46 protein-coding genes and 2 tRNA genes (2 of these 48 only partly in view) are annotated in these 57,671 nt (G+C 60.1%); 7 read left to right on the plus strand and 41 right to left on the minus strand.

The genetic code is table 11. The features are described from left to right. Window positions 1–85, plus strand: partial view of a hypothetical protein gene (locus ACPYOP_RS07335; protein WP_481409729.1) — the end only. It extends 509 nt beyond the left edge of the window; 85 of the gene's 594 nt are visible here — the last part of the coding sequence; its start codon lies off the left edge, out of view; the stop codon is at window positions 83–85. 79 nt (window positions 86–164) lie between these two features. Then, complete coding sequence (locus tag ACPYOP_RS07340) at window positions 165–632, plus strand: DUF5680 domain-containing protein (protein ID WP_481409730.1); 468 nt, start codon at window positions 165–167, stop codon at window positions 630–632. 7 nt (window positions 633–639) lie between these two features. On the opposite strand, the gene ACPYOP_RS07345 is transcribed toward ACPYOP_RS07340, so the two are convergent. The 25 genes from ACPYOP_RS07345 to ACPYOP_RS07465 all read right to left on the minus strand — a co-directional run bounded on the left by ACPYOP_RS07345 (window position 640) and on the right by ACPYOP_RS07465 (window position 24,943). Next, window positions 640–1,323: an ABC transporter ATP-binding protein gene (locus ACPYOP_RS07345; RefSeq protein ID WP_481409799.1), complete on the minus strand. Its 684-nt coding sequence runs from the start codon at window positions 1,321–1,323 to the stop codon at window positions 640–642. 14 nt (window positions 1,324–1,337) lie between these two features. Further along, window positions 1,338–2,648 carry a lipoprotein-releasing ABC transporter permease subunit gene (locus tag ACPYOP_RS07350; protein ID WP_481409731.1) on the minus strand — a complete coding sequence of 437 codons (1,311 nt, stop codon included), beginning with the start codon at window positions 2,646–2,648 and terminating at the stop codon, window positions 1,338–1,340. Between the two features lie 26 nt (window positions 2,649–2,674). After that, on the minus strand, window positions 2,675–3,997 hold the full coding sequence (gene proS, locus ACPYOP_RS07355) for a proline--tRNA ligase (RefSeq protein ID WP_481409732.1): 1,323 nt from the start codon (window positions 3,995–3,997) through the stop codon (window positions 2,675–2,677). A gap of 620 nt (window positions 3,998–4,617) precedes the next feature. Beyond that, entirely contained in the window at window positions 4,618–4,893 is a 276-nt protein-coding gene (locus tag ACPYOP_RS07360) for a DUF1467 family protein (RefSeq protein ID WP_481409733.1), read from the minus strand. Between the two features lie 116 nt (window positions 4,894–5,009). After that, window positions 5,010–5,414, minus strand: a complete 405-nt coding sequence (mce, locus tag ACPYOP_RS07365) for a methylmalonyl-CoA epimerase (RefSeq protein ID WP_481409734.1) — start codon at window positions 5,412–5,414, stop codon at window positions 5,010–5,012. A 28-nt stretch (window positions 5,415–5,442) separates the two neighbouring features. After that, entirely contained in the window at window positions 5,443–7,116 is a 1,674-nt protein-coding gene (locus tag ACPYOP_RS07370; protein ID WP_481409735.1) for a ribonuclease J, read from the minus strand. A gap of 14 nt (window positions 7,117–7,130) precedes the next feature. Next, window positions 7,131–7,895, minus strand: coding sequence for a biotin--[acetyl-CoA-carboxylase] ligase (locus ACPYOP_RS07375; RefSeq protein ID WP_481409736.1), 765 nt, complete (start codon window positions 7,893–7,895; stop codon window positions 7,131–7,133). Further along, on the minus strand, window positions 7,895–9,337 hold the full coding sequence (nuoN, locus tag ACPYOP_RS07380) for an NADH-quinone oxidoreductase subunit NuoN (protein ID WP_481409737.1): 1,443 nt from the start codon (window positions 9,335–9,337) through the stop codon (window positions 7,895–7,897). The genes ACPYOP_RS07375 and nuoN overlap by 1 nt, the downstream gene beginning before the upstream one ends. 18 nt (window positions 9,338–9,355) lie before the next feature. Next, on the minus strand, window positions 9,356–10,867 hold the full coding sequence (locus ACPYOP_RS07385) for an NADH-quinone oxidoreductase subunit M (RefSeq protein ID WP_481409738.1): 1,512 nt from the start codon (window positions 10,865–10,867) through the stop codon (window positions 9,356–9,358). Further along, window positions 10,867–12,861 carry an NADH-quinone oxidoreductase subunit L gene (gene nuoL / locus ACPYOP_RS07390; protein ID WP_481409739.1) on the minus strand — a complete coding sequence of 665 codons (1,995 nt, stop codon included), beginning with the start codon at window positions 12,859–12,861 and terminating at the stop codon, window positions 10,867–10,869. The genes ACPYOP_RS07385 and nuoL overlap by 1 nt, the downstream gene beginning before the upstream one ends. Window positions 12,862–12,868: 7 nt before the next feature. Beyond that, window positions 12,869–13,177, minus strand: coding sequence for an NADH-quinone oxidoreductase subunit NuoK (gene nuoK, locus ACPYOP_RS07395; RefSeq protein ID WP_034507513.1), 309 nt, complete (start codon window positions 13,175–13,177; stop codon window positions 12,869–12,871). Between the two features lie 31 nt (window positions 13,178–13,208). Continuing rightward, a complete protein-coding gene (locus tag ACPYOP_RS07400; protein WP_481409740.1) occupies window positions 13,209–13,823 on the minus strand; it encodes an NADH-quinone oxidoreductase subunit J in 615 nt (204 codons plus the stop codon). 151 nt (window positions 13,824–13,974) lie between these two features. After that, window positions 13,975–14,466: an NADH-quinone oxidoreductase subunit NuoI gene (gene nuoI / locus ACPYOP_RS07405; protein ID WP_481409741.1), complete on the minus strand. Its 492-nt coding sequence runs from the start codon at window positions 14,464–14,466 to the stop codon at window positions 13,975–13,977. Window positions 14,467–14,505: 39 nt separating this feature from the next. Then, complete coding sequence (gene nuoH / locus ACPYOP_RS07410) at window positions 14,506–15,549, minus strand: NADH-quinone oxidoreductase subunit NuoH (RefSeq protein WP_092710914.1); 1,044 nt, start codon at window positions 15,547–15,549, stop codon at window positions 14,506–14,508. Window positions 15,550–15,561: 12 nt separating this feature from the next. Continuing rightward, entirely contained in the window at window positions 15,562–17,643 is a 2,082-nt protein-coding gene (gene nuoG / locus ACPYOP_RS07415; RefSeq protein ID WP_481409742.1) for an NADH-quinone oxidoreductase subunit NuoG, read from the minus strand. A 243-nt stretch (window positions 17,644–17,886) separates the two neighbouring features. Then, window positions 17,887–18,582, minus strand: coding sequence for a 5' DNA nuclease (locus ACPYOP_RS07420; RefSeq protein ID WP_481409743.1), 696 nt, complete (start codon window positions 18,580–18,582; stop codon window positions 17,887–17,889). A 6-nt stretch (window positions 18,583–18,588) separates the two neighbouring features. Continuing rightward, a complete protein-coding gene (gene nuoF, locus ACPYOP_RS07425; protein ID WP_149636600.1) occupies window positions 18,589–19,893 on the minus strand; it encodes an NADH-quinone oxidoreductase subunit NuoF in 1,305 nt (434 codons plus the stop codon). A 10-nt stretch (window positions 19,894–19,903) separates the two neighbouring features. After that, window positions 19,904–21,040: an NADH-quinone oxidoreductase subunit E gene (locus tag ACPYOP_RS07430; RefSeq protein WP_481409744.1), complete on the minus strand. Its 1,137-nt coding sequence runs from the start codon at window positions 21,038–21,040 to the stop codon at window positions 19,904–19,906. A 15-nt stretch (window positions 21,041–21,055) separates the two neighbouring features. Next, window positions 21,056–21,373 carry a hypothetical protein gene (locus ACPYOP_RS07435; RefSeq protein WP_481409745.1) on the minus strand — a complete coding sequence of 106 codons (318 nt, stop codon included), beginning with the start codon at window positions 21,371–21,373 and terminating at the stop codon, window positions 21,056–21,058. After that, entirely contained in the window at window positions 21,373–22,563 is a 1,191-nt protein-coding gene (locus ACPYOP_RS07440) for an NADH-quinone oxidoreductase subunit D (protein ID WP_481409746.1), read from the minus strand. The genes ACPYOP_RS07435 and ACPYOP_RS07440 overlap by 1 nt, the downstream gene beginning before the upstream one ends. A 60-nt stretch (window positions 22,564–22,623) precedes the next feature. Next, window positions 22,624–23,019, minus strand: coding sequence for a four helix bundle protein (locus ACPYOP_RS07445; RefSeq protein WP_481409800.1), 396 nt, complete (start codon window positions 23,017–23,019; stop codon window positions 22,624–22,626). 30 nt (window positions 23,020–23,049) lie between these two features. Then, a complete protein-coding gene (locus ACPYOP_RS07450; protein ID WP_481409747.1) occupies window positions 23,050–23,652 on the minus strand; it encodes an NADH-quinone oxidoreductase subunit C in 603 nt (200 codons plus the stop codon). Window positions 23,653–23,670: 18 nt separating this feature from the next. Beyond that, on the minus strand, window positions 23,671–24,252 hold the full coding sequence (locus ACPYOP_RS07455) for a NuoB/complex I 20 kDa subunit family protein (protein WP_015339504.1): 582 nt from the start codon (window positions 24,250–24,252) through the stop codon (window positions 23,671–23,673). Continuing rightward, window positions 24,243–24,608 carry an NADH-quinone oxidoreductase subunit A gene (locus ACPYOP_RS07460; RefSeq protein ID WP_481409801.1) on the minus strand — a complete coding sequence of 122 codons (366 nt, stop codon included), beginning with the start codon at window positions 24,606–24,608 and terminating at the stop codon, window positions 24,243–24,245. Before ACPYOP_RS07460 ends, ACPYOP_RS07455 begins: the two co-directional genes overlap by 10 nt. A gap of 258 nt (window positions 24,609–24,866) precedes the next feature. Next, window positions 24,867–24,943 (minus strand) — tRNA-Asp (locus tag ACPYOP_RS07465). A 392-nt stretch (window positions 24,944–25,335) separates the two neighbouring features. On the opposite strand from ACPYOP_RS07465, the gene ACPYOP_RS07470 reads away from it, so the two are divergent. Beyond that, window positions 25,336–25,411: transfer RNA gene (locus ACPYOP_RS07470), tRNA-Val, on the plus strand. 344 nt (window positions 25,412–25,755) lie between these two features. On the opposite strand, the gene ACPYOP_RS07475 is transcribed toward ACPYOP_RS07470, so the two are convergent. From ACPYOP_RS07475 to ACPYOP_RS07505, 7 genes are all read right to left on the minus strand, one after another. Beyond that, window positions 25,756–27,060 carry a capsule biosynthesis protein gene (locus ACPYOP_RS07475; protein WP_481409748.1) on the minus strand — a complete coding sequence of 435 codons (1,305 nt, stop codon included), beginning with the start codon at window positions 27,058–27,060 and terminating at the stop codon, window positions 25,756–25,758. Further along, window positions 27,060–28,652, minus strand: a complete 1,593-nt coding sequence (locus ACPYOP_RS07480; protein WP_481409749.1) for an LTA synthase family protein — start codon at window positions 28,650–28,652, stop codon at window positions 27,060–27,062. The genes ACPYOP_RS07475 and ACPYOP_RS07480 overlap by 1 nt, the downstream gene beginning before the upstream one ends. Window positions 28,653–28,769: 117 nt before the next feature. Next, complete coding sequence (locus ACPYOP_RS07485; RefSeq protein WP_481409750.1) at window positions 28,770–29,624, minus strand: SDR family oxidoreductase; 855 nt, start codon at window positions 29,622–29,624, stop codon at window positions 28,770–28,772. 18 nt (window positions 29,625–29,642) lie between these two features. After that, window positions 29,643–31,061 (minus strand): aminotransferase class I/II-fold pyridoxal phosphate-dependent enzyme, encoded by a 1,419-nt coding sequence (locus ACPYOP_RS07490; RefSeq protein WP_481409802.1) that lies wholly within the window; start codon window positions 31,059–31,061, stop codon window positions 29,643–29,645. Between the two features lie 2 nt (window positions 31,062–31,063). Next, a complete protein-coding gene (locus tag ACPYOP_RS07495) occupies window positions 31,064–38,527 on the minus strand; it encodes a type I polyketide synthase (protein WP_481409751.1) in 7,464 nt (2,487 codons plus the stop codon). Window positions 38,528–38,921: 394 nt separating this feature from the next. Then, window positions 38,922–42,377 carry an AAA family ATPase gene (locus ACPYOP_RS07500; protein WP_481409752.1) on the minus strand — a complete coding sequence of 1,152 codons (3,456 nt, stop codon included), beginning with the start codon at window positions 42,375–42,377 and terminating at the stop codon, window positions 38,922–38,924. Next, entirely contained in the window at window positions 42,377–43,612 is a 1,236-nt protein-coding gene (locus ACPYOP_RS07505; RefSeq protein ID WP_481409753.1) for a metallophosphoesterase family protein, read from the minus strand. The genes ACPYOP_RS07500 and ACPYOP_RS07505 overlap by 1 nt, the downstream gene beginning before the upstream one ends. A gap of 226 nt (window positions 43,613–43,838) precedes the next feature. Between ACPYOP_RS07505 and ACPYOP_RS07510 the strand changes: the two genes are divergently transcribed. Together ACPYOP_RS07510 and ACPYOP_RS07515 are read left to right on the plus strand one after the other, a co-directional pair. Beyond that, on the plus strand, window positions 43,839–44,825 hold the full coding sequence (locus ACPYOP_RS07510) for an aldo/keto reductase (RefSeq protein ID WP_481409754.1): 987 nt from the start codon (window positions 43,839–43,841) through the stop codon (window positions 44,823–44,825). Between the two features lie 157 nt (window positions 44,826–44,982). Next, window positions 44,983–45,720: an SDR family oxidoreductase gene (locus tag ACPYOP_RS07515; protein ID WP_481409755.1), complete on the plus strand. Its 738-nt coding sequence runs from the start codon at window positions 44,983–44,985 to the stop codon at window positions 45,718–45,720. A 170-nt stretch (window positions 45,721–45,890) separates the two neighbouring features. Here ACPYOP_RS07515 and ACPYOP_RS07520 read toward each other — a convergent pair whose 3' ends face one another. Continuing rightward, window positions 45,891–46,469 carry a flavodoxin family protein gene (locus ACPYOP_RS07520; RefSeq protein WP_481409756.1) on the minus strand — a complete coding sequence of 193 codons (579 nt, stop codon included), beginning with the start codon at window positions 46,467–46,469 and terminating at the stop codon, window positions 45,891–45,893. Window positions 46,470–46,763: 294 nt separating this feature from the next. Further along, window positions 46,764–47,108, minus strand: coding sequence for a DoxX family protein (locus ACPYOP_RS07525; RefSeq protein ID WP_481409757.1), 345 nt, complete (start codon window positions 47,106–47,108; stop codon window positions 46,764–46,766). Between the two features lie 124 nt (window positions 47,109–47,232). On the opposite strand from ACPYOP_RS07525, the gene ACPYOP_RS07530 reads away from it, so the two are divergent. Then, window positions 47,233–47,805 carry a TetR/AcrR family transcriptional regulator gene (locus ACPYOP_RS07530; RefSeq protein WP_481409758.1) on the plus strand — a complete coding sequence of 191 codons (573 nt, stop codon included), beginning with the start codon at window positions 47,233–47,235 and terminating at the stop codon, window positions 47,803–47,805. A 150-nt stretch (window positions 47,806–47,955) separates the two neighbouring features. Here the strand turns inward: ACPYOP_RS07530 and hupB are convergent, their stop codons facing one another. The 4 genes from hupB to clpP all read right to left on the minus strand — a co-directional run bounded on the left by hupB (window position 47,956) and on the right by clpP (window position 53,482). Further along, on the minus strand, window positions 47,956–48,231 hold the full coding sequence (gene hupB, locus ACPYOP_RS07535; protein WP_481409759.1) for a DNA-binding protein HupB: 276 nt from the start codon (window positions 48,229–48,231) through the stop codon (window positions 47,956–47,958). A gap of 200 nt (window positions 48,232–48,431) precedes the next feature. Continuing rightward, window positions 48,432–50,852, minus strand: coding sequence for an endopeptidase La (lon, locus tag ACPYOP_RS07540; protein WP_481409760.1), 2,421 nt, complete (start codon window positions 50,850–50,852; stop codon window positions 48,432–48,434). A gap of 421 nt (window positions 50,853–51,273) precedes the next feature. Beyond that, on the minus strand, window positions 51,274–52,551 hold the full coding sequence (clpX, locus tag ACPYOP_RS07545) for an ATP-dependent Clp protease ATP-binding subunit ClpX (RefSeq protein WP_015339478.1): 1,278 nt from the start codon (window positions 52,549–52,551) through the stop codon (window positions 51,274–51,276). Window positions 52,552–52,849: 298 nt separating this feature from the next. Further along, entirely contained in the window at window positions 52,850–53,482 is a 633-nt protein-coding gene (gene clpP, locus ACPYOP_RS07550) for an ATP-dependent Clp endopeptidase proteolytic subunit ClpP (RefSeq protein ID WP_481409761.1), read from the minus strand. A gap of 401 nt (window positions 53,483–53,883) precedes the next feature. On the opposite strand from clpP, the gene ACPYOP_RS07555 reads away from it, so the two are divergent. Beyond that, on the plus strand, window positions 53,884–55,137 hold the full coding sequence (locus ACPYOP_RS07555; protein WP_481409762.1) for a GGDEF domain-containing protein: 1,254 nt from the start codon (window positions 53,884–53,886) through the stop codon (window positions 55,135–55,137). A gap of 142 nt (window positions 55,138–55,279) precedes the next feature. On the opposite strand, the gene pstB is transcribed toward ACPYOP_RS07555, so the two are convergent. The 3 genes from pstB to pstC form a co-directional block, all read right to left on the minus strand. Next, a complete protein-coding gene (gene pstB / locus ACPYOP_RS07560) occupies window positions 55,280–56,038 on the minus strand; it encodes a phosphate ABC transporter ATP-binding protein PstB (protein ID WP_205926741.1) in 759 nt (252 codons plus the stop codon). Between the two features lie 107 nt (window positions 56,039–56,145). Then, window positions 56,146–57,000: a phosphate ABC transporter permease PstA gene (gene pstA / locus ACPYOP_RS07565; RefSeq protein WP_481409763.1), complete on the minus strand. Its 855-nt coding sequence runs from the start codon at window positions 56,998–57,000 to the stop codon at window positions 56,146–56,148. Between the two features lie 10 nt (window positions 57,001–57,010). Further along, window positions 57,011–57,671: the 3' portion of a phosphate ABC transporter permease subunit PstC gene (gene pstC / locus ACPYOP_RS07570; protein ID WP_481409764.1), read on the minus strand. The gene runs 311 nt beyond the window's last position; 661 of the gene's 972 nt are visible here — the last part of the coding sequence; its start codon lies off the right edge, out of view; the stop codon is at window positions 57,011–57,013.

The following is a 57,671-nucleotide window of genomic DNA, read 5'->3' on the forward strand; positions in this document are numbered from 1 at the left end:
GGCGCTGAAGGCCGAAGCGAGGACCGTCAGCATTCAGGCCTGGCAGGACGATTTTGGCGAGAAGGCTTGCGAAGGCAGCCGTTAATCAAGAATGTTCTCTTTTTGTTCTTTACAACCAGCACATTGAATGGCATCGTGCCCACTCACCAAACCTGGAGAGGGTCATGCCGGATCTTGCCGAGCTGAACGATTTTATTGTCATCGCCAAGGCGGAGACCTATGTCGGCGATGGCGAGAGACTGCCGTCCTGCCGCACCGGGTCGCATGACATCGGCTATGCAAGCGGCCGCTGGCGCTATCTCGACAGCTATTTCGGCGGCACGGATTTCGCCGGCCAGGAACTGGTCTGGCATGACGACGAGCCGGTCTGGGCCATGAATTATTTCGGCCATATCATCGAGCCCGATCTGATCGACGGCACCCGCGCCGGCATGGTGATCAAGGCATCGCTGCTGCGTCTTTATCTGGATGAAAAGCGTTTTCTCGGCGGCTTCGAGTTTGAACATGCCTATGGCCGCTATATCGACCGCAGCACTGGCGGCTGCGACCATTTCTTCGGCCATGAAGCCATCGTGGTGAACCAGTGCAAAGCCTACGAACTGGATTATCGCGGTGGTCTGATCGTTCCGTAGCGAGTAATCAGACCTCGACCACCTTGCCGTCGCTCAGTGTGACGCGGCGATCCATGCGGGCGGCGAGCTCGTGATTGTGCGTGGCGATCAAGGCCGCAAGGCCCGATTGACGCACCAGCGCTTCCAATGCATCGAAGACGTAATGCGCGGTCTCCGGATCGAGATTGCCGGTGGGCTCGTCTGCCAGCAGCACCAGCGGCGCGTTGGCAACCGCGCGGGCGATCGCGACGCGCTGCTGCTCGCCACCGGACAGTTCGGCCGGGCGGTGATCGGCGCGGTGACCGATGCGCATATAGTCGAGAAGCTGCGCGGCTCGCTCGCTCGCATCCTTGCGCGACAGGCCGGAAATGAGCTGCGGCATCATGATGTTCTCGAGCGCCGAGAATTCGGGCAACAGATGATGGAACTGATAGACGAAGCCGATCTCGCCGCGGCGCACGGCCGTGCGCTTTTCATCGGACAAGGCTTCGCAGGCCTGGCCATTGACGACCACCTCGCCGCCATCGGGATGCTCCAGCAGGCCTGCCACATGCAGCAGCGTCGACTTGCCCGTGCCTGAAGGCGCAACCAGCGCGACGATCTCGCCGCTGCGCAAGGCGAAATCGGCCCCCTTCAGGATCGACAGCCGCGTCTCACCCTGCCCATAATGACGCTCCACGCCAGAGAGCTGGAGAACGACGTTGCGTTTTATCAAATGCGGATTCCTTATTCGTAGCGCAACGCCTGCACCGGATCGAGCCGCGAGGCACGCCAGGCCGGAAAGATCGTAGCAAGGAAGGAAAGTGTCAGCGCCATCACGACGACGGAGACGGTCTCGCCGAGATTCATCTGGGCCGGCAATTTGCTGAGGAAATAGACTTCCGGATTGAAGATCACGGTGCCCGAAATCCAGGAGAAGAACTGGCGGATGGACTCGATGTTCAGGCAGACCACGACGCCGAGGATCACACCGGCAAGCGTGCCGACGACGCCGATGGCCGCACCCGTCATGAAAAAGATGCGCATGATGGCGCCTGACGTCGCACCCATGGTGCGCAGGATGGCGATATCGCTGCCCTTATCCTTCACCAGCATGATCAGGCCGGATATGATGTTCAGGGCGGCGACGAGGACGATCAGCGTCAGGATCATGAACATGGTGTTGCGCTCGACCTGCAAAGCCGAGAAGAAGGTGGCGTTGACCTGCCGCCAGTCGGTCAGGAAGATCTGCCGCCCGGCTGCTTCCTCGATCTTCGGCCTCAGCTCGTCTACATCGTCCGGATTGGTGATGAAAAGTTCGATCTTTTCGACGACGCCTTGAGCGTTGAAGAAGACCTGCGCCTCCTCCAGCGGCATGAAGACGACGGAGGAATCATATTCGGACATACCGACTTCGAAGATGCCCGAGATCGTGTATGCCTTGACGCGCGGATTGACGCCGAAGGGTGTGACATCGCCGTCCGGCGCCGTCAGCGTGATCTGATCGCCGACCGTCAGACCCAATTGCCGAGCGAGTCGGCTGCCGACCATTACGCCCTGCCCGGACGCGAAGCCGACCATGTCACCGGAAACGATGTGATCCGAAACGGTTTTGAGCTTCGTCAGATCCTCCGCGCGGATGCCGCGCACCAGGGCGCCGGTGCCGGAGCCACCGCGGCCGGAGGCAAGCGTCTCGCCCTCAACGAGCGGCAAGGCCATGGTGACGCCGTGGACTGCAGCGAACTTCTTTGCCAGCTCGGCATAATCATTCAGCGGCGAATCGATAGGTTGTACAACGACATGACCGTTGAAGCCGAGAATCTGCTTGAAGAGTTCGGCGCGGAAACCGTTCATGACGGCCATGACGATGATCAGTGCCGCGACGCCCAGCATGATGCCGACCAGCGAGAAGCCGGCAATGACCGAAATCGAGGCCTCCTTGCGCCGGGAGCGAAGATAGCGCCAGGCGACGAGCCGTTCGAATCCGGAAAACGGACGAGACGATGGGCCGGCCTTGAACGAATTTTCCTGCTGTTCCACTGCCGCACTCACCGCCATTCGCCTTCCATCCTATCTATCGCCGATCAGCCGGCGAGCCGCTTGATCGCCGCCTCGACCGTCATCGTCTCGCGAGCGCCGGTCTTGCGGTCCTTCACTTCCACTTCGCCGCTCGCGATCGAACGCGGGCCGACGATGATCTGTACCGGCACGCCGATCAGATCAGCGGTCGCGAACTTCGTTCCGGCGCGCTCGTCACGATCGTCGTAGAGCACGTCGCTGCCGGCCTTCGACAGCGCGGTATAGACCGTTTCGCAAGCGTCATCACAAGCCTGATCGCCGGCCTTCATATTGATCACCACGACATCGAATGGCGCTACCGAATCCGGCCAGATGATTCCGTTCTCATCATGCGATGCTTCGATGATGGCGGGAACAAGGCGTGTCGGACCGATACCGTAAGATCCCATGTGGACAGGATGCTCCTTGCCGTCCGGCCCCTGCACCTTCGCGCCCATCGGCTCGGAATATTTCGTGCCGAAATAGAAGATGTGACCGACCTCGATGCCGCGCGCGGAAAGGCGCTCACCTTCCGGAATGGCGTTGAAGGCGGCTTCGTCGTGCATTTCGGAGGTGGCCGCATAAAGCGAGGTCCACTTGTCGAAGATGCCCTTGAGGCCGGCAACATCATCGAAATTCGTGTCTTCGCCGGGAATGTCGAAATTGACGAAATCCTTGTGGCAGAAGACTTCGGACTCGCCGGTGTCGGCGAGGATGATGAATTCGTGGCTGAGATTGCCGCCGATCGGGCCGGTATCGGCGCGCATTGGGATCGCCCTCAGACCAAGGCGATCGAAGGTACGCAGATACGCCGTGAACATCTTGTTGTAGGCAATCACAGCGCCTTCCTGCGTCAGATCGAAGGAATAGGCATCCTTCATCATAAATTCGCGCGAGCGCATCGTGCCGAAACGCGGACGGATTTCATCGCGGAACTTCAACTGGATATGGTAGAGGTTCAGCGGCAGGTCCTTGTAGGACTTGACGTAGGACCGGAAGATGTCGGTGATCATCTCTTCATTGGTCGGGCCGTAGAGCATGGGACGGTCCTGCCGATCCTTGATGCGCAGCATCTCCTTGCCGTAAGCGTCGTAACGGCCGCTTTCCTGCCAGAGCTCGGCCGATTGCAGCGTCGGCATCGACAGCTCGATGGCGCCGGAACGGTTCTGTTCCTCGCGGATGATCTTGTTGACCTTGTCCAGCACGCGCTTGCCCAACGGCAGCCAGGAATAGATGCCTTGCGACTGCTGGCGGATCATACCGGTGCGCAGCATGAGCCGATGGGAAACAATTTCAGCCTCCTTAGGGTTTTCCTTCAGGATGGGCATGAAGTAACGAGACAGACGCATGACGCTTGTTCCAGATGGTTTGACGTTCCGCTTTTTGCGGAATCGTTAGCAAATTGTGTACTGGAGGCAGTTCATAACTGCTTCGGCGTTGGAAGGAAACCCGCATTCTGCAATAGAAGAATTTGGCAAACGCCCGGAAATACAGGCGATACAGCCTATTTCCGATGTTTCAAAAAAAGCACATTTATAAGGATTTACGACGGAAATCCGTCAACAGAAAAATTCTGCGCAACTGTAGCAAAAAAGCAAAAAAAAGGATGACAAAGCTCAATGTTTGAGCTAATTTTAGCTCACAAAAGAGGCAGGAAGGCTAAATTCTTGCCGTTTCGCGGTCAAGTCTTGGGAGGATCAGATCTTAGGCGCGTTTGCTCGCTGCCCCGGTAACGGATAAGGATCACGCGATACTTTAAAACAAGGCTTATGGCCTTGTTTTTTTTTGCTTTCTCAGCTCGACCTTCTGTCGATCAGCCCTCTGGCGAAAAAGCCTTTCCAGCCCTTCAGCCAGAATATGACAGGCGCATTTGAGATGCTTTGCCCCACCCACATGACAGGCGTGTGACGGATTGATGGCGATTACAGGGCACGCGGCTTGACGCGCCTTTCTCTACTATTTCTAGAGATCACTTATAGCTTGGAACGATCTGGGGAATGGAATCTATACTCAGTCCGAAGTAATGCGAGGCGATATACCAGGCGCCATAGATGAGAGCAGACACAAGCGTCGTGACGAGCACGACCCGCCAGGCTCGAAACTTCGTCGGGGCGCTTTCGACAGTGCCGAGAATCACATGATCGTCCTCGGCCTGGGTGCGCAGGCCAAACGGCAGGACGGCGAAGAGCGTAATCCACCAGATGACGAAATAAACGGCGAAACTGGCGATGATCTGCTGGGCCATTATGCTCCCTTCGAGACGTGTCTATCCGTCTCCTCCTCTTCCAAGCTGCTTATAGGGGCAAAGCAATCGTCTTTCAAAGCGCCGATCAGCGTCATAGCCGACGCGGCGCTGTAATGTCACACCTGCTCAAGCTCGATCAGCGTGCCGAAGAAATCCTTCGGATGCAGGAAGAGCACAGGCTTGCCATGCGCGCCGATTTTGGGCTCGCCATTTCCCAGCACGCGCGCACCGGCGGCGACCAGATGATCGCGCGCAGCAATGATGTCGGCAACCTCGTAACAGATATGATGCATGCCGCCATCGGGATTCTTCGCCAGAAACGCGGCGATCGGAGAGGCCTCGCCCAGCGGCTCCAGCAATTCGACCTTGCTGTTCGGCAATTCGACGAAAACGACAGTCACCCCGTGCTCCGGCAGTGCCTGTGGCGCGGACACCGTCGTGCCCAGCATGTCGCGATAGGCCTTGGAGGCCTTTTCTATATCCGGAACGGCGAGCGCGACATGATTGATGCGTCCAAGCATGATCCCTCCTCCCCGATCACAGCGAGGTTCAGCCGCCGGTGCGTGTAATGAACACGGTCACGAGAGGCTTCTTGCCCCAACCCTGATTGGCGGCAGCGCGAACGGCACGGCGCGTAGCCTCCTGCAGCATGCCCAGATCCTTGCGGCGGGCCCGCGGAATGCTCTCGATGGCGCTGACGATGGCGTCAAAGAGCGTATCCTCCATCTCCTCGCCTTCGTCATCATAGGCAGGCAGGCCGATCGGCACGAGATCGGGATCGCCGACGATATCATAACGGGCATCGAGCACGACATTGACGGCAACATGGCCGACATAGGAAAGCTTCTTGCGCTCGCCGATGCCCATTTCGTCGAAATCGCCGATCAGTATGCCGTCCTTGAAGATGCGCCCATGCGGTGCTTCGCCGATCACTTCGACCGGACCGGGCGCAAGACGCACGACATCGCCGTTGCGGACGCGCGGCACGGTGGCAATGCCGCTCTGCTCGGCCAGTTCCTTATGGGCGGTCAGATGCGTCGCCTCGCCATGCACGGGGATGACGACCTTCGGACGCGTCCACTCATACATCTTCTGCAATTCGTTGCGCCTGGGGTGGCCGGAGACATGCACGAGCGCTTCCGCGTCCGTCACCACATGCACGCCCTGCTCGATCAGGCCGTTCTTGATGTCCTGGATCGCCTTCTCATTGCCGGGAATGGCCCGCGAGGAGAAGACGACGATATCGCCAGCGGCCAATGCAACATTGCGCATTTCGTCGCGCGAAAGTTTGGCAAGGGCTGCGCGCGGTTCGCCCTGGCTGCCGGTCAGGATCACCACGACCTTATCGCGCGGAATATAGCCATATTCGTCTTCGGCGATGAAGGGCTTGATGCCTTCCATGATGCCGATATCGCGGGCGACATCGACAACGCGCTTCAGCGAGCTGCCGAGCAACAAAATTTCGCGGCCGGCAGCCTCCGCAGCCTCGGCAATGGTGCGGATACGGCCGACATTCGACGAGAAGGTGGTGATCGCCACCCTGCCCTCGGCATCTTCGATGATCTTGCGCAGGCTTTCGGAGACGTCCTTCTCCGACGGCGAAACGCCATCACGCAGCGCATTGGTGGAATCGCACATCAGCGCCAGCACGCCCTCATCACCGAGCTGGCGGAAGCGCGTCTCATCGGTCAGCGGCCCGAGCGAGGGTTCGTGATCGATCTTCCAATCGCCGGTATGGACGACATTGCCGAGCGGCGTGCGGATCATCAGCGACATCGGCTCGGGAATCGAGTGATTGACGGCGACGCCCTCGATCTCGAAGGGGCCGACATTGATGCGATCGCCGGCCTTGAAGAGCGTCACCGGGATCTCGCCCATCGACTTCTCATAGTCGCGCTTGGCTTCGAGAAGGCCGGCGGTAAAGGGAGATGCATAGATCGGAACATTCAGGCCCGGCCAAAGATCGTTCAGCGCGCCGTAATGATCCTCGTGGGCGTGGGTAATGATGATGCCCTTGAGGTTCTTGCGTTCCTTGGCGAGGAAACGGATATCCGGCAGGACGAGATCGACGCCAGGTAGATCCGGCCCTGGGAACGTCACGCCGCAATCGACCATGATCCACTGGCGCTGCTCCGCGGGGCCATAGCCGTAGAGGGCGAGATTCATGCCGATCTCGCCGACGCCGCCGAGGGGCAGAAACACCAGTTCGTCTTGCTTCGCCATCTGATTCCCAACCATCATCTAAAGAAAACGTCGCCCGCGGCGATCGGCATGATCCTGCCGTCCTCGGTCTCGAGCAGCAACAGGCCATTATCATCGATTCCGGAGAAATGGCCCGAAATCGAGCGATCCGGCAAGTTCACCGTGATCTTTTCCCCTATGCCGCATGCAAATTCGCGCCAGCGCGCGGTGATCTCGCGAATGCCCTTGCCACGGTTCCAGACATCGAGCGCTTCGGACATGGCAGCATAAAGATGGGCAAACAGCTCGTCCGGCGAAACCATCGAGCCCTGCTGCCTGAGGCAGGTGACGGGATACATCGGGTTGTCGGGCATGACTGCAATATTGATGCCGATGCCGATAACAAGCGCATAGCGGCCGTCGGGCAATGCTTCGCCCTCGATCAGGATACCGCAGGTTTTCTTGCGGCCGATCAATATGTCATTAGGCCACTTGATCTCGGCCGGCTCGGCGGCAAGCGGCAGCACGCCACGAACAGCTTGATGTACGGCGACCGCGACCGCGAGAGGCAGAGAGCCGAGGCGGTCCATGGGAGCGGGATCGATCAAGAGGAGAGATGCGTAGAGATTGCCGGCTTCCGATACCCAGGGGCGCCCCCGGCGTCCACGTCCGCCCGTCTGGCGCTCGGCGGTCACCCAAAGGTTCCCGGGGTCGCCCGCGCGTGCACGCTCGAGGCACACGCTATTCGTGGACGAAGTCTCTTGAAGGGCATCATGCCGGAAGTCGGCGAGCGACTTCCGGCTATTCAAGTCAGACGCCATCAAAACAGCGTCGCGGCAGCCAGATCGGCGGCCCCGCCGATTGCGCCGCCGAAGAAGACATAGGTGATGACGAACAGGCCGGAAAGACCGAAGACGAGGCGCAGCGAACCGGCCGTGCGGGTGAACTCGTCCGTGGCCTCATCGAACCACATCACCTTGATGACGCGCAGGTAATAGTAGGCGCCGACGACGGAGGCCAATACGCCGATGATGGCGAGCGCATAGAGATGCGCCTGGATGGCCGCGACGAAGACGAAGTACTTTCCGAAGAAGCCTGCGAGCGGCGGAATGCCGGCCAGCGAGAACATCAGCGCCGTCAGCACCACCGCCATGAACGGGTTGGTCGCGGAAAGGCCGGCGAGATCGTCGATGTTTTCGACCTGGCGGCCATCCTTGCGGCGCATCGCCATGATGATGGCGAAGGAGCCGAGCGTCATGACCATGTAGATGACCATGTAGAGCATGACGCCGGAGACGCCTGTCTTGGTGCCGGCGGCGAGGCCCACAAGCGCATAGCCCATGTGACCGATCGACGAATAGGCCATCAGCCGCTTGAAGTTGCGCTGACCGATCGCGGCGAAGGCGCCGAGCAGCATCGAGGCGATCGAGATGAACACGATGATCTGCTGCCAGTCGGCAAGCACCGGCTGGAAAGCGGTGACGACGATGCGCGTCAGGATCGCCATGGCGGCAACCTTGGGTGCCGCCGCGAAGAAGGCGGTGACCGGGGTCGGCGCACCTTCGTAGACATCGGGCGTCCACATATGGAACGGCACGGCGGAGATCTTGAACGCAAGACCCGCAAGCACGAAGACCAGACCGAAGACGAGGCCGAGCGAACGGGTCTCGGCACTGAGCGCGGTTGCGATGGCATCGAAGGTCGTATGACCGGTGAAGCCGTAGACCAGCGACATGCCGTAGAGCAGCATACCGGAAGACAGCGCCCCGAGGACGAAGTACTTCAGGCCGGCTTCGGTCGACTTGACGCTATCACGGTTGATGGCGGCGACGACGTAGAGGGCCAGCGATTGCAGTTCCAGCGACAAATAGAGCGAGATCAGGTCATGCGCCGAGATCATCAGCAGAATGCCGAGGGTCGCCAGCAGCAAGAGCACCGGGAATTCGAAGCGATCGAGCTGCTGCTCGCGCGCCTGGCCCATGCTCATGAACATGGCGACGATCGAGCCTACCAGGGCGACGATCTTCATGAAGCGGGAGAAGCCGTCGGCGAGGTAGGCGCCGCCATAGGCTAGCCCCTCGCCCGGGACGAAGATGATCCAGAGACCGGCCACCGCGAGGAGCGCGATGGCAAGACCGGTGACCGTGGGTCCCGACCGCTCGCCCGAGAACACCCCGATCATGAGCAACGCAAGCGCACCGACCGCGAGGATGAGCTCCGGAATGGAAAGATGCAGACTTGCAAGAATTGTGTCAGCAGTCATGTCGAATAGGTCCCGTCATCAATTCATCGACAGCGCAACATTCTGCGCAGCGTGCAGGGCAGCGGTATAATTGTTCACCAACAAATCCACCGAAGCGGCCGTGGCATCGAAGATCGGAGCCGGATAGACGCCGAAGAAGATTGTGAGCGCGATCAACGGATAGAGGATCAGCTGTTCACGCGGCGACAGATCCAGAAGCTTCTTCAGGTTTTCCTTCTCCAGCGCGCCGAAAATGACGCGGCGATAGAGCCAGAGCGCATAGGCTGCCGACAGGATCACGCCGGTCGCGGCAAAGAGCGCAACCCAGGTATTGGCGCGGAAGACGCCGATCAGGGTCAGGAATTCGCCGATGAAGCCGGAGGTGCCTGGCAGGCCGACATTGGCCATGGTGAAGACCATCATGGCGACGGCGTATTTCGGCATGTTGTTGACCAGGCCGCCATAGGCCGCGATCTCGCGGGTATGGGTGCGGTCGTAGATCACGCCGACGCAGAGGAAGAGCGCGCCTGAGACGATGCCATGCGAGAGCATCTGGAAGATCGCTCCCTGGACACCCTGCTGGTTGGCCGCGAAGATGCCCATGGTCACATAGCCCATGTGGGCGACGGACGAATAGGCGATCAGTTTCTTGATGTCATCCTGCATCATCGCGACCAGCGAGGTGTAGATGATGGCGATGACCGAAAGCGCGAAGACGAGCGGCGCGAAATATTCCGAAGCGTTCGGGAACATGCCGAGCGAAAAGCGGATGAGGCCGTAGCCGCCGAGCTTCAGAAGGATGCCTGCGAGGATGACCGAGCCTGCCGTCGGCGCCTGAACGTGCGCGTCGGGAAGCCAGGTGTGAACCGGCCACATCGGCATCTTCACCGCGAAGGAGGCGAAGAAGGCCAGCCATAGCCATGTCTGCATCTGCGGCGGGAACTTGTACTGCAGCAGCGTCGGGATATCGGTCGTGCCGGACTGCCAGTACATCGCCATGATGGCAAGCAGCATCAGCACGGAGCCGAGCAGCGTGTAGAGGAAGAACTTGTAGCTGGCGTAGACGCGATCCTTGCCGCCCCAGACGCCGATGATCAGGAACATCGGAATGAGGCCGGCTTCGAAGAAGACGTAGAACAGCACGATATCCAGCGACGTGAACACGCCGACCATCATCGTCTCGAGGACGAGGAAGGCGATCATGTAGTCCTTCAGCCGCTTTTCGACCGAGAGCCAGCTGGCAAGCACGCAGAAGGGCATCAGGAAAGTCGAGAGAATGACGAACAGCATGGAGATGCCGTCAACGCCCATGTGATAGCTGATGCCGCCGGTGAGCCACTCACGCTTTTCGATCAGCTGGAAGCCCGGATTGGCGTTGTCGAACCAGATCCAGACGAACAGCGACACGATGAAGGTGACGATGGTCGTCGCCAGCGAGATGTTCAGGACATTCCGGCGGCCGTTGGCCCCGTTCTCCTGCGTGAACAGCAGGAGAAGGACGCCGACCAGCGGCAGAAAAGTGACCGTTGAAAGAATAGGCCAATCGGTCATCAGAGGGAACTCCCGAGCATCATCCAGGTAACGAGGGCGGCAATGCCGAGCAGCATCGCGAAGGCATAGTGATAGAGGTAGCCGGTCTGCAGGCGCACGACGCGGTTGGTGACATCGACGACGCGGGCGGCAATGCCGTTCGGGCCGATGGTGTCGATGACCCCGATGTCGCCCTTCTGCCAGAGGAAGCGGCCAAGCGCCTTGGCGGTGCGGACAAAGAGGAAGTCATAGAGTTCGTCGAAATACCACTTGTTCAAAAGGAACTCGTAGAGCACGCGCTGCTGCTGAGCGAGCCGGCGCGGCGTCTCCGGCGACTGGATATAGAAATACCAGGCGGTGACGAGGCCGAGGAGCATGGCGATGAAGGGGCTTAGCTCAACCCACAGAGGCGCATGTTCCATCTCTTCGAGGATCTTGTTGTCCGGGAGCGTGAACAGTGCATGCTTCCAGAATTCCTCATAGGCATGACCGACGAAATCGGCATTGAAATACATGCCGGCGAAGACGGCGCCGATCGCCAGCAGGTAAAGCGGGATCAGCATGACATTCGGCGATTCATGCACGTGATGCATGACCTCGTGCGAAGCGCGGGGCTTGCCGAAGAAGGTCATGAAGATCAGGCGCCAGGAATAGAAGCTGGTGAACATCGCGGCGATGACGAGCAGCGTGAAGGCAAAGCCGGCGGCCGCATTGTGCGAGGCGAAGGCGGCCAGGATGATCGCGTCCTTCGAGATGAAGCCGGCAAAACCGATATGCGTGAGCGGGATTCCGACGCCGGTGATTGCCAGCGTGCCGATAACCATCATCCAGAAGGTCTTCTGGATATGCGGGCGCAGGCCACCCATATGACGCATGTCCTGCTCGCCGTCGACGGCGTGGATGACCGAGCCGGCGCAAAGGAAGAGCAGCGCCTTGAAGAAGGCGTGAGTGAAGAGATGGAAGATCGCGGCGCCGTAAGCGCCGACGCCGAGGGCGACGAACATGTAGCCGAGCTGCGAACAAGTCGAGTAGGCGATGACGCGCTTAATGTCATTCTGCACGAGGCCGACGGTTGCGGCGAAGAAGGCCGTGATCGCACCGATGATGGTGACGACGGTCAGCGCATCCTGCGACAGTTCGAAGATCGGCGACATGCGGGCGACGAGGAAGACGCCGGCGGTGACCATGGTTGCGGCATGGATGAGTGCGGACACCGGCGTCGGGCCTTCCATGGCGTCCGGCAGCCAGGTGTGCAGCAGAAACTGCGCCGACTTACCCATTGCGCCCATGAAGAGCAGCAAGCAGACAGCCGTCAGCGCGTGGCCGCGATCGAGATGCATGCCCAAGAAGTTCAGCACGATATCGCCCGGCTGACCGCCCTGCCCCGCAGCAAAGCTCTGCGCATTGCCGAAGATGACATCGAAATTGATCGAGCCGAAAAGGACGAAGACGCCGGCAATGCCGAGCACGAAACCAAAGTCGCCGACGCGGTTGACGATGAAGGCCTTGATCGCCGCCGCGGAGGCGGACGGCTTCTTGAACCAGAAGCCGATCAGCAGATAGGAGGCCAGACCGACGCCTTCCCAGCCGAAGAACATCTGGGCGAGATTGTCGGAGGTCACCAGCATGAGCATGGCGAAGGTGAAGAGCGAGAGATAGGCGAAGAAGCGCGGACGATGCGGATCGTGATGCATGTATCCGATCGAATAGACGTGAACCAGGGTCGAAACCGAGTTCACGACGATCAGCATCACCGAGGTCAGCGTATCGACGCGCAGCGACCAGGAGGCGTCGATGCCGCCGGACTGGATCCAGCGCAGCACTTCGACCTTGATGGCGCCGTCCGTGTGGCCGAGAGCCACGGTGAAAAAGACGACCCAGGACAGAACCGCAGCGACGATCATCAGGCCGGTGGTGACATATTCCGAAGCCTTGGCGCCGATCGCACGGCCGAAAAGGCCGGCTATGATCGCGCCGATTAGGGGAAGAAAGACGATAGCCTTATATAAAAACATAGCTGTATCAGCCCTTCATCATGTTGACGTCTTCGACGGCGATGGAACCGCGGTTACGGTAGAAGACGACGAGAATTGCAAGACCGATGGCAGCCTCGGCGGCGGCGACAGTCAAAATGAACAGAGCGAAAACCTGGCCGACGATGTCGTTGAGGAACGACGAGAAGGCGACCATGTTGATGTTGACCGCGAGCAATATGAGCTCGACGGACATCAGGATGATGATGACGTTCTTGCGGTTGAGAAAGATACCGAAAACGCCGAGCACGAAGAGGATAGCGCTGACCGTGAGGTAATGGGAAAGTCCGATGACCATGTTCTTGTTCCTTTGATCCTCGTGCCTCGCCTCAGACGCCCTGCCCCGGCTTGACCTTGACCACCTCGACGGCGGTCGCGGGCGTGCGGGCGACCTGTTGGGAAATGTTCTGGCGCTTGATGTGCGTACGATGCTTCAATGTCAGCACGATTGCGCCGATCATCGCGACCAGCAGCACAAGGCCGGCGATCTCGAAGAAATAAACGTAGTTGGTATAGAGCACGTCGCCGAGGGCGGCGGTATTCGTCCGGGTCGCCGGCGCCGGTATCGGCATGGCGACGGACTTGGCGATAGTGGGCGATATCACACTGCCGCCGATGACGACGATCAGCTCGGCTGCGAGGATGATGCCGATCAGCGCCCCGATCGGAGCATATTCCAGAATGCCTGCCCTGAGCTCGGAGAAGTCGATATCGAGCATCATGACGACGAAGAGGAAGAGAACCGCCACCGCGCCGACATAAACGACCAGCAGGATCATCGCCAGGAATTCAGCCCCCATCAACAGGAAGAGACCGGCCGCGTTGAAGAATACTAGGATGAGGAACAGGACCGAATGGACCGGATTCCGCGCCGAGATGACCATGAACGCCGACGCCACAGCGACAAAGGCGAAGATATAGAAAAAAAGAGCCTGCAGACCCATGTTGGTGCCTTTTTCGTCTTCCCCCGGGCAGCCGGGAGTTTCCCTGCCCGATGGAGCTCGACCGGACGATAAGTCCAGCAAAGCCCCGGTCTAGTTTCAACCGCGACGGCGACAATCGTGGCCGCCCGTCACGGCATATTCAAAACTCCGCTCAGCGGTACGGCGAATCCATCGCGATGTTGCGCGCGATTTCGCGTTCCCAGCGGTCGCCATTGTCCAGGAGCCGCGTCTTGTCGAAGTAAAGCTCTTCGCGGGTCTCGGTGGCAAATTCGAAGTTCGGCCCTTCGACGATGGCGTCGACCGGGCATGCCTCTTGGCAGAAGCCGCAATAGATGCACTTCACCATGTCGATGTCGTAACGCACCGTGCGGCGGGTGCCGTCGTTGCGGCGCGGCCCGGCCTCGATGGTAATGGCCTGGGCAGGACAGATGGCTTCGCAGAGCTTGCAGGCGATGCAGCGCTCTTCGCCGTTCGGATAACGGCGCAGCGCATGTTCGCCGCGGAAGCGCGGGCTGACCGGTCCCTTTTCGAACGGGTAGTTGATCGTCGCCTTCTGCTTGAAGAAGTAACGCATCGACAAAAAGAATGCGCCGACGAATTCCTTGAGGAACAGCGAGCTGACGGTGTTGGACAAACCGGCCATCTTAACCTCCAAAACTGCCAGAAGCGGGGAAAGACATCATCACGCCCATCCCGTCAGCTTCAGCACGAATGCAACGATAACGACCATGGCGAGCGACAGCGGCAGGAAAACCTTCCAGCCGAGACGCATGAGCTGGTCGTAGCGGTAGCGCGGCACGAAGGCCTTGACCATCGCGAACATGAAGAAAACCAGGCACGACTTCAGCAGGAACCAGATGATGCCCGGAACCCAGTTCAGGATCCAGATATCGACCGGAGGCAACCAGCCGCCGAGGAAGAGGATCGTCGTCAGCGAGCACATCAGGACGACGGCCGCATATTCGCCGAGCATGAACATCATGTAGGGCGAAGAGCCGTATTCGACCATAAAGCCGGCAACCAGCTCCGATTCCGCTTCCGGAAGGTCGAAGGGCGGACGGTTGGTTTCAGCCAGCGCCGAAATAAAGAACACGATGAACATCGGGAACAGCGACAGCCAGTGCCAGTCGAGGAACGAGGCCGGCAGGCCGAGCTTGGTGCCGAGGCCGGTCTGCTGCGACAGCACGATATCCGTCAGGTTCAGCGAGCCGACGCAGAGCAGCACGGTGACGATGACGAGGCCGATCGAGACTTCGTAGGACACCATCTGTGCTGCCGAGCGCAGCGCGCCGAGGAACGGATACTTCGAGTTCGAAGCCCAGCCGCCCATGATGATGCCGTAAACTTCCAGCGACGAGATCGCCAGAATGTAGAGGATGCCGACGTTGATGTCCGCGACGACCCAATTCTGCGCCACCGGCACGACGGCCCAGGTGGAGAGTGCCAGCACCACGGAAACCAGCGGCGCCAGCAGGAACACAGTCTTGTTGGCGCCGGCCGGGATGATCGGCTCCTTGAACATGAACTTCAGCAGGTCGGCGAAGGACTGGAACAGGCCGAAGGGACCGACGACGTTCGGGCCGCGGCGCAGCTGCACGGCAGCCCAGATCTTACGGTCGGCAAGCAGGATGTAGGCGATGAAAACCAGCAGGCAGACCAGGAGCAGCAGGGACTGGCCGATCATGATCAGCGCCGGCCAGAGATAGGTCGAAACGAATGAATCCATAGTCCTCTGCCCTTACTCTGCCGCAACGCGGAAATTGTTGCGGGCCAATGCCGAGCACTCGGCCATGACAGCCGATGCGCGCGTTATCGGGTTCGTCAAATAGAAGTCTTTGATCGGCGAAGCAAATGCCGATTTGCCCATTGCGCCGGCTTTTTTCGCGAGTGCGGCAATTTGGGCGCTATCGGCTTCGGCAATCTCGTCGATACCGGCGAAATGCGGGAAGGCTGCATAGAGCTTCGCGCGCAATTCCCTCAGCGAATCAAAGGGAAGCTTCTGGCCGAGCACGTCGGAAAGGGCACGGATGATCGCCCAGTCCTCGCGGGCATCGCCCGGCGCGAAACCGGCGCGATTGCCCATCTGGACGCGACCTTCGGTGTTGACCCAGGTGCCCGACTTTTCGGTGTATGCAGCCGCCGGAAGGATGACATCGGCGGCCTGAGCGCCGCTGTCGCCGTGCGAGCCGATATAGACAGTGAACTTTGCGCCCTTGCGGCTGAAGTCGAGCTCATCGGCGCCGAGCAGGAAGAGGACGTCCATCGACGACAGCATGGCAGCGGCATTGACGCCCTTTGCGCCCGGCACGAAGCCGAGATCGAGGCCGCCGACGCGCGAGGCCGCAGTATGCAGCACGGCAAAGCCGTTCCAGCCGTCCTTGATGACGCCCACGGCAGCGGCGAGCTTGGCAGCGTTCGCCAGCACTTCGGCACCGTCTTCGCGGGTGAGAGCACCCTGCCCGATGATGATCATCGGCTTTTCGGCATTCTTCAGGACATCGGCAAAGCTATGCGAGCCGTTGACAATATCGGCCAGGGTATCCGGGCCTGCGCCGAGATAATCATAGGAGTAGCGAAGGTCGGCAGCTTCACCGATCACGCCGATCGGGAACTTGCCGCGGCGCCAGCGCTTGCGGATGCGCGAATTCAGCACAGCAGCCTCGAAGCGCGGATTGGCGCCGACGATCAGCAGTGCGTCAGCGGCTTCGATACCCTGGATGCTCGGGTTGAAGATGTAGCTTGCGCGGCCGAGCGACGTATCAAGCGCCGTCCCGTCCTGGCGACAGTCGAGATTTTCCGATCCGAGCGACTTCAGCAGTTCGCCGAGAGCGTACATTTCCTCGACCGAGGCGAGATCGCCGGCGATGGCGCCGATCTTGTCGCCGCTGGTGGCGGAAACGGCCGACTTGATGGCGGCGAAGGCTTCACCCCAGCTTGCGGGCTGCAGGCGGCCGTCCTTGCGGACATAGGGCTTGTCGAGGCGCTGGGTCTTCAGGCCGTCCCAGATGAAGCGGGTCTTGTCGGAGATCCACTCTTCGTTGATCTGCTCGTTGACCCTCGGCAGCACGCGCATGACTTCGCGGCCGCGCGTATCGACGCGGATGGCGGAACCGAGCGCGTCCATGACGTCGATCGATTCGGTCTTGTTCAGTTCCCACGGGCGGGCCGTGAAGGCGAAGGGCTTCGAGGTCAGCGCGCCGACCGGGCAAAGGTCAACGACGTTGCCCTGTAGCTCCGAGGTCATCGCCTGTTCGAGATAGGTGGTGATTTCGGCATCCTCACCGCGGCCGATCAGGCCGAGTTCGGAGATGCCGGCGACTTCCGTCGTGAAGCGGACGCAGCGCGTGCAGTGAATGCAGCGGTTCATCACGGTCTTGACGAGCGGGCCGATATACTTGTCTTCGACCGCGCGCTTATCTTCCTGATAGCGCGAGCTGTCGATACCGAAGGCCATGGCCTGGTCCTGCAGATCGCATTCGCCACCCTGGTCGCAGATCGGGCAATCCAGCGGGTGGTTGATCAGCAGGAATTCCATCACGCCTTCGCGGGCCTTCTTGACCATCGGCGTGTTGGTGAAGACTTCCGGAAGCTCGCCGTTCGGGCCGCCGCGGATATCGCGAACGCCCATGGCGCAGGATGCCTGCGGCTTCGGCGGGCCGCCCTTCACCTCGACAAGGCACATGCGGCAATTGCCGGCCACCGACAGTCGTTCATGGAAGCAGAAGCGCGGGACTTCGGCGCCGGCTTCCTCGCACGCCTGGATAAGCGTGTAGTGATCCGGAACTTCGATCTCTTTACCGTCAATCTTCAGTTTAGCCATCGTCCACTCAGTCCTATGTCACGTCTCCAGCCCGATCTGGCCGCAGACAATTTCATGATCGCAAACCGGATTGCCATCGGAACGGCTCAAACGCCTGATGGCACCGGTTCGCTCACAATAAGCTTTGCCGAATCTTGTCCCCGCAAGACCAGCCTCGCGATCGAAACATCGCGGACATCTCCGCAATCACCTCAACCGCGTTCACCCACCCTCCCCGGCCGCCGGATGCAGCCGAGGAAAAACTCAATTCCGGCCCTTCGGCAGCAGCGCCTTCGCCTGACCGACCCAGTCATCGCGCCGGATGCGGCCATCGAAGCCGAGCTCTCCATCGATCCGCTCGATATCGGCTTCGCTCCAGGCAGCGATGTCGGCGAAGTGCTTGATGCCGCGTCCGTTCAGCACTTGCTCCAGCTTCGGACCGATGCCGGAAATGCGCTTGAGGTCGTCGGCCTTTACTGCAGCCTTACGGCTACGGACAGGCGCTGGCTTTGCGGCGACCGGCGCCGCTACCTCGACCTTGGCCTTGCTCCTGGCAGGGGCCTTGTTCTTGACGGGCGGCGTCACGATCGCGACAGCAGCAACCGGCTTCGGTTCGGCCTTCTTTGCGACCGCAGGCTTCGGTTTGACGGCAGCCAGCTTTGAAACGACCGGCTTGGCAGCGGCAACGACATCATTCTCTTCGCTAGGCTCGGCGGGACGCTTGCTTGCCGCCTCGACCGCCCCCTGAAGCGCACCGAAGAACGCGCCGGCGATCTGCGATGTAACGCCGAAGCCTATGGCCGCCGCAGCGGCAAACGCCGCCGCCGGATGCGCCATCAGCGGATGGATCGGCATGGCTGGCGAATTCCGCAGCATATCGGCGGCGATGCGGCCGAGGTCGGCCGATGCTTGATCGGTCGCTCCGCTACCCTGCCTGATATCCTTGATCTTCGCCATCATCGGTCCTTACTCGGCTGCTTCCAGCACCGCGCCGTGGCTCGTTGCATTGGCGGTGTACTGGTCGATGCGCTTTTCAATTTCCGGACGGAAATTGCGGATCAGACCCTGCACCGGCCATGCAGCTGCGTCACCGAGCGCACAGATAGTATGGCCTTCGATCTGCTTCGTCACCTGGAACAGCATGTCGATCTCGCGCTTCTGCGCATTGCCGCGTGCCATACGCTCAAGAACGCGCCACATCCAGCCCGTGCCTTCGCGGCACGGCGTACACTGGCCGCAGCTCTCATGCTTGAAGAAGGCAGAGATGCGGGCGATCGCCTTGATGATGTCGGTCGACTTGTCCATGACGATCGCCGCAGCCGTGCCGAAGGACGACTTGACTTCGCGCAGGCCGTCGAAATCCATCGGGCAATCGATGATGTCGGCAGCCGGAACGACCGGGCACGATGCACCGCCGGGAATGACAGCAAGCAGGTTGTCCCAGCCGCCGCGAATACCGCCGCCATGCTTTTCGACCAGCTCGCGGAAGGTGATGCCCATCGTCTCCTCGACCGTGCAGGGACGGTTGACGTGACCGGAGAGCATGAACAGCTTCGTGCCGACATTGTTCGGACGGCCGAAGGAGGAGAACCAGCCTGCGCCGCGGCGCAGGATCGTCGGGGCAACGGCGATGGATTCGACGTTGTTGACGGTGGTCGGGCAGCCGTAGAGACCCATGTTGGCCGGGAACGGCGGCTTCAGGCGCGGCTGGCCCTTCTTGCCTTCCAGGCTTTCGAGCAGCGCAGTTTCCTCGCCGCAGATGTAAGCGCCGGCGCCGTGATGAACGTAAACATCAAAGTCCCAGCCGAGCTTATTGTTTTTGCCCAGCAATCCAGCATCGTAGCATTCGTCGATCGCTGCCTGAAGGGCTTCGCGTTCGCGCATGTATTCGCCGCGAACGTAGATGTAGGCAGCGTTGGCACCCATGGCGAAACCGGCGATGACGCAGCCTTCGATCAGCGTATGCGGATCGTGGCGCATAATGTCGCGGTCCTTGCAGGTGCCGGGCTCGGACTCGTCGGCGTTGACGACGAGATAGTGCGGACGGCCGTCACTTTCCTTCGGCATGAAGGACCACTTCAGACCTGTCGGGAAGCCTGCGCCGCCGCGACCGCGAAGGCCGGAAGCCTTCATCTCGTTGATGATCCAGTCACGACCCTTTTCGAGGATTTGCTTCGTGCCGTCCCAATGGCCGCGCGACATCGCGCCCTTCAGGGATTTGTCCTTGAGGCCGTAGATATTGGTAAAGATGCGATCCTGATCCTGTAACATGCTTCACCTCTTACCGCGGCTTCTTGCCGAAGACCTTGATATATTCCGCTTCGCCACCCTTAGCGAGTGCCTTAGCCTGCTTGACCCAGTCGTCGCGTTCGATGCGGCCCCTGAAATTCAGGTAGCCGTCGACCCACTCGCGTTCGGCCTTCTTCCAGCTCGCGACCTGCGCGAAAGTGAAGATGCCGATTTCATGCAGGATAGACTCGATCTTCGGACCGACGCCGGAAATCAACTGCAGATCATCCGGCTGCGCGGGCTTTTCGATCGCGGCGGGACGATCCTTGTCCGTCAGCGACGGCTTCTGGGTGCTGCCGGCCTTTTCCGATACGGTTGCGGACGCTGCGGTTCCCGAAAGCGGCTGCGTTTCAGCGGCCTTGGCATTCTTGGCTGCTTCCTTCGGCGCCGTTGCCGGCGTCTTCAGGCTCCGATTGGTTTCGGCATCCGTGCTCTTGGCGCGACCTGCTTCGGACGGCGGGATCGAAACGGCCTCGGCGGCCGTCTTGGCCTTGCCCGCAGCGCCCTTTGCCTTCGCCTCATCCGATAGCAAACTCGTCAGACCACCTTCCGGAGCGGAGAAGACGCGGTCGATCTGCGGGCCGGTCGGAACGTCACTGCCCTTGCCTGCGGCGAATGCATCGATGATCTCTTCGAGACGTGCCGGCGTCAGATCCTCATAGGTATCCTTGCCGATCACCACCATCGGTGCGTTGACGCAGGCGCCCTGACATTCGACTTCTTCCCAGGAGAGCGTGCCGTCGGCATTGCGCTCGAAAGCGTGATCGTTGATCCGGCTCTTGCAGACCTTGATCAGCCCCTCGGCGCCGCGCAGCATGCAGGGCGTCGTTCCGCAAACCTGGACGTGCGCGCGCGTGCCGACCGGATGCAGCTGGAACTGCGTGTAGAAGGTCGCGACTTCGAGCGCGCGGATATAGGCCATGTCAAGCATGTCCGCTATCATCTCGATAGCGGCCTTGGTGACCCAGCCTTCCTGCTCCTGCGCACGCATCATCAGCGGGATGATCGCGGACTGCTGGCGACCATCGGGATATTTCTTGATCGTCTTTTCAGCCCAAACCGTATTCTCCGCATTGAAGGCGAAGGCGGCAGGCTGGAGTTGATCTTCGGCAAGTCGACGAACGGACATCTTTCACGCCTTATCTCAGTTTAAGGACCCACACCGCGTATTCGTCAGGGACGAGAATTCGCAGGCATAGGCCGACTGGTCTTTCTGCATAAACACAACAAACTTGCCGCCGTTCGGCACAGCGGCCTTGATTTGGTAACCGCGGGAAAGGAGGCCGGCGATCGTGGAATCCACGTTCTCCTGTACCTCGTTTCCACCTTTTGCAGACTTCCCGCCGATCGCGGTCGAACCCTGCATATTGATGTTCGGCAGGGCCTGTGCATTGCCCGTCTGCTGCGCCGAAGCACCGCAGGCAAACAGGATCAAAGGAATAGCGACCTGCCAGGCTCGCATCAGCGATCCACCTCACCGAACACGATATCGAGCGAACCAAGCACCGCGGCGACGTCGGCGAGCTGATGGCCGCGGCACATGAAGTCCATGGCCTGCAGATGCGCATAGCCCGGCGCACGGATCTTGCAGCGATAAGGCTTGTTGGAACCGTCGGAGACGAGATAGACGCCGAACTCGCCCTTCGGCGCTTCGACAGCTGCGTAAACCTCGCCGGCCGGCACGTGATAACCTTCGGTGTAGAGCTTGAAGTGATGGATCAGCGCTTCCATCGAGCGCTTCATCTCGCCGCGCTTCGGCGGCACGACCTTGCCGTCAAGCGAAGAGACCGGCCCGACCCTGGCATCCCCCAGCAAGCGATTGACGCACTGCTTCATGATGCGGACGGATTCGCGCATTTCGATCATGCGGATGAGGTAACGATCGTAGCAATCGCCGTTCTTGCCGATCGGAATGTCGAATTCGAGATCGGAATAGCATTCATAGGGCTGCGCCTTGCGCAGGTCCCAGGCAGCGCCGGAGCCGCGGACCATCACGCCCGAGAAGCCCCAGGCCCAACAGTCTTCCAGCGAGACCACGCCGATATCGACGTTACGCTGCTTAAAGATGCGGTTGCCCGTCAGAAGGTCGTCGATATCGTCGAGCGCCTTCAGGAAGGGATCGCACCAGTCACCGATATCCTGGACGAGCTTTTCCGGCAGATCCTGGTGAACGCCGCCCGGACGAACATAGGCTGCATGCATACGCGAGCCGGAGGCACGCTCGTAGAAGACCATCAGCTTTTCGCGCTCTTCGAAGCCCCAGAGCGGCGGCGTCAACGCACCGACGTCCATGGCCTGCGTGGTGACGTTCAGCAAATGCGACAGGATGCGGCCGATTTCCGAGTAGAGCACGCGGATCAGCTGGCCGCGGATCGGGATATCGATACCGAGCAGCTTCTCGACGGCCAGCGCATAGGCATGTTCCTGGTTCATCGGCGCCACGTAGTCGAGGCGGTCGAAATAAGGAACGGCCTGAAGGTAGGTCTTCGATTCGATCAGCTTTTCCGTGCCGCGATGCAGCAAGCCGATATGGGGATCGACGCGTTCCACAATTTCGCCGTCCAATTCGAGGACAAGACGCAAGACGCCGTGCGCCGCCGGATGCTGCGGACCGAAATTGATGTTGAAGTTGCGAACGTTATGTTCTGTCATTGCAATGCGCTCCGCTTATTGCAGGCATTAGCCGGTAGGCAATAGGCAATAGTGTAATCGTTAGTTTTCATATCCAGGTCGCTCGTCTTGCAATCGGCGCATGAGAGACCTCAGCATCTTTCCGATTTCATCGCTCGTGGACATCGCCGGCTTAACTTGCTCAAAGGCGACGATGCCTATCCGCGTGGAAAGTATCAGATGCGTCTCCAACTCCTTCAGTGAACCTTGTGCGATCTTCAAGTGATGGACGTAAGCCCCTGTGGCCTCTCGCCCATAACCTTCCGCAATGTTTGCCGCGATCGATACTGATGCTCGCCTTATCTGCGAGACCAAACCGTAAATCTCTTCCTTCGGAAATTCCTTAGTAAGAGCGTAACATTCAACCGCAAGATCCATAGCGCGTTGCCACACCGTAAGGTCCTGATAGGAATTAATTGCCGTTTGCCATTCTCCTATTGCCTATTGGCTAATGCCTATTGCCTCAGCTTACTGCTTCGCCTTTTCGTCGCCCGGCAGCACGTAATCCGTGCCTTCCCAGGGAGACAAAAAGTCGAAGTTACGGAATTCCTGCTTCAATTCCACAGGCTCATAGACGACGCGCTTGGCGGCGTCGTCGTAGCGAACCTCGACGAAACCGGTCGTCGGGAAGTCCTTGCGCAGCGGGTGACCTTCGAAACCATAGTCGGTCAAGATACGGCGCAGATCCGGGTGTCCGGTGAAAAGAACGCCATACATGTCCCAGGTTTCGCGCTCGAACCAATCGGCGCCAGGATAAAGGCCGCAAGCAGAGGGAACAGGCTGATCCTCGCCGACAGGAACCTTGACGCGGATGCGCAGGTTCTTCTTCGGCGACAGAAGATGGTAGACGACATCGAAGCGCTCGGCGCGCTGCGGCCAGTCGACGCCACAGATATCCGTTATATTGACGAAACCGCACTTGGCGTCGTCACGCAGGAAGGTCAACAGGGCGATAACGTTTTCGGCCGTCGTCGTCACGTTCAGTTCGCCGTACTTGATCTCGCTCGAGGAGATCAAGGCGCTGCGAACTTCGGTGAGATAAGCGGCGAGCTCGTTCAGGGCTTCACTCATGATACCTTGTCCCCTGCCTTACCGTTCGATCGTGCCGGTGCGCCGGATCTTCTTCTGCAGCAGAAGCACGCCGTAAAGCAGTGCCTCCGCCGTGGGAGGACAGCCCGGAATATAAATGTCGATCGGCACCACACGGTCGCAACCGCGCACGACGGAATAGGAATAGTGATAGTAGCCGCCGCCATTGGCGCAGGAGCCCATCGAGATGACATAACGCGGCTCGGGCATCTGGTCGTAGACCTTGCGCAGCGCCGGCGCCATCTTGTTGGTGAGCGTGCCGGCAACGATCATGACGTCGGACTGGCGCGGCGAGGCGCGCGGCGCAAAGCCGAAGCGCTCGACGTCGTAACGCGGCATGGAAACCTGCATCATTTCGACGGCGCAGCAGGCGAGACCGAAGGTCATCCACATCAGGGAGCCGGTGCGGGCCCAGTTGATCAGCTCATCGGTGGAGGTGACCAGAAAACCCTTGTCGGCGAGCTCATTGTTGATTTCGCCGAAGAACGGATCGTTGCTGCCGACAGGCCTGCCGGTGGCGGGATCGATGATCCCCTTCGGCTGCGGCGCCACGAGCGTCGTGTTGCTTGGGGCTACTCCCATTCCAGGGCTCCCTTCTTCCATTCATAAACAAAGCCGATGGTCAGCACCAGCAGGAACACCATCATCGACCAGAATCCGAACCAGCCGATCGCGCCGAAGGAGACGGCCCACGGGAAGAGGAAGGCGACTTCCAGATCGAAGATGATGAAGAGAATCGATACCAGGTAGAAGCGGATATCGAATTTCATGCGGGCGTCATCGAATGCATTGAAGCCACATTCATAGGCCGACAGCTTCTCGGAATCGGGCGCCTTGAAGGCGACGGCAAACGGCGTGATCAACAGCGCCAGGCCAATCACCAGGGCAATACCAATGAAAATCGCTATCGGAATATAGGAACTGAGCAGTCCAGTCATCATGTCCATCCCTGCTTGCGACCAGCGCCGGGGCGGCGCCTTTGAGCAAATGCCCAGCAAGCGAAAGAGCGTTGCAACAGAGCCGTGGTTAGCGCAGGCGGAGCGCGCGCGCAAGCCTTTTGAATCGGTCCCGTAGGGTACTATCGATCGGGAGATATCAATGTGTTGCGACGACAACGCGACAAATTGGCGCAAATGCGAAAAGGCTCGTTCGCAATCGCAATAAATTGACGTTTGATTGTAATGGCTTGGAGAGAATGGCGCGAGTGACGGGGCTCGAACCCGCGACCTCCGGCGTGACAGGCCGGCACTCTAACCGACTGAGCTACACCCGCATTTCATTTCAAGCATTCCGGATGCTTTCGCACCCATCAAAGCGGCCCTCGCCGTTCGATGAGCGGCTAACTACGGGGTTCGTGTTTGGGTGTCAAGCAGGTTTGAATACAAATCGATGACAGAGTGTGAATTGTTATCGACAAGCCTGTTCGTAATTTTCCGTTCCGTCGATTTGGCATGGCAGGTTCCCGCCTCACGCATTTCATCGGCACCTGATATGCACCGCATCGATCGGCACGTCTTCACATTGGCGCATGTGGATGACGGGTGGTTCGGGATGCGCAAAATCCAAAAAAATCAAAAAATCTTCACAAACACTCTTGCGGTTTTTCCCCGTTCCGCATAGATCACGGCCACCGAACGCGGCGGGCCAATGACCCGCTTGGCTGAAGGGCGATTAGCTCAGTTGGTAGAGCGCCTCGTTTACACCGAGGATGTCGGGAGTTCGAGTCTCTCATCGCCCACCATTCTTTCCCGACTTTAATTGGCGAATTTTCAGACAGGAACGTTGTTTTTCGTTCCCGAACGGCGCTTTTGCGCGCCCTGCAGGTACAGCTCAATAATTGCCGAAAATAACGACCGCCAGAAGCACTGCGGAAACAAGTACAAGTGCCGCGATAATCATCAGCAGCTCTTTCAGCATGAACCTTTCCATCTTGCTGTCATCCATGATGTTGCTCCGGCAAACCGTTATTTGCTTTTCCGGCGTCGAATCGTTGCGCCAGGTTCAGCTCCAGTCCACATGTAAGTCGCCGCATTGTCAATTTCAGGGCCGAGACCCTTCAGGCGACCGGCTCCCTTTTCGCCGCGCTCACGGCACATGAATCTTCGATGGTCGCCGCCGCGGCGGCGGATCGACATAGCCTTCAGGCAGATTGACCGTCCGTGACGACAATCTTTCGGCAATTTCAGCGGCGGCGGCGTGCACGCCTTCCTTGGAACAGAAATTGCCGCGCACCTGAATGGCGGCCGCGAGCAGCCTGAAGAATGCATCGCGAAGCTCGGACGATGGCGGCCTCGGCTCGTGCCAGAATCGATCCAAAGCCGCCCGGTCGCTCAGGTCCTCTATGTCGTAGATCGCCGCCCCGAGCGCCTTGACCGGCTTGCCGGCCCGCAGCGCCGCAAGTGCCGCCGTGGAATTGACCGTTATCATTCCCTGACTGGCGGCCATCAGCCGGTCGAGATTGCCGCCATCCATGAAATGGATACGAGAGGACAGTCCGAAGGAAGCGCCGACGCCGTCGGCATAGGCCTTCCAGTCCACAAGCCCGTTGTCGAGCGGATGCAGTTTCAGGACGAGATGCGTTTCCAGCGGGGCATTTTCCGCAAAAGATCGGAGAATCAGTCTGATGGCATCCTGCTGCTGATGAAAGGGCGAGTGCGCACGCAGCTGAAAATCGGTCTGAAGCTGCAGCGGATAGACGAAGAACCGCTTGCCGCCGGCGATCAGCTCCTCGATCACGCCCTCCGCTTCGCGCGACCTTCTGCCGCTTGAGGGAAGTCTCTTCAACCACCCGGCATACTCCATGAGCGGGTGATAGAGCCCGTGCCGTCGATAGTCCGGATAGAGAAACCATAGAAAGACGGTCGGCAGATAATAGACGAGGTCGTAGAGCGCTTCGGCGAGGAATGTCTGGCTATAGCGACGCGTCCAGTCCGGATCGGGCAGATCGGACGCCGCGTCGAGGATGTAGGCGGGGTCATTCGGAAAATGCGAATTTGAGGAGAGCCCGTCGCGTTCCAGCGTCACCCAGTCCGGCCGCAAATATCCCATCTCGACGACGTTGATGCTAACGCCCAACCGGCGCGCTTCCTCGATGGCGACCTGATGATAGGGACGTTCTTCGCCATGCAGTATCACGTCGGTGACATTCTCGGCTTCGATTCGCCGCCTGACATAGGCGCGCCAGCCGGCAAGATCGCCGCGATAATTGAAGGCGTTGCGCCGGCGCCACGAAATCCAGTCGCCGGCATTGAGGTTGATACGGATGCAGCGGCGGCCCGCCATTTCCAGGATTTCGGCGATCTCTATGAAGAGCGGCGAGGATGGCCCCTGCAGGAACAGAAACGTACGCGGGCTTTCGCCCTCGCTCCTTTTCCCATGCCCGTCGGCCATTACTCCGGAACCTCGGCGCCAAGGCCGGCATAATGCAGCAATGCGCCGATCAGGTTCCACGGCGCCTCTTCCCGCGGCGGCTGCGGCTTTTGCGAATGGGCACGCGCGCGGCCAAGGGGAACGATGGCATAATCGGTCCGCGGATCCGGGAACGGGTCGGCGAAGGCCTTCAGCAACGGTGCATGATCGCCGTAGAAAAGAAGCCACACCGGGCGATCCAGCCTGTCGAGATGATGGGCAAGATTGCCGAGCGCATGATCGGCACGCATCAGGAGTTCGCCATAGATATCCACGGGATTGACCAGATCCCCGCAGCGACCCGGCTCCCAAGGACCATGGTTCGCCATGGATGCGACAAAGACGAAATTCTTGCTGGTGCCATCGTCGTCGATCGTCCGAATCACGCTCTTCGTCAGCTGGAGGTCGCTGACATAGGGGCCATCGCGTTCGGGATTGTGATCGAATTCGTCCAGCATCATCATCCGGTCGAAGCCGAGCTGCGGTAATGCCTTGTGACGCAGGAAGAAAGTCTTGTCGTAGGGGTGAATGAACTGCGTCTTCCAGCCCGCCTTCTTGAGCCGCGCCGGCCAGACGACATCCTTGTAATGGCTGGCGCGCAGATAGGGATAGCTGGCATCGATATGCACATTTTCAGGCAACAGCCCGCTCAAGACAGCGAATTCGGTCCGCAGCGTATAGCCTCCCTCGAAAACGCTGGTCATGCGGCCCCATTGCGAGGCCCGCTCACGCAGGCGATCGAGATTCGGAAGCTTGATGTTTTCTACGCCGAAATGCCGGAGGTCGATGAAGGATTCGGATTGCCAGATCACAATGAGCGGCTCGTCCTCGCCATGATCCCAAAGCTCGTGAAGTGCCGAGATGAAGCGACCGGACAATTCCGAGACGATCGCCTCGCGCCTGACGCCGACCCAGATGACGAAATGAAAGACGACGGAAGCGAAAGTACCGAACCGTACGGTATCGATCTTGACGTCGACCTTGCCCAAGAACTTTTGTGTGAAACGGCAGACCGGTTCGCTGACAACCCTGCTGAACAGGGCAAGCCAGGGCGCGAAGGCGATGGCGAGCATCAGGAAAATCCAAAGCAAGCCATCAGACGCCGGCAATACCGATGGCTCCAGGTACATATAGAGGCCGCTGAGGCCGAATACATAAGCGAAAGCGATAACCCAGAAGACGACGTTCAGCGAGGTCGCGTAGAAGATTTCCCTGTATTTGAAGACATCGACCACCAGTGCAATGTCCGAAAACACCAGGGGCTCCCGGATGAATTCGAATTTTGCCCGCGAAATTCCCGAGAAAATGACGAAAAAGCTGATGACCGCCTGCGTGCTGTAGAGCGGACGCCAGGAAATCGCGAAGAAGGCGGCATAGATCAATGCGATGACCGGAATTCTCGCCGCCCAATCGCAAACGCGGCGCGACCAGCTTCTTGCCGTGCGATTCTGCGCGTTGATGGCCATCGGCATCGCAAATGGATCGGTCAGGAAGACGATGACGCAGGAAAACACAAAGCAGGCGAGCGTCAAAAGAACTGGAAAATCATGCAGCTTCAAGATCGTGCCATCCAAATGCCCGCTGCCTGCCGCAACGTTTTCCAAATCCGTGAGGAACGGATCGCCAATTCCCTGTCCCGCCTTCTCTTGCCGACGCGCCGCTGACAGCACGGCATCGACAAATGCTTCGTATTACTTATCACGATCAAAGCCTTGCTCGGCCGTATCGGCAAGACCAGGATATGCCTCCTGCCCAAATATTTTTCGCGTTTTGCGCGAAAGCCACCATTTCAGCGGTGGTTTTATCAGCGGTCCGAAATAGGCAAGCGCAGTCAGCGACAATCCGAAGTGGATTTTGGCCCGTCTGCGATCCAGCCCACGAACGATTCTCGCGGCTACTGCATCGGCGCTCCAAGGCTTGACGGATCCCATCAACATTTCCGCCTCGCGCGGCCTGAGAGAGATTTCGCGCCGGTATTGCGGCGTCAGCGTATCGGGCGGAAAGCAGATGGAAACATGTACGCCGTTAGCAGCGGCCTCGGCGCTCAAGGCTTCGGCAAAACCGGCCAATGCCGATTTCGATGCGCAGTAGGCGGTATAGCCGAAGATGCCGATCAGGGCGGCGCCCGAGGAGATCATCATGATTCGGCCGCTGCGTCGGCGCTTCATGCCCTTGTAGACTGCGCGAACGGCATTCGCCGTTCCGAGAAAATTGATGGCGATCTGCTCATCGAAAACCGATACCGGCATCGCGTCGAAGGCTTGGGGCTCGACGATACCAGCCGAGGCGATGAGGATATCGCAGGGGCCGAAGGAAGCCTCGCAAAGCTCCACCGCCTGCGCGGTCTCCGCGGCCGAAGCGACGTCCACGGAACATACCCGGATAAGGGCGCCGTCCACACCTTGAAGCGATGCGATCTCGGCTCGCGCCTCCTCGAGGCGCCCGGGATGACGGGCGAGAAGCGAAACGCGATCCCCCCTGGCCACATAAAGTTTCGCTATCGCCAGACCAATTCCGCTCGAACCTCCCGTGACGATAACATGCATGAGACAATCGTCCTGAATTTACGAGCCGCCTGGGGCCAGGCCCATGGGCAGCAATTGCATCATCTTATCCATATCCAGCGATGCAAGGCCGAAATTCCGGTCCAGCAAACTCTTCAGCTTTTCTGCCGTAAGCGCGACTGCTTGCCGGATTTGTTCCTCGGTGTGGTTGCAGGTGATGAAGAAGCGAAGGCGCGCCATGCCCTCCGGCACGGCCGGATGGATGATGGGCAAGACATTGATGCCTTCGGCCAGCAGATCGTTCGAAAGCTGCGCTGCCCGAAGCGAATCGCCGACGATGACGGGTACGACCGAGTGGCCCGCACTGAGGCCGGTATCGAGGCCAGCCGCCCTCGCCTGTTCGAGGAACAGCCGACCGTTGCTCCGGAGGCGTTCTGTTCGCCCGGGCTCGGATTGCAGGATATCGAGACCGGCGATCGCGACGGCGGCAAGAACGGGTGACAACCCGACGCTATAGACAAAGCCGCCGGCCTCCGCTTTCAGAATATCGGCAAGCGCGCGGCTGCCGGCGATATAACCGCCGCAGCTCGAGGTCGTCTTTGAAAGCGTCCCCATCCAGATATCGACGTCCTGGGGATCGAGACCGAAATGCTCGAAGGTGCCGCGACCCGTCTTGCCGAGAATACCGAGCGCATGCGCCTCATCGACCATCAGCCAGAAACCGTAACGCGCCTTCAGCTCCAGCAGGGCGGGCAGATCCGCGATATCGCCATCCATCGAATAGATACCTTCGACAATGACCAGGATGCGGCGGAAATCCGATGACAACGTCCTCAGGATAGTTTCGAGGCTGTCGACGTCGTTATGCTGAAAGAGCCGGCGTGCCGCACCGGACAGCTTGATGCCGGCGAGCGCGCTGTTGTGAATGAATTCATCATGGATGACCAGATCCTGAGGTCCCATGAGGCAGCCGATCGCCGCGACATTGGTCAGATAGCCGCTGACGAAGCAGACAGCGGCGTCCACACCATAGACCGCGGCAAGCTTTCGTTCCAATTCAACATGCCCCGGCCGCTCGCCTGCGACCAGGCGGCTCGCCGAAGCCGAGATGCCGAAACGATCGATCGCCTGCTTGGCGCTTTCAGCGACATGCGGGTCGGTATTGGTTGCCAGATAATCATAGGAGGCGAAATTGATGAACTCACGCCCGCCAATGCGTGTGGTCGCACCGGCGGCTGCATCGTGCGAACGATAGAAGGGGTTGGCAACCCCGAGCAACTCACCCGCCATGCGCTGCGTTGCGACACGCTTATACTCCGGCAGGTCTTCGAAACGCGCTGCCTGGCGCTGCTGTGCCGGCGGCTGTCTGTTCAAACGCTCGGCCCGGTTACGCCCGGAGGATTCACCGACGCGCCGCATCTGTTCAAGCAGCTTGCTTTTCTTCTGCTCCGCCGGGCTGCCGTCATCAGCATCATGCATCGTCACTGAACGGCCCTTTTTTCCTGTTCGGCGGCGTGGCTGCGTGCCAGACGCTCGACAATCTGGTCGTTGCCCGCGACGTCAGCTTTCACATCGTCACCATTGCGGTTCATGACACGATCCCGCAAACGGCTGACGACATCGCCTACCGTCGTGCCTTCGCCTACACCGCTCAAGGGAATATCGAAGCCGGTCTTTTGCTGGAAACTCATGCCGAGCTCCATCGCCATCAGGCTATCGAGGCCGATATCCTTCAAAACCTTGTCTGGCGTCACTGTGTCTTCGGTGACTCGCAGGATCGCGGCAATTTCCGCAGCAACGAGCGCATGCAGGGCGGCTTGAGCCTCCTCTTCTGATTTGCCGTTGATCAGCTCGCTCAGATCGATGCTGTCTCCCTCGTTCGGGACCTGATGGCTGCCCGTATGCCGCATCAGCGGTTCGAAGAGCGCGCGACCGGCAATCGGCAGGAGGCGAACGGCGTTCCAATCGATCTCGGCAATCATGACGGCTGCGGCATCGATGGCGCCGGTGTCGGCCAGAATATAGCGCTCGACCTGTTCCAGCGCGTCTCGCGCCTTCAAGGCGGCCTTGCCTAAGCGCTTGGACAGGAGATCATTGACCTCGCCGTTGCGCGCAAGGAAACCCTTGTCTGCGATGGCGCCGAAGCCGACGGCCAGAGCCGGCTTGCCGGCGGCGCGACGCGCGCGGGCCAGGCCTTCCAGATAGCCATTTGCCATCACGTAATTGGCCTGCCCGGGATTGCCGAGCATGGTCGTTGCCGAGGAAAAGAGCAGAAAGAGTTCGAGCTTGTCATCCCGCGTCAAACGATCGAGGGTTTCGGCGCCGCGTATCTTGACCTCGAGAACAGGACGATTGCGCTCCGGCGTCAGACTGGCGAGGAAAGCATCATCCAGGACCATGGCGGCATGGACGACGCCCTTCAGCGCTCCTTCGGCGCGAAGCGCGGCGAGCAGCGTCTCAACCGCGGTCGCATTAGTGACATCGCAGGCATGCAGCGTCGTCACCACGCCTCGCTTGGCCCAATCGGCCATCGCCTTCCTGGTTTCCGCGTCGGCAATACCACGGCGTGAGCACAATGCTATGCGGCGCGCGCCCCTGGAGACGAGCCAATCGGCGGCGGAAAGCCCGAAGCCGCCGATGCCGCCCGCGACAAGGAAAATGCCGCTCGCATCGAAGCGCAGAGATTTCGCCGAAGCCCGCAAGACGCTATCGACACCCGGAACGGGCGGTCGCACGACGATCTTGCCGATATGGCCGGCATTCTGCATCAAGCGGAATGCATTGCCGATCTCGTCATGGGCGAAGGCACGGTATGGCAGCGGCGTCAGCTTTTCCTCGGCGAAAAGCTGGCCGATCTCGCTGAAGATGCGCCGGGTCAGATCAGGCGCACCGACCAGAAGCTGATCGGCATCGATGCCGAAATAGCTGACATTGCGCCGGAACGGACGCAAGCCGATCTTGCGATCGGCATAATAGTCGCGCTTGCCCAGCTCCAGGAAGCGACCGAAGGGTTTGACCAGCTCGATGCTTCGCTCCATCGCTTCGGAGAAAAGCGAGTTAAGAACGAGGTCCACGCCCTCACCATCTGTAAGGCGACGTACGCCCGCGACGAAATCCAAAGAGCGGGAATCGAGCACATGATCGGCGCCGAGCATTTCAAGGAAGCCGCGTTTCTCGACCGTGCCGGCCGTGGCGATTACCCTCGCACCCCTATGCTTGGCGATCTGGAGTGCGGCAAGGCCGACGCCGCCGGCGGCTCCGTGGATCAGGATAGTTTCACCCGGCTGGATACGCCCGAGTTCGACCATCGCGTAATAGGCCGTCAGAAAGGCAACCGGCACCGTCGCGGCATCAACGGCTTTCATCTGCTCCGGCAGCTTGGTCACGCCGTCGCGCCGGACCCGAACATGGGTCGAAAACGCGGCCGGCCCAATCCCCATCACCCTGTCGCCGGGCTGGAGATCATCGACCGCATCGCCCACGGCCGAAATCCTACCCGCGAATTCCATGCCGATGGTGGCGCCGGCAAAGCCATCTTCCAACGCCTCTTCAGGCAGGAGGCCCATCGCCCACATGACATCCCGGAAGTTGAGGCCGGTCGCTTCGACGGAAACAACGACCTCGCCTTCATCGGGCACGGGAAGGCTGGCTTCCTCCCAGGCCAGGCTATCCAGGCGACCGCCGACATGCTGCCGGATCGTTGCCGCCTCGAAATCGTGGCGGCTCGCGTCGATGGCGCCGAAGGGGCCGGCGGCAGCTCTGATTTCACGGATTTTTCCGGTGAGGCGATCCAGAAACCACTCTCTATTCTCCGTCTGCGCTGCCATCAGGGCGTCGATGACCGCAACAGTCCGCTTGTCATCCGCATCGGCATCCAGCAGATGCACATCGAAGGCATCATATTCGTTTTGAAGGACACGTCCGAAGGCCCAGAGGCCGGCATTGGCTTCATCGACAGAGCCCGCCGCCAGCGGGGAACCGCCCGGTGCAACGATAATGAGCCGCGGCTTTGCTCCGTCGCTTTTCCGCGCCAATAGATTCGCCAATTCGGTGAAGGCAGACAGACGGGAAAGCGAGAGCTCCGTCGCCTCGCCAGGCTTCAGGTCTGCGATGAATACGATCCCACGAGTGTCGCGATTGATTGCGCCGAGAGCATCGGCAAGATCTGCAGATGATGCGCCGAGATCGACGACCGTCATTCTCTTATCGAGCCTGGCCAGGCCGTTCCGGCCTTGCTCCGACAAGATCAGGATCGGCTCGGCGGCTCCAGCAGCGCTCGACGCCTCCGGCCACCGTTCGGAGAAGGCCGACGCCGCGATCAGAGAACCTTCGGGGAAGGTCAGTTCGCGGATGCAAGGCTTGGCAAAGCCAAGTGTCTCCAGGAGATCTTCGATCTGTTGCGGCGTACCGAGCCGTCCGACTGGAAATTCCGGCGATTGGCTGTCGGCAAACCAGCCGTCGGACAGGCCGAAGACGAAATCATTGAAGGCGCTCGGTGCACGATCGGCCAGCAACAATTGCCCGCCACCGGCAGCGACTGTCCGGAGAATTCGCTTGATGTCGTCATTGTGCCGCAGCAGATACTGGCTCTGATCGCCGGACGCGACGACGATATCGGCAATGGTGCGATCCGTCAGCCTGGCCGCGTCCGTCACGGTGACATGCGCGTCGCGCTCGAAAGCGATCTCCAGCGCGCGGCGCGCGTGCTCGCGCGGCTCGGCGATGACGAGGCATGCGCCAACGGCGGAGGCAGCGGCCGCCAGCCTTCGGCTGAAAGCCGCCGATACCGAGCCGATCTCAAGAATGTGCTCGATGACCCCGGCATTGGCTTCAATAGCGGATGCCAACGCCTCCGCAAGCAGGGAAAGCCGCCTTTCGCTCAAAGGAGAGTGAAGAAGCATATGCTCCAGGGTCGCTCCGCCGGAAAAGCCCGCGCCTCGGTTCGCGGGCTCCCGTCCCACGACATGCGGCCGTATCATCGCCAAATGCTCGAGCGTCTCGCGATGGGCATTGCCCACGAGAACGGCCTCGGCCACACGCGCGGCATCTTCGCGATAGACTTCCTGCAGCAGTTCAGCCAGCGGAGGCAATGTCGGCTCTTGCGGGATCTCCCATTTGCCGTCGCCGGCTGTCGCTATGCCTGCGTCCTCGAGAATATAGAGGCAATTGACGAGAAAGGACCTGAATTCGGAATCGCCGGGAAGGCTGGAGAATGCGACGCCGCCCTTACGGTCGGCCACTGTCAGCGCTATGTCGTGGCAGGCGCGATAGACCGCGGCATCGAGAAGAAGGCTCGCATTGTTGAGCGCGTGGTTCTCGTCGAAGCTCGGCTCCGGTAAAATCCGCAACGCATTCGCGCCAGCTTCGCCGCTATCGGCCAAAACGAACGACGGCATGCTCTCATAGTGAAACGCAACGGACTCGAGCGTTGCCCGGCGGCGCAATTGCGTGCGGCGGAAGCGGCAATCATCGAGAACCGCAATCGGCTTTTCGCCCGCATCGAACAGGGCGAAACGCGCCTTGATCGAATTTGCGCTGAATCGATCGATCTCGATACGCGCCTTGACAATAGATCCTCCCCTGCCGAAGGCCCTCACCGTGCCGAAGTGAATGGGGATATAGGGCGCACCAGCCTCATCGCCGGAAAACTGATCGAACAAGGCGACGAGACCGTGAAACGCGGCGTCGACCGACATAGGGTTGAGATTGTAAGTCCCGAAAGGATGCGCAGGCGCAGCCGCCGGCTTCAGATCCACCTCGATGATGTCGTGACCGAAAGCGACCGCCTTTGCCAGAAGCTGGAAATGCGGACCGTAATGCAGTCCGAAACGCTCCGCCGTTTCATAGGTCACTTCAGAGGTCAAAACGGATTTGCGATCCCTGCCCGATCGTTCGACAGGCTCGCTACTCCCCTCGCCGCTTAAGGGCTTGCGGCAACGCCCGACGGCATGCACCGTCCATTCGTCATGGCTGAGGCGCTCACGCGATCGGATCTCGATGTCTCCGGTCTCGGGCGACAGGATCGTCGACAGCTCGACCATGCGATCCTGGAACAGTTCAAGCGGCCGGATGATTTCGAGATTGCCGATCTCGACCTCGTCCGCCCCGTAATACTGTTGTGCCGCCGTGACGGCGATTTCGATGAAGCCGCTGCCGGGCATGATTGCCTTGCCATCGACCACATGCTCGGCAAGGTCCGGAAAAAGACGAGCATCGAGATGGTTCTTCCAGTTCGAACCATTGAGATCGGTCCGCCAGCCGAGCAGCGTATGAGGATTCTTTCGGTCACGGCCGAAGATATCGATCTCGTCGGCTGTCGGTTGCGTCCGCAATTCCAGCGGCTCGAACGGCAGGGACGGCAGCCTGACGAAAGCGTTGCGCGTCGCGCTGCCGCGCGCGCGCAGCGCCGGCGCACCATTGGCGACCGCCCTCGCGAATGATTGTGAAACCGGATCATGACCGGCAACGGGCGCTTCGCGCAGCAAGGTCGGTATGGCAATGACTTGAACCGAAGCCTGCTTGGCGATCTCCGCCACATAGTTGGACAGGATCGGGCGCGGCGAAATTTCGATGAAGAGATTGCATCCCATTGCCATGGCGGCCTGACAGCCGGCCTTGAAGAGCACGGGATCGCGAACATTGCGCCACCAATATTGCGTATCCAGGAGGCGGCCATCGCGCAGTTCGCCGGTCACGGTCGAAATGAAAGTCCCTGACCCGCTATCCGGCGCCAGATCGGGCAGATCGGCCAAAAAGGCATCCCTGGCACGATCGATGATCGGATGATGGAATGGGTAGTTGATATCGAGGATATGCGCGACGATCTGGGATTTGCGCGCCGCATCCCTGAACGCCTCTACTTCGTCGACCGGGCCGGAAATCGTTACCGAATTCAGCGCGTTGATCGCCGCGATACAGATATTGTCGAGGCCATGGGACTTCGCGAAGGCCAAGGCGGCATCCTCACTGAGGACCACGGCGGCCATCTTGCCTTCGCCGGCCAGAAGATCCTGATGCAGCGAGCGCTTGGCGACGATCGCGACCGCCTCGGCGGCCGTCAGCACCTTGGCGGCATAGGCCGCGGCGATTTCGCCGACCGAATGGCCGAAGACGGCATCAGGCCTGACGCCCATCGACCACAGGCAGTCCGAGAGGGATGCCTGGAGCGCAAACAACAACGGTTGCGCAATCTTGGTATCGGCGAGCCGCGCGGAAAGATCCGCCGCGACCAGAACATCCGTCAGCTTCTCGCCGAGATAATATTCGAAAAGGGCGCTGAAGGACTGGAAGCATTGCCGGAAATGGCGGTTTTCCTCGTAGGCGCCAACGCCCATACCCGCCCATTGCGACCCGTTGCCGGAAAAGACGAAGGCGATCTTGGCGGCTTGCGCCGGTGCCTCGCCCGCCTCGCCGACCGACGTTTTGCCGGACAGATGCGCGTCGATCGCGGCAAGTACCGCCGCGCTATCCTTGGCCCGGGCCGCAAAGCGATGACGCATGGGTTCGCGATTGGCGGCGGCGGAAGCGACGATCTGTCGAGCCTCCCTGGGCTCGGCGCTTTCAAGGCTCGCCTTGTATTCCTCGAGCAATTTCGAAAGAGCGGAGGCCGTATGGGCGCTTGCCGCAAAAACCACTCCTTCGCCCCTGATTTGCGGCTCGGGCGGCGCGACCGGATCGGGATCGCTGATGACGACATGCGCGTTGGTGCCGCCGAAACCGAAAGAGTTGATGCCCGCAAAACGCGGTTGCTTCGCAGGGAGCAGCTCGATCGCGGATGTATTGACGCGGACGTTCAGGCCCTCGAAATCGATCGCCTCGTTCGGGCGGTCGAAATGCAGGGACGCCGGGAGGAAATTATTCTCCAGCGCGATGATCGCCTTCAACAGCCCAAACAGGCCGGATGCGGGTTCGGTATGGCCGATATTGGTCTTGATCGAGCCGATCGGCACCGGCGCCCGCCGGTTGCGTCCTATGACTTCGCCGATCGCCCAGATTTCAGCAGGATCGCCGACCTTCGTTCCCGTTCCATGGCCTTCGATGAAGGCAATGCGATTGACATCGATCCCGCGCCCTTCATAGATCGACTGCAGCAAGGCTGCCTGCGCCTCTCGCGACGGCATGGAGATGCCGTTAGTCCGCCCCGAGGAATTGACGCCGACGGCATGGATCCTGGCATAGCTGCGATCCTTCTCACGCAGCGCGACATCCGTCCGGCGCAAGACGATCGCCGCGCCGCCTTCCGCCCGAACGTAACCGCGTCCATCATCATCATAGGCACGGCAGAGGCCCTCTGGCGACAGCATGCGCGCCTGAGCGAAGCCTACGAAGGACATTGGGTGGAGCAGGACATTGATGCCGCCGACGATTGCCGTATCGATCTCGCCGCCTTCCAACGCCCTCACCGCCTGGTCGAGCGCAACCAGCGACGACGAGCAGGCCGTGTCGATCGTCATGCTCGGCCCGCGCAAGCCGAATATGTGCGAGATGCGATTGGAAACGATCGAAAGCGTATTGCCCGTCATGAAATACGGGCCGCCCGACGCCGGATCTTCGAGCGTCAGGTTGCCATGCTCGAGAGAGGATGCACCGACATAGACGCCGACCCGCTGCCCCTCGAAACCGTCAATCGGCAGATTTGCATCTTCCAAAGCCCGCCAGACAACATTGAGAAGGATGCGCTGCTGCGGATCCATCTGCATCGCCTCGCGCTGGGAAAGGCCGAAAACTGCGGGGTCAAACGCGTAGACATTCTCGAGAACGCCGGCCGCAAATGTGTAGGTCTTGCCGGGGACACCCACAGCCGGATGCCAAAAGCGCGCAAGATCCCAGCGCTCATCAGGTATACGGCTTATCGTGCAACGCCCCTCCTTGAGGACAAGCTGCAGTTCTTCAATCGAACCCGCCCCAGGGGCAACGCTTGCGCGTCCGATAATTTCAACCGTCATGATCTCTCAGCAATATTCTACGAAGTACACCAAGCTGGCCATTTTCAACATCAACTGCCCACATCATCATTATCTATGGTTGTCACCAATAAAACATTTGCGTGTACAACCAATATGCGGCAGTGCAACAACCGATGCAATATGAGATGTCTCAGCCCCTCAATCCACGTAGAAAATCGCAGCCCCTGTTCTCGTCCACTGCAATTGTTTCCGTAATTCAGTTCGCGACGAATCCCGCCCCTTCACAAGGCATGATCCGTCAAGATCATACAGATGTCGGCACTCACCAATGAATAGAGGTAAAAGCAGCCGTCGTCAGAGCTGCGAGAGCCTCCATTCGCTCGGCTACTGTCCCAGATTCGCCGCAGTCGCCGCCCCCTGCGGGCCATCTTGGTCAGAGCTGGATCAGATCTAAATCCCGGCCCATTTCGCGTTTGGCGATGTCGACCACGCTCATCTCGTGGGTGAAGAGGATCGTCTGGAAGCGGTCGGCCGTTGCGGCTAATACCTGCAGCCCCGCGCGGGCGCGTTCGTCGTCGAAGGTCTGGAAGATATCGTCGACGATCAATGGCGCCGGTTCGTTGCGGGCGGAATAATCCTCGAGAAATGCCAGCCGCAGGGCGAGATAGAGCTGGTCGCCTGTGCCCTCGCTCAGGCCATCGAGCGGCACGCGTTCGCCCGCGGCGCGTTCCGCCAGTAGCTGCAGCGCGTCGCTTTCATCGTGGGCCTCGACGAGACGGGAGAAACGACCGCCCGTCAGCTGCGAGAACAGCTCGCCGGCACGCCTGATGACGGGATCGGCCTGCTTCTCGCGATAGGCTTCCATCGAGCCGGCCAGCATGCGGGCGGCGATCTTCAGGACGACCCATTGCCGCGCGAGGTCCTTTGCTTCCTGTTCGGCCGAAAGCTTCTCAAAAACCGCATATTCGGCACTGACGCCGGTTTCCAGGGCCTGCCGCTGGCGGCGGTTCTCCGCCAGCCGCGCTGAAAGCTCGCCGTGCACGGCGAACTGCCGCTGGTCTTCCTCGGTCAACCGCTCGATCTCGAGATCGGCGGCGACGCGTTCGAAGCCGGCAAGCTCGGCACGAAGCTCGTCTTCGGCTTTGCCGTCGGCTTGCTGACGGAATCGATCGCGGCTTTCGACAAGCCGAGCAGTCAGCCGCAGGCGTTCACGCAGCCGCAGGAGCAGCGCCGGCAGGTCTTCCACGCCGCCGAGATCGGCAGTCAGATGATCGAGTTCAGCGGCAATGGCTGCAAGCGCAGCCTCCTGGCGTGCCACGAGCCCTTCCCCGCGCTGCCATTCTTCCTCGAGGCTGTCGCGCTTTTTCAGTTCGCCGCGCATGGCGTTGACGCGCGTGTGCAATGCCTCAGCGGCGGCATCCGGCGGAAGATGGTCCAATTCATAGCCGCTATTGGCGGCAAGCGTCGCAAGTTGCCGCTCGAAATCCGCCATGTCGCGTCGCATGCCATTGACGCGACGCAAACGGTTTTCGCGCTCGGCCAGGATATCGGGCAGCTCCTGCCATGCTTTCAGGGCGGCATTTGCCATTTCGAGGGTCGTGTCGGGCGGCAGCCCAAGCAGTTCAACGGCTTTAACGAAGGCGCCGCGCCAATCGGCGTGCTGTCGTTCCAAGGTTTGTTGCTGATCCTCGAACCGGGTCAGCCGGTCACGCGCCGCGCCGATCTCGCCTTCCCGCGTGCGGCTTTCGCTCCAGCGTTCAGACAGAAGACGCAAATGCTTGCGCAAGCCTTCCGCAATCGCGGCCGATGGAAGGCGGCCACTCCTATAGCCGGTCGCCTCGACGATGTCCTGCAGCGCAGGCAGGACGCGACCTTCCGCCAGCGCATTCTCATCCCGTTCGTCCAACAAATCCCGCAGTGCCTTGCGCTCACGCCGCAGCAGTTCCACCCCACGCCGCCACTCCAGCATGGTCGATGGATCGAGGGCATCGATGTCGCAGGGGTCAAAAAGGGCAGCGAAGGTTACCTCGGCATCCTTCAAAGCCTTTTCGCAACTCTTGAGGCGGCCAACGGCGGCCTCCCGCTCTTGCAGCAGGCGCACCTGACGCAGGCGATAATCCGCATGGCGCGCGACACGATCCGCATCGCTGAGGGCGGCGTCGGCCAATCGATCGGCCTCGGCAACACCGACGGTCAGTGCCGCAAGCCCCTTGGCTTCCGGAGCCAAGCCGTCCGTCCACCTCTGCTGGATGGAGGTCCATTGCGCATCACGGCTTTCGCGCGCGGCGATGATCTGCTCGCGGGTGACGATCGGCCCGGTGCGCTCGGCGTCTGCCAGCGTCCGTTCTATCTCCGCCAAGTGCTCGTCATGGTTCTGCAGTTTGCCGGCGGCTTCGCGCACCTTCGACCGCGCGGCGTCGATGGTGTCGCGATGTCCGGCAATCTCCGTCGTTTCCGGCAGCGGCACGGAAAACAAAATATCCATGTCACCGATCGGTGGCTGCAGCCGTCCGGCGGCTTCCTTGAGATCGGATTCGATGCGGCGTATCTGCGTTTCCAGCCCGTCAAGACGGCTCAAGGCCGCGAGATCGCTGCCCAGCGCCTCGAGCTGATCGATATAGGGCCGCGGATCGATCAGCCGTCCGTTAAGGCTGTCCCTCTCCAGAGCGACCAGCTGCCGGCGTTCGCTTTCGGATTGCTCGGCAAGCGATTGCGTCTGTCGCGCAAGTTGCCTGCCCTCTTCCACCAGCTCGGACAGGCGCGCACGGTCGATGTCGCTCGGCTGCTGCAGCTCCAGCTCACCTTCAGGAAGACCGAGACGACGGGCAAGCTGTGAAAGCATCGTGTCGTAACCGGCAAGCTCCTGATCGACGCGCGGCAGGTCGTGACGCTGGGCGCGGTAGTTGCCCGTATCGGCAAAGAGCTGGGTGATATCGCCCGACATCTGCAGCAGCGCGTCATCGACCTGGATACGGGAAAGGTCTTCTTCGGCGCGCGCAACGGCTTGTCGAGCCCGGCGCAATTCCTCTTCGCCCGCCTGCTTATCGCGCAATCTCTGTTCAAGCGTATCGGCGAAGCCTTTCGGTATGGCGGAAAGGTCGGAGAGCCCCTCGAGCCCGAGGGTTTCGGCATCGATTTCTGATAGCAAGGGCTGCAAGGTTTTCAGCCGCTTGAGCCGGTCCAGCGCTTCCCGCGTGCCATGACGCTCCGCCTGCAGGCGCTCCAGTTCCGTCTCCAGTTCGCCCGCTTCGGCAAGAAGCTTCTTCCAGTCGCCGGACTTCAGCTCGTTGTCCCGCTCGGCCTTGCGGGCATCTTCGTAGCGGTCGAGCGCCTGATAGAAACCGCGATCCTTCGAACGTCTGGCCGCATAGATACCCTCTGCCTCCGCTTCCAGCGACTGGCGCAAGCGTGACAGGCCGGTCAGCCCTGAAGCGGCGGAAAACAGCAGGCTGCCGATCTCGCCGCCACTGCGCAGCATCGCGGTCGCACCTTGCCGCAGCCGTTGCGAGTCGAGGCCGAAGGCGCGCTCGAAGACATCGCGGCTCAAATTGCCGAGGAAGGGCGAAAGCGCATCCTCGGCGAGCGGCGCTTCCTTGTCATCAGGAGCGAGAAGCGTTCCCTTGCGGCCGCGCCGGCGGCGGAAACTCAGTTTTGCGCCGTCGCGCGCGCTGATGTCTGCTCCAATCCGTAAAGCTCCGGGTTCATGCAGGAAGCTTTGCTCGGCGGCCGTCGGGAAACCGAACAGAAGATCAGAGATCGCGCTTAAAGCCGAGGATTTGCCCGCCTCGTTCGGACCATAGATCACGTGCAGCCGCGCACCAGGGCGAAAATCGAGCGTGCGATCGGTGAGCGCGCCATAGCGGAGGATATCGAGCCGGGTAAAGCGCATCAGTCCGCCCTCTGCCCGCGCGCCAGCAGCAGTTGCCGCGCCTCTTCGATGAGGGTCTCCATGCTATCGTCCAGCGGCAAGGCCGTCGCGCCAAGACCGCCCGGCAGGCGCACGGCGATCTCGTCGATCAACCGGCCCGCTGCCGCCACGATTTCGGCATCGCCGGCATGTTCGGCGAGGAGCTGGCGCAGATCGAGCGCGCCATCTGCATCCGCCGTTCTCTCCGGCGGCGGCTCCAGCCGCAGTTCCAGCTTTTCCAGCCAGATATCCTCATGCACGCGGTGGCAGGCGGCTTCCACCTCGTCGCGCCATTGCTGGCGGTTGGCGGCGATCGTGCCATGCAGCGATGTCACGCCGGAAAGCCGGACACGCAGCGCGGTCATGCGCCCTACCATCTCGTCGGTCAAGGGTTGTACCGCCTGCTCCACATGGCGCAGGATCGCCGCCTGATCGTCCTCCGGCCCGACGACGATATCGGCCTGGGCGAAGCGCGCCTCGTCGACAATCAGGCGCTCATGTTCGATCCGCCCATCTTCGACGGTTACCAGCACCGCGCCCTTGGCGCCACGCTCGCGGATATTGCGACCCTGCAGATTGCCCGGAAAGATCACGAGCGGATCCTGTGCCACCACTTCATAATCATGCACATGGCCGAGCGCCCAATAGTCGTAGCCGCGCGAGCGCAGATCATCGACGGAGCATGGCGCATAGGGCGCATGCGGTTCGCGGCCGGTCAACGAGGTGTGGAGAATACCGATGTTGAACCAGCCGGAGACCGGCGCGGGATAGGAAATCGCCAGATTGTCGTTGGCGGAGCGTTCGGCAAAGCCCTGGCCATGCAGTGCCACCTGCAGCGTCTCCAGTCTGACGCTGCCGGGCTTGCCGGTCGGGAACTCATGGACGTTTGATGGCAGAGTGATGGTCTTGGTGATGACGCTTGCCGCATCGTGATTGCCGCGCAGTAGGTAGACCGGAATGCCCGCCCGCTCCAGCCGCGCCGTCTCGCGATTGAAGAACAGGCCGATCTTGTTGTCCTTCCAATCGCCGTCATAAACATCGCCGGCGATCACGAAGAAATCGACACGCCTTTCGATCGCCAGTCCCACCAGCGTCGAGAAGGCCTTGCGACTAGCTTCGACGAAGACCGCGGCGACGGCGGCGTCCTTCAGGGCCAGACCCTGGAAGGGGCTGCCAAGATGCAGATCGGCGGCATGGATGAAGCTGAAAGAGGGCATGGGCTCCGATAGTATTGTCAGATGTCCGGTCTTTCCTTTGTAAGGAAATGGAGGCGCTGTGAATACCGCGCCGGCGGCTTCATCCAATGGTTTCGTAAGCCAGGCCGAGCCTGTCATATTTCTCAGTCACGCGATTGCGATCCTCGATCGCGGATGTGTGCTTGTGGCCCTGTCGGGCGACTGCTACTGCCCTATCATCTTGCGAACAAAAGAGAGGAGACATCTCATGAGACATCATGCTTTCGGACGGACGCCCTTTATCGTGACCGATGTCGGCTTCGGCGCCTGGCAGATCGGCGGCGCATGGGGCGATGTCAGCGAGGCCGACGGCCGCGCGGCGCTGAACGCCGCTCTCGATGCCGGCATGACCTTCATCGATACCGCCGACGTCTATGGCGATGGCCGCTCGGAAAAGATCATCGCCGACGTGTTGAAGGCGCGTGGCGGCGAGCGCCCGATGGTGGCGACCAAGGCCGGCCGCCGGCTGAACCCGCATGTGGCCGACGGCTATAACAAGGCCAATCTCGAAGGCTTCATCGATCGCAGCCTGAAGAACCTCGGCGTCGAAAGCCTCGACCTCGTCCAGCTTCATTGCCCGCCGACCGAAGTTCTCTATCGGCCGGAGGTTTTTGCCGGGCTCGACGAATTGCAGAAGGCCGGCAAGATCAAGGGATACGGCGTCAGCGTCGAAAAGGTCGAAGAAGCACTGAAGGCGATCGAATATCCGGGTGTCGTCAGCATCCAGATCATCTACAACATCTTCCGCCAGCGTCCCGACCATCTGTTCTTCAAGGAAGCCAAGCGCAAGAACGTGGCCGTCATCGCCCGCGTCCCCCTCGCCTCCGGACTACTGTCAGGCAAGATCACCCGCGACACGCAGTTTGCCAGCGACGATCACCGCAACTTCAACCGCCATGGCGAGGCTTTCGATGTCGGCGAGACCTTTGCCGGCGTGCCGTTCGAGGTTGGTCTCCAGGCCGTGGAAGAGGTGCGCAAGCTGGTGCCATCAGGCGCGAGCATGGCGGCTTTCGCCCTGCGCTGGATCCTGATGAACGAAGCCGTCACCGTCGTCATCCCCGGTGCCCGCAATGCCGAGCAGGCAAAGGCCAACGCGGCCGCAGCCGACCTTGCGCCCCTTTCGGCCGACGTCATGGCGGCGACACGCGAGATCTACGAGCGGCTGATCGCGCCGCACGTCCATCATCGCTGGTAATTGCCGTAAGAGCCATTTTGAGGAGGATGGCCGGAACACGTTTCTGGCCATCTTATGGAAGATTTGCCGATGATCACCACATGCTATCAACGGCGGGAAATCTTTCCCGCCCCGACGGACATCCATTCCAAACGATAAGGTTCGAAGAGGAGAGATCATGAAAGTAGCGCTGGTAACAGGCGCATCCCGTGGACTCGGTGCCGTGATTGCGCGCGAACTCGCAAAAGCAGGCTGGGCCGTAGCGGTGAATTATGCCAACGATACGCATGGAGCCGAAGCGATCGCAGAAAGCATCCGGCAAGGCGGCGGGAAAGCTCGTGTGGCAAAATTCAGCGTGATCGACCAAGTTGCCCTCAGCGATGGCCTTGAAGACATCCGGAATACACTCGGTCCCGTCGATCTGATCGTGAACAATGCGACGGGACCGCAGCCCGACATGCCGCTGATGGAGCAATCTTGGCGCAGCTATCTCGATCAGCTCGAATTCTTCGTCAAGGCACCTCTCGAATTGTTGCAGGCGGTGCTACCAGACTGGCGTGCCCGCAAGTCCGGCCGCGTCATCAATATAGGCTCGGAAATTGCCGAACTCGGCAATCCCTATGTCGGAAACTACGCGGCGGCGAAGGGTGCAATGCTTTCCATGACACGCTCATGGGCTCGGGAGCTAGCGCCGGAAGGAATTACGGTCAATCTCGTTGCGCCTGGCTGGATTCCCGTCGAACGACATGCGGGGGCCTCGCAGCAGTCCATCGACAGCTATCTCGCACAGACGCCCCTCGCCCATTTCGGCAGACCTGAAGATATTGCCGATGCCGTCGTCTTTCTCGCCTCGAGCAAGGCAGATTTCATTACCGGCCAGAAGCTCGCGGTCAATGGCGGCCGAACATTGCTCTAATATCACCAGACGGTGAAAACCGATCTGTGATGGAGCCGGGCGAGCAGAGCGGCGACCTCTGTTTTTTCCTGACACTGCCACGCGAAGGTCGGCCGATCATGCTGTAAGCGAACTGCTCTGCTCGCCGGATTCACATGTCTTTCACGTGCTGGGGAGTTAGGAACACGGCATCAGGCGCCTTGAGCCAACGCGAAGCGCTCTGCAACTCGCGCTACGCGCTCGCCGTAAGCGCGAGCAGTTTCCAGGTCGCCGATCGACATTTCGCTCGGGGCTGCGTCGGCATCGCATTGCGCCATCGGCGCGATGTATGAGCCTATCCTGTTCGCATCATCACGCTTCGAAGCCTTTACGTTCGCCGGCTTCATCCCCAGACTGACCCACAGACCTCCGTGCTGCCCCGCCAGAAGAACGAAGTATTCGAGAGTATTGAGCTTGTCGCCGTTCAAACTGGCGCTGTTGGTGAAGCCCCCGAAAACCTTGTCCTGCCATTTGTTGGCGAACCAAGCCTTCGAGGATGTATCGGCAAACTTCTTAAACTGCCAGCTCGGGCCACCCATGTAGGTTGGCGATCCGAAGATGATGGCGTCGGCGGCGTCCAACGCGCCCCATCCGTCATCGGAAAGGTTGCCATCCGCATCGATGGCGCAAAGTACCGCGCCCGCGCCCTCCGCTACGGCTTCCGCCATCCGGTGGGTGTGGCCGTAGCCGGAATGATAGACGACGACTGTGCTTGCTGTGCGATTTGACATGGTGGTTTTTGGCCTCCTTCTGGCCATTGCTTTGCGTTGGCCGGAAGCGAGATCGCTCCGACTGACGTTTTCTCTCAGGTGGGTGGATGACAGGGTGTGACACCCGACGCTCTATGGGCGGGGACCTTTTTCGGCCAGCTACGCGCGAGCCCTCAATTGGATGGCACTGTTTGCCGCGAGATACTGAGATCTAAAGCGCGTCGCGGTCGTTCAGATTCGCTTTTCGCGCTTTAGGTTTTTGGCTTTACTCATGTCGTTGCCGCAAAACCGCTACACACTTTTGCGCGACATGCATTAGCTGCTGACACCCGCCAGAGTCAGCAGCAACAGGAACACGAAAGGCGGCGGGAGCTCTCGATAGTTCCGGATACGGAGAATGGCCGCGATCGCGGCGAGCATGATGCAGGCGCCCAATGCAACCCCGATATATCGGGTGCCGGCTGTGACCAAAAGCACTGCGGTCACGAGTTCAAGCGCAGCCGTGACCCAGCACCACCAGAAAGGAAATCCAAGTCGCACGAATCCCGCGCGGATTTTCGGAAGTCCGCTCGCGTTGACGATGGCGCCGACGAGAAACGCCCCGGCGGCCAGCCAGGTGAGGACGGAATCGAGTGATGTTGGACCTGTGAAAATGTTCATTGGAACACTCGTTGATTTCTTTGATATAGCGCTATCATATAATCTAGCAACGCTAGTTTGTCAATCAACGTTCTTTTTGATAGTTTTATATCAGGAAAATCGCGCATGAGGATTGAGGCATTGGATGGGTATCAGCGAACGCAAGACTCGAGAACGGGCCGAACGTGAACGCAGGATCGTCGTCGCTGCGAGGACGATCGCGGAGCGCGACGGCTGGGCTTCCGTCACGATCCGCCGCCTCGCTGAGGAGATAGAATACAGCCAGCCGGTTCTCTATTCGCATTTCGAAAATCGCGATCAGATCGTCGGAGCGGTCGCGCTCGAGGGCTTCGGCGAATTGGCTGTAATGCTCCGCGCCGCGATCCGGCCATCGTCCCCGTCGAAGGAACGAGTGGAAAGTGTCGCAGCCGCCTATCTCGATTTTGCTTTTGCCCGGCCCGCGATGTACGAGGCGATGTTTATCCTTCCAACCGGGCTCCGCTTCGCCAGATCCGACACGCCGGCGCAGCTCCGTGAGGGTTTCGGAGCTATGGCGACAGTGATTGCACCGTTCGCCGACGATGTGGATACCGCTACCGAAACATTCTGGGCTGCACTTCATGGACTGGCGGAGCTTGAACGTCACGGCAGAATTAGGCCTGCTTTCCGGTCTCAACGTATCGCGCTCGTCATGCAGATGGTATCGAATCAACGCTGAGTTCGGGCATAAACCCTTGGAGTTTGGCCACTCCGGGCCGAAAGCAGCCATGCAGGCATTTACCGCATGAGGCCATAAAAAAGGGCCCGCAAAAGCGGGCCCCAATGTATCCACCCGCAAGGCAAGAGCCTCGCGGCGGGTGAAAACGGATTAGCTGTTGACCGAGTCCTTCAGGCCCTTGCCGGGCGTGAACTTCGGTACGTTACGAGCAGGAATATCGACCTCAGCGCCCGTGGACGGGTTACGGCCCTTCGAGGCTGCACGGTGGGAAACGGTGAAGCTGCCGAAACCAGCGAGGCGAATGTCGCCGCCCTTCTTCAGTTCAGCCTGGACGGTATCGAAAACAGCGTCAACAGCGGAAGCAGCGTCAGCCTTCGTGATACCGGCCTTCTCGGCCACTGCGGACACGAGCTCATTCTTGTTCATGTTTCCACCCCTTTCTTTGGTATGAAACGACTTATCAGTAAGCGGGGTGCAAATAGGATGCTCTTACCCGCCGCAACCCCAAAAGCCCTGCAAATCAAGGAAAAGCAAGCGTCGCTGTGCGCTTTTCACAAAAAAAGACCGGCAAAATTGCCGGTCTTTTCGTCTTTTGGATCAATTCGACAGAATTGAGGCGAAGAGCGTCAATGAGCGATAGTCGAGCCTACATCGTCAACGCCTTCAACGGTAGCAATTACAGGCGTTTCCACGGTGCCATCCCACTCGATCGGCTCGGGCCGGCGAACAAGCGCGTGCTTGATGACCTCGCCCATGCGGGACACGGGGATGATTTCCATGCTGTTCTTCACGTTGTCCGGAATCTCCGCCAGATCCTTGGCGTTTTCTTCCGGGATCAGCACCTTCTTGATGCCACCGCGCAGTGCCGCCAGCAGCTTTTCCTTCAGGCCGCCGATCGGCAGCACGCGGCCGCGCAGCGTGATTTCACCCGTCATGGCCACATCCTTGGAAACCGGGATGCCTGTCATGATCGAGACGATCGCGGTTGCCATGGCGACACCGGCCGATGGACCATCCTTCGGCGTCGCGCCTTCCGGCAGATGCACGTGGATGTCGCTCTTGTCGAAGCGCGGCGGCTCGATGCCGAAATCGACGGCGCGCGAACGAACGTAAGACGCCGCCGCGGAAATCGATTCCTTCATGACTTCCTTCAGGTTGCCGGTGACCGTCATGCGGCCCTTGCCCGGCATCATCACGCCTTCGATCGTCAGCAGCTCGCCGCCGACCTCTGTCCAGGCGAGACCGGTCACGACACCGACCTGATCCTCGCGCTCGGCTTCGCCATGGCGGAAGCGCGGAACGCCCAGATATTCGTCGATATTCGCAGCGGTGATCGCAACGGACTTGGTCTTGCCCTTGATGATCTCGGTGACCGCCTTACGGGCGAGCTTCATCAATTCGCGCTCGAAGTTACGCACACCGGCTTCGCGGGTATACTGCTGGCTGATCGCCATCAGGGCATCGTCGCTGACCGAGAATTCATTCGGCTGCAGCGCATGTTCCTTGATGGCTTTCGGCAGCAGGTGCCGCTTGGCGATTTCGCGCTTCTCGTCTTCGGTGTAGCCGGCGATACGGATGATCTCCATGCGGTCCATCAGGGGCGCAGGGATATTCAGCGTATTCGCCGTCGTGATGAACATCACGTCCGACAGATCATATTCGACTTCCAGGTAGTGATCCATGAAGGTCGAGTTCTGCGCCGGGTCCAGCACCTCAAGCAGGGCCGAAGACGGGTCGCCGCGATAATCCTGGCCAAGCTTGTCGATTTCGTCGAGCAGGAAAAGCGGGTTGGACTTCTTGGCCTTCTTCATCGACTGGATGACCTTGCCGGGCATCGAGCCGATATAGGTGCGGCGGTGACCGCGGATTTCGGCTTCGTCACGAACGCCGCCAAGCGCCATGCGGACATACTCGCGGCCGGTCGCCTTGGCGATCGACTGGGCGAGCGAGGTCTTGCCGACGCCCGGAGGGCCGACGAGGCACAGGATCGGTCCCTTGATCTTGGTGGCGCGCGCCTGGACGGCCAGATATTCGACGATGCGCTCCTTGACCTTCTCCAGACCGAAATGATCCGCTTCGAGGATCTTCTCGGCATTGTTCAGATCGGCCTTGATCTTCGACTTCTTGTGCCAGGGGATACCCAGCAGCCAGTCGAGATAGTTGCGCACGACCGTGGCTTCCGCCGACATCGGGCTCATCTGACGCAGCTTCTTCAGCTCCGCATCGGCCTTTTCCTTGGCTTCCTTGGAGAGCTTGGTCTTGGAGATGCGCTCTTCCAGTTCGGCCATCTCGTCGCGGCCCTCTTCGCCGTCGCCGAGCTCCTTCTGGATCGCCTTCATCTGCTCGTTCAGGTAATATTCGCGCTGCGTCTTTTCCATCTGGCGCTTGACGCGCGAGCGGATGCGCTTCTCGACCTGCAGAACCGAAATCTCGCCTTCCATGAAGCCGAGCGCCTTTTCAAGGCGAGCCTTGACGCTGGTGGTTTCCAGCATTTCCTGCTTTTCGGTGATCTTGATCGACAGATGCGAGGCAACAGTGTCGGCCAGCTTCGAATAATCATCGATCTGGCTGGCGGCGCCAACCACTTCCGGCGAGATCTTTTTGTTGAGCTTCACGTAGCTTTCGAATTCGGAAACGACCGAGCGGCTCAAAGCTTCGAGCTCGACCTGGTCTTCTTCCGGCTCATGCAGGACATGGCCGAGGGCTTCGTAGAAATCCTCGCGGCCGGTATATTCATCGATCTCCGCGCGCGCACGGCCTTCGACCAGCACCTTCACGGTGCCGTCGGGCAGTTTCAGCAGCTGCAGAACGTTGGCAACGGTACCGACCTTGTGGATGGCGTCCGGCGCGGGATCATCATCGCTGGCATTGATCTGGGTGACCAGCATGATCTGCTTGTCCGAACCCATGACCTCTTCGAGCGCCCGAATGGATTTCTCCCGTCCGACGAACAAAGGCACGATCATGTGGGGGAAAACCACGATGTCGCGCAACGGCAAAACCGGATAGGCAGTGCTCTCGTGTGCCGCAGACGTTTTCTTACTCATCTTATTTCCTTTCCGTCGTCCCGTTCCCGGGCTCTCTGCCGGCTGGGAGGGATTAGCCGGCTCTCTCACTTGGTAAACAAGTGGAGCTTCACACTACCTATTTCAAGTCATACGGGATGCGCCGCCATCGCATGGCAGCCCCGCTTATTCACGAGGAGGAACGCAACAACAAACACCGAAGCCCGGCCACTCAAACAAACGCCGGCGAAGCGGAATCCGAAGAAGAACACCGGGCTCGTGCCCAAGTCGCCAGATGCTCCAGAATCATTCCATGATGGCTGCAGCAGGGCCTCTTCACAACCGGTTTCGACCGCGTTCCCATAAGCTTATCCAAGACTTTATCAGCAAACCGCACGATTTTTCAAACAGAAAGGGCCCCGTCGATGACGAGGCCCCCGATTCGTGATCGCTGATATGAGCGTCAGGCCGTTGCGTTGGCCTTTTCTTCCTGCCGATCGGCATAGATGTAGAGCGGGCGGGCAGAGCCACGAACCACTTCCTCGGAAATGACCACTTCGCGCACACCCTCCAGCGCCGGCAGCTCGAACATGGTGTCGAGCAGGATCTTCTCCATGATCGAACGCAGGCCGCGAGCACCCGTCTTGCGGACGATCGCCCGACGCGCGATTTCACGCAGCGCATCCTCGTGGAAAGTCAACTCGACATCTTCCATCTCGAACAGGCGCTGGTACTGCTTGACGAGCGCGTTCTTCGGCTCCGACAGGATCTGGATCAGGGCATCCGCGTCCAGGTCTTCGAGCGTCGCCAGCACAGGCAGGCGGCCGATGAATTCCGGGATAAGGCCGAACTTCACCAGATCTTCCGGCTCCAGCTCGCGCAGCACTTCGCCAACGCGACGATCGTCCGGCGCCTTGACCGTGGCGCCGAAGCCGATCGAGGTCTTCTCGCCGCGCGCGGAGATGATCTTGTCGAGGCCTGCAAAGGCGCCGCCGCAGATGAAGAGGATGTTGGTCGTATCCACCTGCAGGAATTCCTGCTGCGGATGCTTGCGGCCACCCTGCGGGGGAACCGAAGCCACCGTGCCTTCCATGATCTTCAGGAGCGCCTGCTGAACGCCCTCGCCCGAAACGTCGCGCGTGATCGACGGATTGTCCGACTTGCGGGAAATCTTGTCGACTTCGTCGATGTAGACGATGCCGCGCTGTGCACGCTCGACGTTGTAATCGGCGGCCTGCAGCAGCTTGAGGATGATGTTTTCGACGTCTTCGCCGACATAGCCTGCCTCGGTCAGCGTCGTCGCATCGGCCATGGTGAAGGGCACGTCGATGATGCGCGCGAGCGTCTGAGCCAGATAGGTCTTGCCGCAGCCGGTCGGGCCGACGAGCATGATGTTCGACTTCGCCAGCTCGACGTCACCATTCTTCGATGCGTGCGCGAGACGCTTGTAATGGTTGTGAACGGCAACGGAGAGGATCTTCTTCGCCTGCCGCTGGCCGATGACGTATTCGTCGAGAACCTTGATGATGTCCTGCGGAGTCGGAACGCCGTCACGGGACTTGACCATCGAGGATTTGTTTTCCTCGCGGATGATGTCCATGCATAGCTCGACGCACTCGTCGCAGATGAAGACGGTCGGTCCGGCAATCAACTTCCGGACTTCATGCTGGCTCTTACCGCAGAACGAACAATAAAGCGTGTTCTTCGAGTCGCCGCCGTTGCTGCCGCTGACTTTGCTCATATCACTTTCCTTCCAGCACGCCGCCAATTTCCAACGTGAAATCGCGGTCCACTCAATGCGCCCGCCGAACCTGCCCCTCGTTTAACAGCAGATCGCGGCGCCCTTCAGGGTACTGAACGCAGCTCTGGCTAACCGGAACTGCGTGGCAACGATCCCCCGTCGAATGCCGAATGCCATGTCACAAAAAACGCTACATGGCATGAATGCCTACTATTACCGCGTTCCGTTCCACATTAAACCCCTATTCGATCACAAATGGGATAGAACTGTGGCATGGAAGTCACCGCCTCGTGGATAATCACGCGGCGCTTTCACCTTCCATTTCGGTACGCGACGTCAGCACCTTATCGATAAGACCCCATTCCTTGGCCTCGTCGGAGGACATGAAATGGTCACGATCGAGCGTCTGCTCGACTTCCTCGTAGGTCCGACCGCAATGCTTGACATAAACCTCATTCAGGCGGCGCTTCATCTTGATGATGTCGCGCGCATGACGCTCGATGTCCGAAGCCTGGCCCTGGAAACCGCCCGAGGGCTGGTGAACCATGATGCGGGAATTCGGCGTTGCGAAACGCATGTCCTTGTCGCCGGCGGCAAGCAGCAGCGAGCCCATGGACGCGGCCTGGCCGATGCAGAGCGTCGAAACGGCCGGCTTGATGAACTGCATCGTGTCGTAGATCGCCATGCCGGCGGTCACGACACCACCCGGCGAATTGATGTAAAGCGCGATTTCCTTCTTCGGGTTTTCGGCCTCGAGGAAGAGAAGCTGGGCGCACACCAACGTCGCCATATGGTCCTCAACCGGCCCGGTCAGGAAAATGATGCGTTCCTTCAGCAGGCGGGAATAGATGTCGTAAGACCGTTCCCCGCGATTGGTCTGCTCAACAACCATCGGCACCAGAGCCATAGCTGTATCGACTGGATTTCTCATGTGCGTCCTTTATCAAACTTGCCCGGCGACGGAAACGCCGGGAATCGGAGTAAAAATCCTTTACTCCTACATAGAGTGTCCCTGCCCTTCACTTCAAGACGCGCAAAAGCATATCGTCAAAAAGCAGTAATGCCCGAGGAGGCGTTGACAAAGCATTTCTAAACACCGCGTCTGGAATGCCAAGACACCATGGCGCCGCGCTGTTCGCTACCCACTGCATTTCCCGACCGCAAGGTGAAGGAAGCATGAAACCCATGGCGATCCGACGGAGATCGAAGACACAAGCAAAATTTACCAACTCATTTAATGAACTTACCATCTTATTCGGCAAGGATGAGCCAATCGCGAGAATCGTTGCGCGTTTGCGCTAACGATCCGAAGGCAGCGGAGAAACACCCATCGTGCTGAACATGACAACGGGCCTGACTATCTGGTGTTCGGAAGCCATCACCCTGGCGACCGTACTGCTTTTCGCCTGGAGGCATGATCGCAAATCCCCCGCCTACCTGATCTGGGCCATCGGATTTACCGTCAGCGCCGTCGGATTTGCCCTGGTGGCGGCACGCGGCGTCGTTCCCGACATTTTGTCGATTCAGATTGGCAATGCGGTGGCGCTGCTCGGCGAAAGCGCATGGATCGCCGGGTTCCGGTTGATGGACAAGCGCAAGCTGGAATGGTCCGCACTCCTGCCGCCCGTCATCTGGGTAATCGGCGTCAGCCTGCCCTGGGTCGGCGGCAATTTCGCCAATCGCGTCATCGTCTACGATCTTGCCGGTGCCGTCGGCGCGACCTTGCTCGCCTTTGCCGTCCATCCGGCCGATGGCCGTCGCGAGCCGGCGCGCGGGCAGCTCGGCATCGTCTTCGTCGTGCTCGCCTGCTTCTGTTTCGGCTCGGCTCTCTGGATGGTGCTTGTAGGCCCCTCGCTGGAAGAGGCCATGATCTATCGCGGCTACATGGCGCTCGGCTACGGGCTGCTCATCATCGTCGCCATCGTTCTGAACGGCAAGTTGCTCATGGAGCGCGCCGAGCGTCGCTGGCGGGCGATTTCCATCACCGATACGCTGACGGGCGTTCTGAACCGGCGCGGGCTCCAGGAAAGCTATGAGATCCTTGCCGCAGAAGGACAGCAACGGCCGCAGAAACTCGCCGCGCTGCTGTTCGACCTCGACCACTTCAAGAAGATCAACGATCGTCACGGCCACCAGACGGGCGATACCGTTCTGACCGAATTTGCTCGCATCGCCCACCAGTTCGTGCCGCGCAGCGGTGCGTTCGGCCGGATGGGCGGAGAGGAATTCGTCGCTTTCGTGCCCATAGACGATCAATCCCAGGCGGAAGCCTTGGCGGAAACCATCCGCGCCGATTTCTGCCGTGTGCCATTGCTTGCCGGCCGCACGCTCGTGCCGGCAACCGTCAGCATCGGCGTTTCGATCATGCCGCGCGACAGCGTCAGCTGGGATCGCCTGGTTTCGTTCGCGGATCGCGCGCTTTACGCCGCCAAGCGCGCCGGCCGCAACTGCACCATCGTCTTCAATGAAATGGAAACTGCGAAGGAGGCGGAGACGGCACTAGGCGCCGACGAAGGCGAGCTTGTTCCGACCCTCGACGATCAGATCCACGCGCTGAGGCGCATGGGCAGGATTGCAAGAATGTGACCGGCCCATCCGGTATTGTTCCATTCGATGGGTTTTTGGCGTGACATGATCGCGCCACCATCCGGCAAACAACTGTCCTCAAACGCAAAAGGCGCGCTTCAAAAGCGCGCCTTCGCAAATTCTGCGGCAATCTGCGGCCGTTTCAGCCGTAACGACCGGTGATGTAGTCTTCCGTGCGCTTGACTTTCGGCGCCTGGAAGATCTGCTCGGTCGCGCCGTATTCGATCAGCTCGCCGAGGTACATGAAGGCGGTGCTGTCCGAGATGCGGCTTGCCTGCTGCATGTTGTGCGTGACGATGACGATCGTGAAATCGCCCTTCAGCTGCGATACCAATTCCTCGACCTTGGCGGTCGAGATCGGGTCAAGAGCCGAGGTCGGCTCGTCGAGCAGCAGGACTTCGGGGCGAATGGCAATGGCGCGAGCAATGCAGAGGCGCTGCTGCTGGCCGCCGGAAAGGCCAAGTCCGCTCTGGTGCAGCTTTTCCTTCACTTCGCTCCACAGCGCCGTTTCCGTCAGGGCCGCTTCGACGCGGACGTCCATTTCCGCCTTGGAAATCTTCTCATAGAGGCGGATGCCGAAAGCGACGTTTTCATAGATCGACATCGGGAACGGCGTGGGCTTCTGGAACACCATGCCGACCTTGGCGCGCAGATCGTTCAGATCGACGTCCTTGGTGAGAATGTTGCGACCGTCGAGCAGGATCTCGCCCGCAACCGTCTGGCCCGGATAGAGATCATACATCCGGTTGAACGTGCGCAGCAGCGTGGACTTGCCGCAACCCGAAGGGCCGATGAAGGCGGTGACCGCATTTTTGCGGATGTTCATATTCACACTTTTCAGAACGCGATGACCGTTCTGATAGGTGAAATCGAGGTTCTTCACTTCAAGTTTCGCGAGCATGCCGAGATCCGACTGGGAAACGGCGTCTTTCCCCGGCTGTGCATTGACGCTCTGGAAATTGTTGTCGCTCATGTTCATGGTCTCATTCCTATCGTTCGGCGGCTGCGTCACTGGTGGCGGCGCCCACTCAAGACACGGGCAAGGATATTGAGGGCAAGGATGGCAACGGTGATGATCAGCGCGCCGGCCCAGGCCAGTTGTTTGAGATCTTCGCCAGCATCCGCTGCGAGCGTGTTGATGGCAACCGGCAGCGTGGCGATTGGACCGGTCAGGCCCGCATTCATGAATTTGCTGTAACCGGCAGTGAAGAGAAGCGGCGCGGTTTCGCCGCTGATACGAGCGACGGCCAGCAGGATGCCGGTGAGGATGCCCGTCCAGGCGGAGCGGTAGATCACCATCATCATCGACTTCCAGCGCGGCGCGCCGAGTGCGGCGGTCGCCTCGCGAAGCGCATTTGGCACCAGTAACAGCATGTCCTGCGTCGTGCGGTTGACGACCGGAAGGGCGATCAGCGCCAGCGCCAGGATGCCGGCGATGGCGGAGTTGCCGTGCATGGGCACGACCACGGCGCCGTAGACGAATACGCCGACGATAATCGAGGGTGCTGACAGCAAGATGTCGTTGATGAACTTGGCAGCCTCGGCAAGCTTGGTGCCGTTGGCATATTCCACCAGATAGGTGGCGGCGAGAATGCCGATCGGAGCGGCGATCACGATGGCGAGGCCGGTCACCAGCACGGTGCCGTAGATTGCGTTGATCAGGCCGCCGCGCGAGCCCTGGGCCGGGATCGACATGGTGAACACGTCGAGGCTGAGCGCCGACACACCGCGATAAACCAGGGTCACAAGGATCACGCTGAGAAAGAATATACCGAGGATGGCCGCCAGCAAGGACAAGGCCATCATCACCCGGTTCTTCGTATAGCGCCTCGACACGAGATTCTGACGAATTGCATTTGCCATGGTTTTTTCCTCAGAGCGAGTCGCCGCGGCCGATCATCCACCGCGCCGCTGCAAGCACGCAGAAGGAAAGGACGAACAGGAGCAGGCCGAGCGCAATCAGGCTCGACAATTGCAGACCGTCGGCATCGCCGAAGTTGTTCGCGATCTGGGCGGAAATGGTGGTGGACGGCGAGATGATCGACGATTGCAGACGGCTCACCGAGCCTACAACGAAGGTGACGGCCATGGTTTCGCCAAGCGCGCGTCCGAGGCCGAGCATGATACCGCCGACGAGGCCGCGACGTGTATAGGGGATCAGGATGTGACGGGCCACTTCCCATGTCGTCATGCCCATGCCGTAAGCGGATTCACGCAACATCGGCGGCACGGTGCTGAACACGTCGCGGGAGATCGCGGTGATGAACGGTAGAATCATGACCGCGAGCACGAGGCTTGCCGTCAACAGGCCGACGCCCGGCGCCGGCGGCTGGAACAGCAGGCCGATCAACGGCACCTGGCCGACCGTCATGATAAGGAAGGGCAGGATATAGGTCTGCATCAGCGGCACGAGAATGAACAGGCCGACAATGCCGTAGATAATAGAGGGAACGCCAGCCAGAAGCTCGATGGCCGTGCTGATCGGGCGGCGCAGGCTGCCGGGGCAAAGTTCCGTAAGGAAGATGGCAATGCCG

This window comes from Rhizobium sp. KNZ2-6A (assembly GCF_056755475.1).

Coding starts and splice junctions, on each gene's coding strand:
- ACPYOP_RS07340 (WP_481409730.1), top strand. CDS start 165: ATGCCGGATCTTGCCGAGCTGAACGATTTTATTGTCATCGCCAAGGCG.
- ACPYOP_RS07350 (WP_481409731.1), bottom strand. CDS start 2,648: ATGGCGGTGAGTGCGGCAGTGGAACAGCAGGAAAATTCGTTCAAGGCC.
- proS (WP_481409732.1), bottom strand. CDS start 3,997: ATGCGTCTGTCTCGTTACTTCATGCCCATCCTGAAGGAAAACCCTAAG.
- ACPYOP_RS07360 (WP_481409733.1), bottom strand. CDS start 4,893: ATGGCCCAGCAGATCATCGCCAGTTTCGCCGTTTATTTCGTCATCTGG.
- mce (WP_481409734.1), bottom strand. CDS start 5,414: ATGCTTGGACGCATCAATCATGTCGCGCTCGCCGTTCCGGATATAGAA.
- ACPYOP_RS07370 (WP_481409735.1), bottom strand. CDS start 7,116: ATGGCGAAGCAAGACGAACTGGTGTTTCTGCCCCTCGGCGGCGTCGGC.
- ACPYOP_RS07375 (WP_481409736.1), bottom strand. CDS start 7,895: ATGGCGTCTGACTTGAATAGCCGGAAGTCGCTCGCCGACTTCCGGCAT.
- nuoN (WP_481409737.1), bottom strand. CDS start 9,337: ATGACTGCTGACACAATTCTTGCAAGTCTGCATCTTTCCATTCCGGAG.
- ACPYOP_RS07385 (WP_481409738.1), bottom strand. CDS start 10,867: ATGACCGATTGGCCTATTCTTTCAACGGTCACTTTTCTGCCGCTGGTC.
- nuoL (WP_481409739.1), bottom strand. CDS start 12,861: ATGTTTTTATATAAGGCTATCGTCTTTCTTCCCCTAATCGGCGCGATC.
- nuoK (WP_034507513.1), bottom strand. CDS start 13,177: ATGGTCATCGGACTTTCCCATTACCTCACGGTCAGCGCTATCCTCTTC.
- ACPYOP_RS07400 (WP_481409740.1), bottom strand. CDS start 13,823: ATGGGTCTGCAGGCTCTTTTTTTCTATATCTTCGCCTTTGTCGCTGTG.
- nuoI (WP_481409741.1), bottom strand. CDS start 14,466: ATGGCCGGTTTGTCCAACACCGTCAGCTCGCTGTTCCTCAAGGAATTC.
- nuoH (WP_092710914.1), bottom strand. CDS start 15,549: ATGGATTCATTCGTTTCGACCTATCTCTGGCCGGCGCTGATCATGATC.
- nuoG (WP_481409742.1), bottom strand. CDS start 17,643: ATGGCTAAACTGAAGATTGACGGTAAAGAGATCGAAGTTCCGGATCAC.
- ACPYOP_RS07420 (WP_481409743.1), bottom strand. CDS start 18,582: ATGATGGCGAAGATCAAGGATATCAGGCAGGGTAGCGGAGCGACCGAT.
- nuoF (WP_149636600.1), bottom strand. CDS start 19,893: ATGTTACAGGATCAGGATCGCATCTTTACCAATATCTACGGCCTCAAG.
- ACPYOP_RS07430 (WP_481409744.1), bottom strand. CDS start 21,040: ATGTCCGTTCGTCGACTTGCCGAAGATCAACTCCAGCCTGCCGCCTTC.
- ACPYOP_RS07435 (WP_481409745.1), bottom strand. CDS start 21,373: ATGCGAGCCTGGCAGGTCGCTATTCCTTTGATCCTGTTTGCCTGCGGT.
- ACPYOP_RS07440 (WP_481409746.1), bottom strand. CDS start 22,563: ATGACAGAACATAACGTTCGCAACTTCAACATCAATTTCGGTCCGCAG.
- ACPYOP_RS07450 (WP_481409747.1), bottom strand. CDS start 23,652: ATGAGTGAAGCCCTGAACGAGCTCGCCGCTTATCTCACCGAAGTTCGC.
- ACPYOP_RS07455 (WP_015339504.1), bottom strand. CDS start 24,252: ATGGGAGTAGCCCCAAGCAACACGACGCTCGTGGCGCCGCAGCCGAAG.
- ACPYOP_RS07460 (WP_481409801.1), bottom strand. CDS start 24,608: ATGACTGGACTGCTCAGTTCCTATATTCCGATAGCGATTTTCATTGGT.
- ACPYOP_RS07475 (WP_481409748.1), bottom strand. CDS start 27,060: ATGGCCGACGGGCATGGGAAAAGGAGCGAGGGCGAAAGCCCGCGTACG.
- ACPYOP_RS07485 (WP_481409750.1), bottom strand. CDS start 29,624: ATGCATGTTATCGTCACGGGAGGTTCGAGCGGAATTGGTCTGGCGATA.
- ACPYOP_RS07490 (WP_481409802.1), bottom strand. CDS start 31,061: ATGCATGATGCTGATGACGGCAGCCCGGCGGAGCAGAAGAAAAGCAAG.
- ACPYOP_RS07495 (WP_481409751.1), bottom strand. CDS start 38,527: ATGACGGTTGAAATTATCGGACGCGCAAGCGTTGCCCCTGGGGCGGGT.
- ACPYOP_RS07500 (WP_481409752.1), bottom strand. CDS start 42,377: ATGCGCTTTACCCGGCTCGATATCCTCCGCTATGGCGCGCTCACCGAT.
- ACPYOP_RS07505 (WP_481409753.1), bottom strand. CDS start 43,612: ATGCCCTCTTTCAGCTTCATCCATGCCGCCGATCTGCATCTTGGCAGC.
- ACPYOP_RS07510 (WP_481409754.1), top strand. CDS start 43,839: ATGAGACATCATGCTTTCGGACGGACGCCCTTTATCGTGACCGATGTC.
- ACPYOP_RS07515 (WP_481409755.1), top strand. CDS start 44,983: ATGAAAGTAGCGCTGGTAACAGGCGCATCCCGTGGACTCGGTGCCGTG.
- ACPYOP_RS07520 (WP_481409756.1), bottom strand. CDS start 46,469: ATGTCAAATCGCACAGCAAGCACAGTCGTCGTCTATCATTCCGGCTAC.
- ACPYOP_RS07525 (WP_481409757.1), bottom strand. CDS start 47,108: ATGAACATTTTCACAGGTCCAACATCACTCGATTCCGTCCTCACCTGG.
- ACPYOP_RS07530 (WP_481409758.1), top strand. CDS start 47,233: ATGGGTATCAGCGAACGCAAGACTCGAGAACGGGCCGAACGTGAACGC.
- hupB (WP_481409759.1), bottom strand. CDS start 48,231: ATGAACAAGAATGAGCTCGTGTCCGCAGTGGCCGAGAAGGCCGGTATC.
- lon (WP_481409760.1), bottom strand. CDS start 50,852: ATGAGTAAGAAAACGTCTGCGGCACACGAGAGCACTGCCTATCCGGTT.
- clpX (WP_015339478.1), bottom strand. CDS start 52,551: ATGAGCAAAGTCAGCGGCAGCAACGGCGGCGACTCGAAGAACACGCTT.
- clpP (WP_481409761.1), bottom strand. CDS start 53,482: ATGAGAAATCCAGTCGATACAGCTATGGCTCTGGTGCCGATGGTTGTT.
- pstB (WP_205926741.1), bottom strand. CDS start 56,038: ATGCTCGCGAAACTTGAAGTGAAGAACCTCGATTTCACCTATCAGAAC.
- pstA (WP_481409763.1), bottom strand. CDS start 57,000: ATGGCAAATGCAATTCGTCAGAATCTCGTGTCGAGGCGCTATACGAAG.